Source organism: Nitrosopumilus sp., from assembly GCA_029862745.1.
GTDB lineage: Archaea > Thermoproteota > Nitrososphaeria > Nitrososphaerales > Nitrosopumilaceae > Nitrosopumilus.
Map to the genome: position 1 here is coordinate 227,090 of JAOTWS010000001.1, position 56,317 is coordinate 283,406.

Below are 56,317 nucleotides of genomic sequence, written 5' to 3' on the forward strand. Positions count from 1 at the left end.
AAGAATTACCTAAAACATGGCCAGGTAGAATATTCAATTCAGAAATATCATTCCAAGAAAAATCTGTGACATTTCCATCCAAGCCAAGCTGAGTCCAGATTTTTTGAGATGATTCAGGCAAGAATGGAAATATAGCAATAGCCATGCTCTTTGCAGCATTAACTGAAAGAAATACACAGTTTTTGGTCCCAGGACCCAATTTCCAAGGTTCTTTGTGCTGAAAATATTGATTAAAAAATGATGAAAAATCCATAATTTTTTTCAAAGCTCGGTCAAGATGATTACTTTCTAAAAGAGAGCCGACTTCACTTGAGAAATTTTTAATTTTTTCCTCTGCCTCTGAATCTTTCTCATCAAAGGATTCGATTTCTGGAACTTTCCCATCAAAGGATTTGTTAGTAAACCCAAGAGCTCTATTAACAAAGTTTCCAAGATTTCCAATCAATTCAGAATTAATTCTTGTAGTAAAATCATCCCAATCAAAATTCAAATCATCTTGAGAATACGGATTGATTGATACAAGATAAAATCTAAGATAGTCTGCAGGATAGTATTCTAAGAATTGTTTTAACCCAATGTACCAATTTCGACTTTTTGAGATTTTCTTTCCTTGTAGTGTTAGATGACCTCGCGTTGGAATATAGTCAGGTAACTTGTATTCACTGTTAATACCTAATCGCATCGCAGGCAAGAAAAGATAATGGTGATATACAATGTCTTTTCCAATAAAGTGATAAATGTCAGCAGAGTTCCAAAACTCTTTACCATCAACTCCCTTATCGCCAAGAAATTTTAAAGCAGTTGAAATGTATGCCAGATGGTTATCAAACCAACCATAGAATACTTTGTCATTTGCATCAGCAAGGGGAACAGGAACACCCCAAGAAATATCACGTGTTATGTCCCAATCAATCAAACCAGATTTAATCCAATTCTGAACATATTTCTTTACATCTTTTTGAAGATGTTCATTTTCATCTAACCATTTTGATAACGAATCTCTAAAATTTGTTAGTCTAAAAAAGTAATGTGTAGTTTTTTCTTTAGTTGGAGGCTGGTCACAAAGGGCACATTTAGGATCAGTTATCTCGTCAGGAACACGTCCGCAACTTTCACATAAATCAGAGTATTGATCTTCTGCCTTACAGTAAGGACAGACACCTTTAACATATCGATCAGGTAAAAATTTCTTATCCACATTACAATAAAATTGAATAATTTCTTTCTCATAGATATGTCCTGAATCATTTAGTTTTTTGAATACATCTTGGACAAAGGCAATATTTTCAGAAGAGCTAGTTTTGTAAAAATAATCAAAATGGATATTGAATGCAGAAAAATCTTCATAGTCACGTTTATTCCAATAAGCCACATATTCAGCAGGAGTTTTTCCTTCTTTTTCAGATTGAATCAGAATCGGCGTACCAAAGTCATCAGATGCACAAACGTAGTAAGCCTCAACACCATTTAGTTTTAAAAACCTGGTAGTTACATCGGCAGGAAGATAAGTTGATGCAACATGTCCTAAATGAATTTCGCCATTTGCATAAGGTAATGCACTTGTGATAATAGCTTTTTTGTTCATTAGATATTACCAATTACACGATGTTAAGGTTAAGAAGTTTACCAGCTATTGGCATATTTTACTTGTTCAGAATTGAGTTTGTCTATTTTGACATTCATTGCCTTTAGTGCATCAACTGCCACTTGTTTATCTATTTCTTCAGGTACATTGATAATTTTGTTTTCCATGTTCTTGTGATTTTTAAGGATATACAAAACAGAAAGAATTTGATTTGAAAAAGATTGTGCCATTACTTCCGGTGGATGTCCTTCAGCTGCAACCAAGTTTGCAAGTCTACCCTGTCCAATCAGATAGACTACTTTCCCATTCTTCAAGACACATTCATCAAGATTTGGCCTTACTTCTTTAACAGATTTTGATGACTTGAGCAAAAACTTACTATCAATCTCTACATCAAAATGACCTACATTACCCATGATTGCACCATTTTTCATTTGTAAGATGTGTTCTTTTCTAATAACACTAGTCATTCCAGTACATGTTACAAACATGTCACCAATCTTGGCAGCTTGGGACATTTGCATTACTTCAAATCCATCCATATGAGCTTCAAGTGCTTTTATTGGATCAATCTCAGTAACAATAACTTTAGACCCCATCCCATGGAATCTAGATGCAACACCACGTCCAACCCAACCATATCCAACCACCACAACACGTTTTGATGCCATAAGAAGGTTCATTCCACGAAGATAACCATCAATGGTACTTTGTCCAGTCCCATATCTATTATCAAACATGTGTTTTGTGTATGCTTCATTAACTAAGATTACAGGATAGCGAAGTTTACCTTGATTTTCTACAGCTCTAATTCTAGTTACACCTGCAGTTGTTTCCTCAGTTGCACCTAAAATATTCATAGTGTTAAATCTCTTATCAAAGTGAGCCTTGATATTCATATCAGCCCCATCATCAGTTAAGATAGTTGGCTTATGTTGTAGTACCTGATCAATACACCAATCATATTCTTTGACGGATTGACCATGCCAAGCATATACATGGATTCCCTGTGATGCCAAAAATGCAGCAATATTATCCTGAGTAGTCAATGGGTTTCCACCACAGCATGCAACAGTTGCCCCTAATTCTTTAGCACCCATTAATAAAACAGATGTCTCTTTTGTAATATGTAAACAGAAACCAAGAGTGACACCTTTGAGTGGTTTTGATTTTTTAAAGCGATTAATTGTGTTATCAAGAATTTGCATATGAGATCTAGCCCAGTGATAAGATATCTTTCCTTCTTGAACTAATTTTGAACTAGTTTTTACTTTACTCAATAATGTTCACCTCAAATTATACTATAAAATTCTATCATGCGAATGTAAATAAATAACAAACATATCAGAAAAATATTGACTTGGAAGAAAATTGCAGATAAAGGAGCAGTTGCTGCCGGAAAGGGCAAAGCCTTCAAAATAGATGGAAAACAAATTGCAATTTTCAATCAAGACGGATATCATGCGATAGATGATCTTTGTGTTCATCAAGATGGATCAATTGCACCAGGAAAACTAGAAGGAGACATTGTAGAATGTCCTTTACATTTTTGGCATTATAATATCAAGACTGGGAAATTAACAGACTATCTCAAGGATGTGAAACTTGAAACATACCCAGTAGAGTCAAGAGATGACGGTCTTTACGTAGATATCTAATACTAGAAAAAATAAGTTTTACAAGTAATACTGTATTTTTTGTAGTTATTGAAAATTAAATACACGTAGCGTTACAATTAATTCTCTCTTGTGCTAAATATGAGTTATGATATATATTGATAATCTGCAGTAATATCAAAAAATAGTATCTTCAATAGCAGATGTTCAAAATAAACTAATTCATAATTAACAAGCATAAGTTTTATTCATACATATTTCAAAAAGTTATTGTTGAATCAAGATATTATCAATGAGATCATTAATCAAGATTATTCAAAAATCATTGAAAATATTGAGAAATTTGTTTCTGAGCAGATTGATAAAAATAATGCAGAGGGAGTAATATTAGGATTAAGTGGCGGAGTAGATTCTGCAGTTTTAGCATATATCTGTAAAAGAAAACTAAAAGAAAAAACATTGGCAATAATCATGCCAGACACATCAATAACACCTAACGCAGAAACAGAAGATGCGCTAAAAATGATTGCACTGACTGGAATAGAGTATAAGTTGATCGACATCAAGCCAATCATAAAAGAATACACAATGTATCTAGAACCAAATAAAAAAGCTAGAGGAAATCTCCGTGCAAGAGTTAGAACAAACATTCTGTATTATTATGCCAACATCAAAAATTATCTTGTTTTAGGATCAAGTGATAAAAGTGAGTATTTGATTGGGTATTTTACAAAATTTGGAGATGGTGCATCAGACATCACACCAATTATATCATTATACAAACTGCAAGTAAGGGAAATTGCAAAACATCTAGGAGTGCCAGAGAATGTAATTTCAAAGAAGAGCAGCCCACATTTATGGGAAGACCACAAAGCAGAAAAAGAGATAGGTATTTCATACGAGGAAATAGATTCCATTTTGCATTGTATGTTTGAAAAAAAATTATCAATTTCAGAAATAGAAAAAATTACAGGAATTGACAAAAACATGATTAAAAAAGTTGAAAGGTTAAACATGAACAGCAAACATAAAAGAACAACAATACCAAAACCTGAGATTTGAAATGAAACTTCAAGACACACTGTCAAATTTAGAGCAGACATTAGATATTTCAAAAAAAGTGAAAATTTACCTTTGCGGAGTTACAGTATATGATGAATCACACATAGGACATGCAAGAACAATTATAGTTTTTGATGTTTTAAGAAAATATCTTGAGAGTAAGGGAATAGAGATAGAATTTATTCAAAATTTTACGGACGTTGATGATAAAATAATTAATCGTGCAAATGCAGAGAAAACAACTGCAGATAACATTAGTGCAAGATACATTGAAAATTATTTTACAGATTTTGATGGATTAAATGTAAAAAGAGCAACAAACTATCCCAAAGCAACAGAACACATAAAAGACATTATCAAATTTATTGAAAAATTAATTAAAAAAGAAATTGCATACACATCAAAAAATGGAGTGTATTTTGAAGTGTCCAAATTTCCGGAATATGGGAAACTATCTAAAAAGAAAATAGATGAACTTCAATCAGGGTCAAGAATAGAAATTGATGAAGCAAAAAGGAGTCCATTAGATTTTGCAGTATGGAAGTTTTCAGATATAGAGCCAGTATGGGATAGTCCATGGGGAAAAGGGAGACCAGGATGGCACATTGAATGCTCTGCAATGAGCATAAAATATCTTGGCCATAATTTTGACATACATGGCGGAGGGAGAGACCTAATCTTTCCGCATCACGAGAATGAAATTGCACAATCAGAATCATGTACAGGAAGTCAGTTTGCCAAAGTTTGGATGCATATAGGAATGGTTACAATAAATGGTGAAAAAATGTCAAAATCCACAGGAAATGTGAAATCAGTTAAACAGATGTTAGAAAATTGGGGATCAAATGTAATTAGATTATTTTGCTTATCAGGACATTATTCTAAACCAATTGATTACTCTGAAGAATTGCTAAAAGAGAATCTTATAAAATGGAGACAAGTTGAAACATGTTATTACGAATTAATCCATGCAGATACCAAGAGTTATGAAAATATTAATGAGATTGTCAACAAAATAGGCAAGGAATTTGACAATGCATTAGAAGATGATTTTAATTCACATCTTGCATTATCTGCATTCTTTCAATTAATCAAAGAAGGAAATAGATTGGCAGCTGAGGAAAAAATAAGCAGAAAAGATGCTGAAAACATCAAAGCAGAAATGCAGAGGATGATGATGATTTTAGGGTTAGCCATTCCGAAAATAACTGAAAATGAAAAACAGGAAATTGACGAGATGGTTAGAAATAGAGAAAGGTTAAGAAAAGAAAAAAAGTTTGAGGAGGCAGATAAAATAAGAGACAAGTTAAATGAAATCGGTGTAGAGATAATTGATCATAAAACAAGTACAGTGTGGATGAAAAAAGAAAATATCAAAAAACAATAAATTAAAAATCTTTTACAGTGATTGTTTTAAAATGGATAAAAAAATTCAAATTAAAAAATTAATAAACAGATATTCCTATACAGGTGTTCACATAAATAGAATATACTTGCTAAAGATTCTAGATCAAACAAGACAAGAAAAATATCCAGAAACATATTCATATAAAATAATTCAGCATAATACGCATGAGTCTAAAGTCATTAACATTTTTTAATTAGTCCAGTCTAATTAGTTACATCTAATTTTCATCGCCTTTAATAGATACAAGTAATAAAATTAATCATGAATGCTTGGACTAGGTTTTGGAATTGGTATGAAAATAAGATATTAGGCAGTGTGATTCTCATTGCAATAATACAATTCATTCAAGTCCCACATATGGTATGGAACGCAGACATTATGCTAGAAGCAGGGATTGTATCAAGAGTTCATCCAGTGATAGATTGGTTCTTGTATGGAGTAGACCTAATTGAAATTATTTCCATTATTAATGTTGGAATGATAATGTTTGCATTAATTAAGAAAAGAAGGATGAATAAAAAACAATCAAATATTATTGAAAAATAATTCTATTCCTTTGCTTGCCATATAACACGCTGTGGGAATGGGATTTCAATTCCAGCATCATCAAGAGCATTTTTAGCAACTTTAAGCAATTTTGGGCCTACTTGATCCCAATCATCTCTAGGATGCCACACCAGAATTTCTATATTTATACTAGAATCTGCAAGTTCCTTAATGCGAAACTCAGGTTTTGGTAGAGTCAAAACAAACTCCATTGATTTACGAATTTGTTTTTCAATTACAGATGTGGCCCCATCAATATCTTCTTTATAGGCTATTCCAACAATGGCCTCAGATCTCCTAACAGGAGTAGAAGATAGTGAACGAATGTTTGATGTAAAAAATGATTCATTAGGAACACGGATGATGGTACCGTCAAATCTCCTAACACGCACAGAAAATGTGCTAATATCCAGCAATGTGCCAGTAACATCAGATCCTGGAATTTCAATTTTATCACCTTGTTTTACAGGTTTTTCTATCATCAAGAAAATGCCTGAAATTAAATTTGAGACAACAGATTGCGTTGCAAAACCAATTACAATTCCAAAGATTCCACCAGCTACAAGTAATCCTGAAAAATCAACACCGGTAGTTGATGTGAAAACTAAAAACGATAAAATAATTATTCCAAAATAAATTAGCTTACTAAAGTTTTTGGCAGTATCTTGAGGAAGTTTAGGAGCATAATATTTTGAAAATAAAAGGCGTACTGTTCTTGCAAGAATAATACCCACACCGACTATAATTCCACCAGTAAGCAGAGAAAGAGCAGTCAAACCTCCTGTGATTTCAATCTCCGATAAACTTTGTAGAAATTCAAATACCATCAGTCAACACCCATATCCATGTGTCTTATACTTTCAGATACCTCATACGCTGGAGATTTAGCCCAATCAGTTTTAATTGGATTTGCATCTATATCAATAACTTCAAGAGTTAGTTTTTTCCTAAGTGTTGCAACCAATGAATCAATTATTGATTTAGAATTTTTATAATACAAGGAATTACCAGTGATCGGAAAAACAATTTTAGAAATGGTAAAACCCTTATTCAATTGATTTTTGATGTCAATTTTTAAAACGGCATTGTAAAAAGGGATGGAATCTTCATACGATTCAACTATTTCAGAATTTGTGTATTTGCAAAGAGTTCCAGATTCCGGAGGACCATATAAACAAAATCTAGAGTTTATAGGATCACAAATAAACCAATCAAGAGAATCTTTATACCCTCCATGAACTAAAAACACCCCAATCTCTATTGGGCATCTAACATATACTGTGGCAGCCGAACCTTCAGATAGAAAAACAGGTGTTTCAAAATCCAGATAGACATGACTAGTTCTAGGAGCAGGATGGTTTAATGGGCGAATTGGGCATAATTCAAGTGTCAAGTCTGAAGATATGCTTGGAATTATTTTTTTGATTATTTTATTCTCAGCATCTTTTCGAATGTAAGAAAAAACATGCTTTCCTATTCTTTCAATCTTAATTTCAATATTAGGAAAAGTAAATTCAAAATTTTCACTAATTGTGTAAATCCCGTAATTAGATAATACAGATTCAGAATTTTTATCGCTCAACTAGGATTAACATCAAATCCCAAGATTTAATTCCTCTCATTAAGAGTTGAACATGACCTGTGTTTTAATAAAAAAAGAATCTGCTATTCCAGTTCTAAAAGAATATTTGCACTTCCAAAATCTTCGTTAATTCTAAAATAATATGTTTTTGAAGAATCATATTCAAATTTTGTTCCACCGTAACCAATATTTGGACCAAAAAGAATGTTGAATTCTCTTGTGTCACCTGGATTCAGAACAATTTCTCCACTAGTAAAGTCCATTCCAGAATATTTGAATGCCTTTGAGCCATCCCATATATCATAACTGCATATAGAAGGACTTGTACAATGCATTGCAGTGATCTCAGAACTTGTGTTCTCAGCTAACATTCGAATGGATAATATAGCTTGTCCAGTTGGACTGATTACAAATTCATTTCCTTCAGAGCCAATTCCAAACCAATAATAGGTAATTGGTCCAATTTCAAATCTTTCAGCATTTGCTTTATGCTTGTATAATGTAATTGCTTTTTTGATGGGTTTTTCACAATCAATTCTTTTGTAGCTTACTTTGATTTCAGAGCATTTTTCTAGTTCTGCTTCAAGTGCTGCCAATTCAGTATCAGTACTTTTTGGTGCTTCAGATGTCATTTGAGGGGTTTGAGAAGTTGCAGAAACTGAGATTAATCCAATTTTAATCATATGTTGGATACCATTTACAAATTCACCATCAGTGATAGTTCCATCTGCCCACCAACCAGCATTAGTTTTTACCCAAGCTGGAACACCATCATCTGATGATTCAGAAGATACAGCTGTAGAAGGAACTACAATGATGTCGTTTGTAATCAAAAATTCAATACCAGACAAGAATTCAGATTCAGAGATTGTTCCATCTGCCCACCAACCAGCATTAGTTTTTACCCAAGCTGGAACTTCATTTTGAGCAGAGGTCATATGGCGCATCATGGGATCAATACTGTTTAGAACATCATCCATGTTTTTTCCAGAAATTTTTACAACTGCCCCAGAAACAATTTCAGTGGTACCACCATGTGGTAAAGTAGAATCAACATATTTTGCATACAAAATATCACCAGGGGCGGATATTAGTCTATTTTTTGTTGGATCTCCAGAATCTGCAACATAAACACTACCTTTGAAAATCCCACTATACACACCTGTCTCCACAACTAGAATTTCCAAACCAGCAGGGGATGTATCAGACCAAACAGTTATTGTAAATTTATCTGCAAAGTTTGGATATTCTTTTTTATTCATATCATTGTCTTTGACATAAATATCAGCAAAGGAGTTAATTGAAACAATCTCTTTATCCCAATAAATTATTCCAGTATTAGATGATTCTGCAAATACCATGGGTGTACCCATAAGAATTAATGAAAAAGCAATCACCATCCATTTATTCATCATGATGCTTTATCATTGCAAATATTTAAGGTCATAATTATTTTAGACTAGTGGCAAAAAACAATTATTTGAGATTAAGATGGATGTAAGTGTTTTTGTTAAAAATAAAAAAAGGGTTTATCCCAAATTTAATGGGATAGAAATGCTACCAAAAGATTCACTTCCTCTAAAGTAGTAATCTTTTTCAGGATCATATTCAAATGTAGTTCCCCCGCCACCAATATTTGGTCCAAAGAACATATTGAACATTTCAGTTTCTCCAGGTTTTATTATAATCTGACCATTGGTGAAATCCATTCCTGAATATTTGAAATCCTCAACACCATTTGTGACATCATAGTTACATATAGCAGGTCCCGTACAAAACAGCGCCTCAGTTTGAGAACCAGTATTTTCAACTAAGATTCTGAGTCGGAGCATTGCTTGACCAGAGGATGTAATTTCAAAGCTGTTTCCTTCAGTTCCAAAACCAGGCCAATAGAAAGTAACAGGTCCAGCTTGATGAGGTTCTGAAAGCAGTTTGAAATTATATGCAGTGATTTCATGTTTTGCAGATCTTTCACAGTTGAGTCTATCATATGCTTTTTTGATTTCAGAGCATTTTTCTAGTTCTGCTTCAAGTGCTGCCAATTCAGTATCAGTACTTTTTGGTGCTTCAGATGTCATTTGAGGGGTTTGAGAAGTTGCAGAAACTGAGATTAATCCAATTTTAATCATATGTTGGATACCATTTACAAATTCACCATCAGTGATAGTTCCATCTGCCCACCAACCAGCATTAGTTTTTACCCAAGCTGGAACACCATCATCTGATGATTCAGAAGATACAGCTGTAGAAGGAACTACAATGATGTCGTTTGTAATCAAAAATTCAATACCAGACAAGAATTCAGATTCAGAGATTGTTCCATCTGCCCACCAACCAGCATTAGTTTTTACCCAAGCTGGAACTTCTGCATAAACAGATGCAGTAGAGGCCAATAGAAGTATTGCGGCAATTGCAGTTATTATGATTTTCATTGTTATATTTATTCAGAAAGGATATTTAAGATAGTGCTAAAATGAGTTCTAGTGCTAAAATGATAAAATCAAAATTAAAATGACAAAATCTAGTGGTAATGTGAAATAGCGTTGTTTCTCTTTATATGGAAATGAAGAACAACTTGAAAGGTGAATGAGATTCAAAAATCCACAAGTGAAAAAATAAAAAAAATATCAGAAAGAGAGGTTAAAGAATTTGTGTTACAAAGATTTGAGGATGTAAAAAAAAGTAATAAAATAAAAGATTTGATTTCGTTTCAAGCAATGAACAAGTACATGGTGATGGCACATAATCAAAATGAGTTAAAGGTTTTAGGCAATATCGTAGCAAGCAACAAAAAAAATCCATTTTCAGAAATACTTGCCGAATATGAAAAACATCTAAAAGCGGCACTAAATAGCGAGCCTACAATAAAAAAACATAGTAATGTGATAATGCATATCTTTGGATTTTTTTCTAAAAACTTTAGTCAGTTAGAAAAAGAACAGTTTTTTAATTTGTTAAATCAATTTCAGGAAGAGCAGATCACTATAGGGAGTATTTTATCAGAGATAAATCCAATAATTTACAGATTCAACAACACATATCTTGCTAGCCAAACATATTTTCTTTTATATTCGGATCCAGATACGGGAAACATATTCCAATTTTTAAGAAAAGGTAATTCAGAATAAGAGAATATTTGAGAGAAAATTTAGAATAAAGCAATAAAAATATTCAAATCAAAAATTAAATAGATTTTCGGATATATCATATACTTTAAAAAAAATCAGAAAGTATTTTCTGCTGTATTAATTTTGAAATATTTCCATGTATGAGCCACTCAGTTTTACTTATACTAGTTCTATTTGATGCCAAAAGAATTGCATCATCAAAATTATCAGCAATGGCGGGATTTTGATTCATGACCTCACGAATGCCTTCACGGACTTGCCATACACCTACAGGAATCGCATATTCAGGTCTGATTTCACGTAAAATAACGACTCCAGCCTGAATTTTCATTTTGGATAAATATTCTAATACACCCAATTTGGCTGCAAAATAGGCTCCAGCTATTGCCGGAGAATGATCAATTCCACGTGCATCCTCAAAATCAGAGCCAAATCCCAAAACACTATCAGAATACCAAGCCTCAATCATTTCATACATCCATCTGTGCGGAAATAAAACAACAATGAAAATATTACCTAAATGCTCATAAAAAAAAACCCTGCAAGAATCAATTAAACCATAATCTAAAATCTCACTTACAAGAGATTTTGAAATAATATCATCAGTGGCAGTTATACTCCATTTAGTTGGAACAAGTTTTCTTTTTTTTCCCAACATACCAATACTAAAACATTTTTGAATTTTTGAAATTTCAATTCCAGAATCATACAAACTCAGAATTGCATCTTCTGCTTTCAAGTCTTTATCATAGAATATTTTTTCAATTGATTTATTAGAATTAGAACTAAAGAACTTTGCAGATCTTATTTCTCCAATAGGACCAAAAGGGGCACTTTCACCATCAAGTAAAACATTAGATGATGTTGATTTTGAAAATATTATATCAGTATCAGTAGGCTTAGAAGACATTGTTACCTCTTGAAGATCTTCTATATACCTACCATCTGTTTGATCAATTGAGATTTTTTGTATTCCACGAACTAAATTTAATCTAAAATTAACAATTTCTTCCAAAGATTTTCCTTTCCACTTTTCAGGACTATCAAACAGACTTGTGTCACCATGAATTGGAGGAAGCATTGGACCAACAAAGACTTTTGGGTAGTTATGTGAACCCACGAAGACAGATGGCGGACTGGTTCCACTAATAGAATCAGAAGAAAATAAATTTCCATATTTTGAGAGAGTTTCATGCCACTTGGATAAAATTGCACGTCGAATATCTTGAGACTCAGAAGACAACGTAAATTGTGCCTAAAATTACCCTATTAAGTTGCCTAATTAACAAAATTGACAGATTGTAAACGTATGATGTTTAAAGGATATTTGCAAATATAATATATGGTAGTTAAAAGAATTGTTTCTTTTCTGCCAAGTGCAACTGAGCTATTGTATGAATTTGGAGTACAAGATCTGTTATACGGGGTTACACATGAATGCAAATATCCACCAGATGCAAATTTAAAATTAAAAGTTATCAGTTCAGTGATTAAATCAGACAAACTATCAAGTCAAGAGATCGATATGATGACTTGCCAGTTACTAAAAGAAGGAACAGATATTTTCATTTTAGATGAAAAAAATCTAAAAGATGCAAATCCAGATTTGATCATAACACAAGAAACTTGTGAAGTTTGCGCTGCATATACAAACCAAGTAAGTAAAGCGATAAAAATTCTTGAAAAAAAACCAACTCTGGTTTCAATGGATCCACATAACCTGTATGAAATTATTAACTCAGTTAAAGAATTAGGAAAAATATTAGAAAAAGAATCAAGAGCAAAAGAAATCATAGATTCGCTTGAGAAAAGAATTCAAAACATACAGAAAAAATCTACAGGTAAAAAGCCAAAAGTTCTTGCAATTGAATGGATTGATCCATTTTTTACTGCAGGTCATTGGATTCCAGAGATGATAGATATTGCAGGAGGAACTAACATGATCAGTAAAATTGGAGAGCGTTCCAGAAGATTAAGTTTTAAAGAGATTAACCAAGCTGATCCAGATATAATTATCATGATGCCATGTGGATTTGATATCAGACGTACAGTTTTTGAATACAATAAAATATTAAAAGAAAATGATAATTGGAAATCGTTAAAAGCTGTTAAAAATAAACAGGTTTTTGGAGTTGATGCAAATTCATTTTTCAGCAAGCCAAGCATTAGAACGATAGACGGATTAGAGATATTAGCAAAAATAATTCAACCAGATACATTCCAGAATCTAAAAATAAAAGAAAATGCATATTTTGCAATATAATTAACATGAACTAAAATAGATCATAACACATACTAATATATGAAAAAATTAAATTTAATTCCTAGTGAGTTTATAAAAAATCTAGATATTGAAGAGTTATTAGAAATAAAAAAATATTGTTATGTTTGAATTAAAGATAAAAAAATATTGTTATGTTTGAATTAAAGATAAAAAAATATCAAATAGGTTTCCCCTTGTATTGATAATCAACTACTTTGTGGAATAAATTGTGAGAAGTAATCACAGTTATGGATGCAGTTACAATACCAATGAAATTTCGAAGAGTCATTAATTCACTAGGTAGATTAGCTATCAATGATGTTTGAAAAATTACATGAAAATTATCAAATAACCAAAATGCCAATGTAACCCAAGATAACACACCAGCTAAAAGATAACCTAAACGCGCCTTACTACGAATAAAAATTATTGCCATAATGATTACAACGTACCAAATAAATGATCCTAGCAACCACAGTGGTTGGTATACTTCAGGTCTATCATCTAACCAATAATAAGAAGTGCCAATTATAGCCAATGCAAAAAGAGATATCTGAATAGCCTTTTGGTTAATTTTAAAACCAGTTTTTTCTTCTTTCATCTCAGACGGAGTAGGAGATGACATCATTTCTTTAGTAGCAATGTCAATGGATTCACGGACAGACTTTAATCTCAATGGAATGATTTTTGTAATTTCATTATTTGTTACAACGGTATCATGTACAAGACTATCAATCAGAGGTCTTGCAAGAGATGCCTTTACAGGAGTAATCAAATCAACCCAATAAGAAGAAAGACGAGTGGTCAGAAATGGGATTTGCAAGACAAACAAATTTTTATTTAAATATGCAGAATAAACACGCATTAGTTCTTCATAGGTCATTCTATCAGGACCACCAATTTCAAATATTTTTCCTAGGGTTTCAGGTTTTTTAAGACATTCAGATAAATAATAAATTACATCATCAACTGCGATAGGTTGTGCAATAGATTTTACCCATGATGGACACACCATAATACGCAATCGTTCAACAAGATAACGAAGCATGGCATAAGATCCTCCCTGAGCACCTATAATCAAGGATGCACGTAATTCAGTAACAGGGATGTTTTTAGAGGCAAGTATTTCTCCGACTTCCTTACGACTTTTCATATGAGGAGATAATTCTAAACTATCATTAACCAAACCCCCAAGATAGATGATTCTCTTCACACCAGATTTTGTTGCAGCTTTGAGAAAATTTTGAGCTTGAATCTTTTCTCTAGATGCAAATTCTTTCCATTCTGATTTACTGCCCTCCATAGAATGAAGTAAATAATATGCAACCTCAATACCATTCATTGCATTAGTGAGTTGATCAATATCAAAAACATCAGCTTGAACATATTTCACATTTTTAGTGTCAGGTATTTTTTTTCTACTCAACCCCGTAACAGTGTAACCAGATTCAGATAGTAATGAAATCAATCGAGAACCAATGAAACCAGTAGCGCCAGTTACCAGAATAGAAAAAGGTGACGATTGAATAAAGGAATCACTAGTATTTTTTTCCATTTTTACCTTAATTCTCCCAACTGCTTAACTCTCTCACGCTTCACGTAGAGTACAAACCAAATTGTAAAACAACCTGAATCCAACCAAAGATATGCACCAACATCTAATGCACCACTACTAGAACTGTCAATTCGCTGTATAATCAAAGAATCTCCTCAATTACCAACAGAGTAAAAACTACAGATAAAAGTTGGTCATCCAATAATTCTACACCACTTCACATCTAGTCTTGAAAACAACTCATCTGTGAATACGCTATTGCTTTTCATAATTGAAGTTTTTGATCAAGTTATTTAAAACTAGTGTTAATTTTTTATTCTAGTGGTAAAATGTTCTTTCATGGTTAAATGTAGGACAAAAGTGAATAAAATAAATAAAATTAAGTATTGGCACTATAAACATTTTTTAACACTAGTTATATAAGAAATACAATAATAACGAATAATGGTCTACATTAGAGCTAAGAAAGTTAAGTCTGATCAGTACCTCTATTTGGTTAAAAGTATATGGGATTCCAAAAAAAGTACATCAAAACAAGAAATTATCAAATATCTTGGAAAAGCATCCGAAGTAATCAAGGATGACATACCGATAGATTATAGAAATGATCCTAAAGTATTATCAGTATTAGCATCATATAATCCAAAAGACATCAAAAAAAGAGAAGATGTAACTAAGAAATCAAAACAAGAATTATACAAGAAACTGACAGATGGTAGTATTGAACATTGTATTAAAATTTATGAAGAATATATCAAAATTTTTAATGAATCAGACTTTTTTGATAAAATTTTAAGACCTGTAATGTATAAGATTGGAGATGATTGGGCAAGTAGTAAAATAAGTATTGCAACAGAACACGTAGCAAGCAACATAGCCCAAACACTAGTCAAAATAATAATGGATCGAGTTTCAGGTTTAAAAAATAAAAAAAGAATTCTAATTTGTGTTCCTTTAGGAGAAGAACACAATTTAGGCTGTGATGTATTAGAGACATATCTATCAATTAAAGGGTTTAAAGTATACAATATTGGCACATCAATTCCAACTGAATCGATCTTGAGTTTTATTCAGAATGAAAAGCCAGAAATTATTCTAATTTCAATTACACTAGAAGATAATATTAGTGCAGGACAAAGACTAGTAAAAAAAATTAAAGAGCAACATAAGATCCCAGTACTGATTGGAGGGCATGCTATACAAACACAGAAAACCCCTAAATTTGAAGGAGATGTCATTTATGATGTGCGACTAGAAGAAATACCAAAAATACTAAGAAAATACAATTCAAAATCATAAAGATTCCAAAAATGATTCAATTTTTGGTAAACACAAAATGGAGCTATGAGCAGCAGAGTCAGTACCTATCCCATAGCTAATTGTAGAATCACCTACAAAAAAAAGTCCCTTTATACCTGGAATTTCATGAGGCATCTTAGATTTCCACACTAATCCAGGCTCCTTTGCAACAGATTCAACAAGTTTCCAGGCCATTGGTCTTTCCCATATTAATGAGGAATCAAACTGTGGATAAATTGACGAGATTTCCATTTTCATGGTTTCAACGATTTCTTTTATTTTTTTTTGATCATCTGTAACAGATGGGGAGACTGGAGTACCTGCAATCATTAAATGTTCTCCAGGGGGAGAAACAGCAGGAGTGATATTTGAGATAAAAAAGATTCCCTTAGTAACATAATTATCACCAACAGGAAATACAACTTGTCGTGTATCAATTTTCGAGTTTAACGCAAAATGAACTTCAACCACAGATGTTTTCTTATTTAACCGATTTATTTTTGCAAGAAATTTGTTGTTCACAATACCATCATCAAATAACTGATTTAATGCAATGTATGCAGGGTAAGACACCACTACACAACTTGAAGCAATAAATTCATCTTTTCCAATGCTGTTACGTATAATGATTCCAACAACCTTGGAATTTTCTATTATAATTTTTTTTACAGAAACATTAAGGTCTATTTGACATTGGTTTTGCATCACATAATTAGCCAATACTTGTGTGATTGAATCATAACCACCATCAGTAGGATATGCAAATTCGCTAGTACCGCCTCTAAAGGGATTTGCGCGAATTATAGTTCTAGTAAATTCACCTAAAGAGATATGATCAGCAGTATCTGCAAATGCGAGCATGCAAACAGCTTCAAAGAATGCATTAGTTTCTGGATCTAATTTTTGAGTAACTCCAGTTAATGATTTGTCATCCCAAGATTCAGTTTTTTTTATGGATGTGAATGCCATTGGAAGTAGAATTTTAAGAAGTTGGATTCTACTTTTAAAAGGAATCAAAGAGAGACGTAGTAAATCACCCATACCTTTAGGATATTTATGAAATCCAGATTTTGAATGAAATGCAATGTCATCCACCTTTGATAAATTCAATCTAGATTCAATCCCAATGGATTTAAAAATACTAAAAATTGCTGATTTTTTATAAAAAGGCATTATGTGAAAACCATTATCCAAAATATGATTCCTAAATTTCATAGATGTTGTTCTGCCCCCTATCTGAGCACACTTTTCAAGTATTTTTGGATGATATCCATGATTGGCAAGAAGTGCGCCAGCTGTTAATCCGCCTACACCAGCACCAATAATTATAATTTGAGACACAAAGAGTTTTAGAAATTTTTATATTTATAATAGTGCCAAAATAATTTCATAGTGCTAATTATTTTGATAGATTAGATTGAAGATAATTTTCGGCGCAAATAACAAACTTCTCCATAACAGAATTCATTTTTTTAATAATCAGAAATTTCAAAAATGGAATAAATTTTAAAATTCCATTTAGTTTTAAATATATTGAGATGTCAATATCAGTACCAAAAGATGAAGGGGTATATTTTTCAGAAAAAACTGTTCCCTTTAATAGACCGTTCAAAATAAACACCTGATGAGTATTTGGATGAGCAATAACATGTTTTGTTTTAATATCATGATGGAAACCAAGAAAGTTAATAGATTCTAGAACAAGTTTTTCAGAAGTAGTGTCATCAAGAATTTCTAGAGATTTAAAATATTCAGGCATCACATTATGAAAGTTTGATACATCAGTACTAATTTGAAAGAGAGTATCTCTTGGCAGCATACTTTGATTATGAAGATAAAAATGACTCATGCTAATTCACACATTTTAACATAATCAAACAAATTTGATTTGGTTATTACTATATCAGGATAATGATTCTTCATTTGAGCATAAACTTTTGCTAGAGATAATTTAACCGCATCTGTTTTTTCTGGATCAGTTTGAGGGAGCAATCTAATGGTAGTTTTTTTGTCATTAGTCATAATCTGAATAAAATATTCCTGATGTTTATCATCAATTACAATAGTTGGTAATATTGCAATACTACCACTCTTTTCGACATAAATTGTTGGGATTTTTATCAAAGGAGATTTTTGAAATATTGGAGTAAAAAGTTCAGAGAAATTAAAAAGATCAATTCGCCTATCCAAGACAATATGAGGCATTATGTCATATCATATGATAATTGGTTATTTATCTAATCATCTAGAATTAAACTAGTGCCAATATTAGCAATTAGATGTGAATTTTAGGCTATGTTTAGCACTAGATTAGAGAATTTCTAGACCTTAAATAATTTGTTGTTCAAAATAGAATATGACAACTGAATTAGTCCATCAAAAAATTTGTTATAGTTATACGATTATTACAGATGTCTACACGGAAAAAATTACATTTAGTTTCAGTTCAGTTTTTTCTAAGAGATCTGTTGATTCAGGTGTAGAGACATTAGTTACCATCAGAGATAGGATTAAGTGGATAAAACAAAAAGTTGGAGGTGAAATCAGTGGGTAGAACATGTAGAGGGATTTGTCAGATGCACAAAGCAGAGCCTGTTTCAAATAAAATAAGGTATGAAATTGGTCAAAAAAGATGTACATTTTGCGGCATATTTTTGTCATCAAATGATACAAGATGTATTTGTTGTAAGGCAGTATTAAGAACAAAACCTCGAAGTAAAAAAAAGGACTGATTATTTTTTGACAGCACTTACCAGAGATATCACATCTCTATCTCTTAGCTGATAATCAATAGGTAATCTTAGCCCATATCTCAGATCTTTTGCATAAAGTAGACCTTTAGTTAAATCGGTATGAATTTCTTTTGCTAGATCATTTATTGTTGCACCATTTTTTAATAAAATTAAATCAGGTAAGATTCTTCCTTTCTTATCAGAGAGAGATTTTTCATCTGCTACAGGATAAATGGAGTTCATTTTTAGTAATTTGAAAACAGCTACATTAATTGCAAATTGAACGCCCGTTCTCATATATTCACCCATTATACTTTTTTTGATAAAATTAAGCGCATTAGTTTGTTTTTCATTTAATTCATGAGCTTTGATAATTTCAAATTCTTCTGAACCAGGGGAATATTTTATCAATCCTTTTTGCTCTGCACGTCTAAGAACAAATTCACTATCACCACTTACAGGGATTACTATTGAATCATTATATCTTTCTCGCAGTCTATCAAAATTTTTATCAGCACCTTCAACATCAACTTTGTTTGCAACAATTAAAGTGGGTTTTGAAATCTTTCTAAGATAGGATGCAAATTTTTTAGTATCCGCCATATCAAATTTATCGAATGTTTTTTCCTCAAGGCCTGTTGCTAATAGAGTTTCTTTAACATGAGCCTTGTTCACCCCAATCCCGTGATAGAGATCAGTTATAGCATCTAAAATATTAGAGCCAGATCTTATTAGTTTTGAAATTTTATCTCTGTTGCCTTCCAAAATTTTATGATACCACATAATGAGTTCTTCTTCAATATCTGCAAAATCAGAGACAGGATCTCCAGCATCAACTTCTGTGATTTGTCCAGTTGAGTCAATTCCTCCAGATGCATCAACTACATGAAGTAGTGCATCAGATTGTGCGGCAATTGATAAAAACTGGTTTCCAAGCCCTTTACCCTTCCATGCATCTTTGATAAGGCCAGGTAAGTCAATTAACTCAATTGGAATATAGCGCCAGCCATCAAGACATTTAGAGTTATTTGGATTGTCTTGAATTTTAAATTCAGGATGAACACAAAGAGTAATTGCATGTGCCACACCAGATACTGGTTTCTTAGTAGTAAAAGGATATGATGAGATCTCCTCAGAAGAAAGAGTAGCAGAATTAAAAAAAGTAGTCTTGCCAGTATTGGTTTTGCCGATTAAACCAATCTTGATAGGCATACAGAAATTAGTATCTGAGAATATTTATCTCTGTCTAGAAATTTGAAGAATTTTTTGTTTTTATTTTTTCAAGAGTTTGATTAATTTCTTTTAACGACCAATCAATATCAACCAAATCATCCTCAGTTAGTTGTCCTGTCCATTTTTCTAATACGCTATTTGTAATTTCAGCACAATTGTAAATCAGATTCCAATATGGATGGTGTTCGGCAGTGGTGTATGCAAGTTCAGTTACATCATTTAGACCATTTTGTGCCTTGGCCAAAGAGGTTAGATTTTCACCAAATATTTTCACAATGTTGTTTTCTAGATCCTTTTCTACTCTTAGAGGAGTGTTCAAAGACTTGTATTTTTCTAGTAATTCAAGTAAATCATGATAAAAATTTTCAAAGAGAGTCATTTTGACAGCCTCTGATGTTCAGCAAACATACATCTGTTGAAAACTACCTCAATTCCCTCTTTTCTTGCTAAATCTTCAGCTTCTAAATTATGGATTCCTTCTTGTAACCAAATTACTTTAGGCTTTTTCTTTATTGCATCCAAGATAAAGGGTAAGATTTGTTCAGAAGGTCTAAACACATTAACAATGTCAACGTCACTATCTATTTCTGAAACAAAGGCATAACATTTTTTGTCCAAAATTCGTTCACTGTTAGGATTTACGGGGATTACATTATAGCCATGATCTAAAAGATATTTTGGTACATAGTGTGCGGCTTTTGAAGGATTTTTTGACATTCCCACTACAGCCACATTATTTAATGAAAGGATACTACGAATTTGTTCATCAGTGTGGGAATCTTGTTCCATAAAAAATATTCAATCAAGAAGAATATAATTTTTGAATTGATCTAGATAAACAAAGAATTTTTTAGTCTCTATACAAACAAAAGTCATGAATGCAGAACCAAAATATCTCATAGTATTAGGTACAATAAAGAATGGAATTAAGAAATTTGATAAAATTCAAAAAATCACACAGATTGAATCTGAGGAGTTAGATTCAATTTTAGAAAAATTAGAAGAAAAAGAGTTCATCCAAGTGAGAGAAAGAAAAGGATGGCTTGGAACCAAAATCGAAATAACCCCTACAGATAAGGGGTTAAAAGAAGTAGATGAAAGAGTTCATGAATTACAAGACAGATGGAATCAAATGTCATTGATATACAAAACAGGAGACAAGGAAAAGCTAAAACAAGAGATGGATGATAATAAGTCATTATTACCAACCATGATGTTTTTTGGAATAATGGATATGATGATGTTCTCAATGATGTTCAGCATGATGGGAATGGCAATGTCTGAATACGTTCCGGCAGATAACATACCAGATACAGGTGAAGGGAGTTTTGATGATTCAAGTATGGACGATGGTGGATTTGATATAGATATTGGATTCTAGTGTGTGTTTTATACTTGAAGTTCAGACCACACATAGTTGAAGTACAATTCTTTTGATAAACCAGGATTGCTAAAAGTCCTCACATTTTTGCAAACCCACAATACAGAATATCTATCAGGTCAAGATTTGAGTGATGTGTTAAAGATCAGCAGAGTTGCAGTATGGAAACATATCAAAAAAATTCGAGAATTTGGATATATAGTGGAATCAAGACAAAAATTAGGTTACAAACTTTTAGCAAATTCAGAATTACTTTTGCCATGGGAAATTACATCAAATCTAAAAACCAAAATAATTGGGAGACGGGTATATTATTTTGACTCTATAGATTCTACTCAAAACCAGGCACTGAAAATAGCATCAGATCCTATAAACAATGGGGCAGTAATAATAGCATCAAAACAGACAGGAGGAAAAGGTAGATCAGGAAGAAGATGGATTTCGCCAAAAGGCGGTATTTGGACTTCCATCATATTACAACCAAAATTTGACATATCAATTATAACATTATTTCCAATTGCATCATCATTAGCATTATCAATTGCAATAGAAAAAATATTTTCAGTAACACCTGAATTGAAATGGCCAAATGATTTAACAATTAACGGGAAGAAAATAGCTGGAATACTAGTAGATGCATCATTAGAATCAAATAAAATTGAGAGTTTAGTGTTAGGAGTTGGAATAAATTTTAATGTTAATGTAAAAGAAATCGAAAAAACACTTAAACAAACACCGAATTTTTATGGAGTTGCATCACTAAGTGAACAAAAAATAGATGTCAAGCCAATTCAATTAGTTAAAATATTTTTGGAAGAATTAGAAATATTATATAATGAACTTAATGCAAAACAAATTAAGAAAATTATTTCGGAGTGGTCAAAAAGATCATCAACTATTGGAAAGAATGTGGAGTTAAATACAGAAGATATAAAAATTAAAGGAAAAGCTATTAGAATAGACGAAGATGGTGCATTAGTAGTTTTAGATAACGATAAAATGCACAGAATAATCGCGGGCGATATAATTCATTTACCAAAATAAGGTTATTTTTTAATATTTTTTTGTTTTTTTGTTTTTAATAATTTTTTTGATTGAGAGTTAATCATTGATGATTGTTCTTTCAGAATATCTTTTAGTTCGTTTTGTATATCAAATACCGTCTCTAATAATTCCTCCAAAGCCACTGAATATTGCTCATAGGCATATAGGAGTTCAGTTTTCTTGTCATTTGTTTTGGATAGATATTCGTTTAAATGCAAAAAATTTGCAGATTCAATTAATTCTGGAATTTTAGAGGGAGGGTTATCTAATTGATCTAATTCAAATTTAATTCTCTGGATTTTTTTACGTAGGCCATAAATTATTTCCCCAGTACCAATTTTTGTCAACATATAACCACATAATCATAACAAATTAAAGATTTTCATAATAAAGATAGGCAAGATGAAACAAAATCAAACACAGATTTGGCATAAGCTAGAAACAGACTAAACAAAAAAATACAATTACGATATTTTATTTGTTTCAAAAATATTTTGGTTATACACCAAATAACACATCCAAAGAGAATCTATATTTCAATATCCATCCAGGTAATTTATCAACAAATAATTCTAACAGATTTTGTAAGATGGAATTTTCAATAAGAGTGTAAAAAATATTAGAGAATTTTAAAATTCAACATTTTAGATAACCAATTGAATTTACATCAGAGTATTCATCAATGATGAACCAACAAGAGCATTAGATGATACAAGTCATTAAAAGAATTCTTTTTTGTGGATAGTAGGAGTGAAATGTTCAAATGATTATGAACCACAAGTACATAATAGTTGATTGGAAACATGTATTGGCAGTATATCATATATCTAGGATCAAACCCAAACGTTAAGTTTGAAGATCAAGATCTCATTCCAAAAATGTAGAATAATGGTTAGCTTAACCTACACACAATTAACCTGTTGAAATTAGGTAAAACGGTAATAAGGCGATTATACCAAATCACAATATTATGCTTAAAAATTCAATGATTTCAGGTCCAAAATGCCCATCATGTGGAAATAAAAAAATTGTTTCAGATCAAACCACAGGGGAGTTATTCTGCGGTAAATGTGGTTTAGTAATTACAGATAAAATTGCAGATACGGGTGCAGAATGGCGTTCTTTTTCAAATGATGAAGGGAATCGAACCAGGGTCGGTGCAGGAACATCACTGATGATGCATGATATGGGTTTATCAACAGTGATTGGTGCTGCAAATAAGGATTCAACAGGGAAGCCATTATCTGCAAGCGTAAGAAGTTCCATTGAGCGACTAAGAACATGGGACAGTAGGACACAAGCACATTCATCTGCAGACAGAAATCTCAGACAGGCACTTAATGAAATGGACAAACTAAAGGACAAACTTGCATTAACAGATGTAGTAATTGAGAAGGCAGCATATATCTACAGAAAAGCAATGGAGAAAAAATTAGTTAGAGGTAGATCAATCCAAGGGTTAGTTGCAGCGTGTCTTTACGCATCATGTAGAAATACAGAAACGCCAAGAACATTAGATGATATTGCAAAGGGAATTAACATTAGAAGAAAGGATGTTGCAAGATGCTATAGATTAATCTTCAGAGAGTTAGAACTAAAAATGCCAGTAGTTGATCCTGTCAAAGGAGTATCAAGAATAGCAAGCATTGCAAGTTTGAGTGAAAAAAGTAAACGAAAAGCAATTGAGATATTAAATCAAGCAAAAAAAATTGGAATAGTTGCAGGTAAAGATCCAATGGGTATAGCAGCTGCTGCATTATATCTTGCATGTATTAGTACTGGTGAGATAAAATCACAAAAAGACATCTCGGTTGCATCAGGAGTTACAGAAGTAACAATTAGAAACAGATGTGCAGGATTGAGAAAGATGTTAAATGAGTAAAATCCAACAAGTAGATTGGTCAGAGTGGTTAGATTTTAATCAAAATATGATATCAAAAACTCCAGAAACATCAGGCGTATTTATGATGCACGCAGGTATGAAGATATTGTATATTGGAGGTTCAGAGAACATGAGAAAAACAATTGAAAATATTTCTGAAAAATGTGTTTCAGATGCAACGAGATTTAGATACAGTGTAGAAAAAGATTTTGAAAAAAGAAAAAGGAAGTTAATTGCAGATTATAAGAAACGCCATGAGGGTAAATCCCCTGAATGTATGAGTTAAAAACAATATTTTTTAGATCTTTGAAATTCTAATATATCCCAAGGAAAAACAACATAACCACCCGTACTTTTATTTTTTTCATATACAAGTTGCTTAGGAAATATTTTTCCGTGCCTTGCAAATAACGCAACAAAAGTTAATTTTGATGGATTATCAACTCTGGACAGAATTTTTGTAAATGTGTCACCTGTATCAAAAATATCATCTACAAACAATGAATTATAAGAAATGTGTGATTTATCAACAAGTATTTTTTTTAATATCCAAATGATCTGCCAATAAACAAGATAGGATTAAAACACCCCTACTCAAAGTAACAATATTTGAACATATTCTCGAAAAGTTGGATATCTTCTTGGCAAGTATTTCTATAATAGATTCTATTTCAGACCAACTCACACTCTGTTCTAAATCCACATAGTTACACTAATGACAAGTAAGATAAGTCGTTATGATTAGAAAGTTTTCATGGGAGATTTTTTCAGAGATTCAATAATTTTAAGAACTCTAAAAGGTAATTTACCAAAATTAATGCCTTTTTCACAAGAAAGTAGCAAGACATCATTATTTGCTAGCGGATAACTCATCACAATCACTTTATCCCTATAAGACATTGAAAAATGAACTTCACCAAATTCGTTATCAAATTCATGTCTCATTCTAACACGTAATGCAAGTTCCATAAACATCATTTCATCTTGTTTTTGATTTTCAAGTGAGAATAATCCTTCTTTCATACCACCAGCTATCAAATGACCCCTATTATTGATGAGTCTAGCAGAACGTATTTTTGGATCTAATTTCAAGAGTTTTTTACAGATTTTTTCGAGTAGTTCTGTATCACCCATAAATCTAAATTTACAAGCGAACTATTTATTGAGATCTGTTCTTATAGATAACTGTGCAATCAGAATCGACAAAAAATACCACGGATTATTACAAGCATTTATCACTTTTCTGGACAGATATTATTCATTTAATGGCAAGCAAACCTCAGGCTCTAAGTTCAATTGGTCCAATGCGAGCATTTGCGTCAAATTCAAAGAAAATATCCACAGAGCTAATAGAGATAAATGATAGCCTCATGGAGTTTAACCAATATCTTACTGAGTACTATAAACAACTTGCAGATACATGGAGTGTAGCTCAAAAGAAAACCAATCTAAAAGTTCCAGAAGTCCCTCAAGATGTTGAACAAATAGAGGCATTCAAAAGAATATGGATTGATATTTTTGATAATGATTATACCGAATTATTTGATTCAGAAAAATTTGGAGAGAATTATGGGAAACTAGTATCAAAAGAACTTGAATTAACTAAACATTGGAACAACATCACAAATGTTATTTTACAATCAGTCAATCTTCCTAGTAAGGAAGAAATTGATGAAGTTTACAAAGAGATGCATTCTCTTAAAAAAAGAGTGTCAAAACTAGAATTAGAACTAAAGAAACAAGAGGTAAAGAAAAATGCAAAGTGAATCGCGTATAGATCCAAAAATTGTTGAAGAGATTTTAAAATTTAGTAAAAATGTCATCAATGCACCAAAATTAGTTTCTGCTCCAGATGAAATTAGTTTAGAGGTTACACCATATGATATTGTACAGCAAATAGATAAAACAAAACTAATGCATTATAGACCACTTACAGAAAAACAGCATAAAACACCACTGTTAATTTCATATGCATTGATTAACAGATATCACATATTAGATATTCAACCAGAAAAAAGTTGGGTAAGAAATTTACTGTTACAAGGATTTGATGTGTATATGCTAGATTGGGGCACACCTACTAGTATGGACAAATATCTTGATTTTGATGATTACGTAAACGGTTACTTAGATTCATCTGTAGAACATATCAAAAATGAATCATCCACTGAAAAAATTTCATTACAAGGGTACTGCACTGGAGGAACAATTGCAACCACTTATGCAGCATTGCATCCAGAGAGTGTAAAAAACTACATAGCGACAGCACCAGTTATCGATGGATGGCGTGATACTACAGTGATTAGTAATCTTGCAAAGCATATGGATGTAGATAAAATGGTAGACACAATAGGAAACATGCCTCCAGAATTCATGTATTATTGTTTTTCAGTGCTTAAACCATTTGAACAAGGAATCGAAAAATATGTTAAGTTTTTTAAAAACATAGACAACAAAAAATTTGTAGATAATTTTCTGAGAGTAGAAAAATGGTTAGGAGACACACCGCCCATTCCAGGAGAATTATTCAAACAATGGATTAAAGACATCTATCAAAAGAATCTGCTAATTCAAAACAAGATGTATGTAGGTGGAGAGCACATAAACTTGAAAAAAATAAAGATGCCTATTTTTACACAGATTGCTGTAGGAGATCATCTAGTTTCTCCAGAGTGCAGTATGCCATTACATTACGCCGTTGGAAGTGAAGATAAGACATTGAGAATGTATCCTACAGGTCATGTAGGAATGATTGCCAGTTCATTATCACAAAAGAAGGTATTACCAGAGTTAGGACAATGGTTGGCTGAAAGATCATAAAAAAGGAAAAAAAGGAAAAATACCACTAGTTGTTCTTTGTGGCGAATGCTGAAATCCAGGATTGTAGAATGTTCTTATTTAGGTCAGCAAATGACTTTGCATTATCGTTGAATGTTTTGATGTTTTGTTGTGTTGCATCAATAGTTGCAAGTGCCACTTGATTTTGTATAGAAGTTGCCTTTAGAAATTCTTCAGTAGTATCATGAATCACTTTTAGTGTTGCTTCAGGAATGTTTGATGCAATACCTGCTTTCTTCACATATTCTTTTTGTAGTGTGATACCGGAATCTACTACATTTTCATATGCTTGCAAGTATTCCTGTTGTACGTTAGTAATTGATTGATGATACTGTGGTACTGATTGTTTAATACCATTGAAGATTTTGTTCACATTTTCTTGATATACAGAAAATAGATCTTTTGGATTTCCTTGTGTTGTTTCGTTTTTACTCATTGTTTCACCTCCTTATTTTTTGATTTTTTTGCTATTGGCAAAATAATGACTTGAACCAAATCACCATCACCTAAACCAAGTGCATTACGTTCAGCCTCAGGAATCGAGATTCTTCCATTGCTACTAATAGTAGTTTTGTAAGCACCCCAATTCATGAAAGAAGGGAGCATTTGGCCAATGTTGAACATGGTATCCATACTTTTACTTTGAATCGAAGACATGTTTTCCATCACTTTAGATTGAGTTTGTCTAGCACTCTCAGAAACTCCTTTTAGTGTTTCTAATGGATTGAAAGTTTGGTCAGATTGATTTGTCATCAACGCACCAAAGTTTTTCATGAATTCTGTTTGAGCACGTCCACTTTTTTGGATCCAAGACTTAAACATCTCAGAAGGGTCATAGAGGTTTTGATTACCACTCATTGGTAATGATAGGGAATATCTGACATATAAATCAATCTAAGTTCCATTTAAAAAATCCAAAACTTTGGATGTAAAAACAATAGGATCCTGAACATACGGAGTATGACCACACCCATCCATTCTAAAAAATACGCAATCTTGAATTGACGAGGTGAAATCATCTGCGTAATTGATAGGAATCACTGGATCATTTGAACCCCAAATTAACAAGGTAGGAACTGAGATTGAAGGAAGCTTTGATGTGATCAATTCAGAATTTTTTAAACCCAACACAGTAGACATGAAAGCAAGCTTTGCATTAGGCAAACGCATACGCTCTACAAATTCATTAACAATTGAATCATCAATATCTTCACCAGACGCCTCCATAAGTTCAAATGCATTTCTGGCACTTTGATCATTGGGGTATAATGCAGCCATGATGTATGCATCAAGCGCAGGGGTTGATTGTTTCATTGCTCCAGCAGGAGACACTAAGACGAGTTTTTCAACATTTTGAGAATGGGATGAGGTATATTCTATAGACAATTGTCCACCTAATGACGAACCAATGATGGTGGTACGATCAATATTAGACGCCACAAAAAACTTTTCCAAGAAGTCTAAAAAGAATTCAGGTGTGTAATCTACAAGAGGTTTATCACTGTATCCAAACCCTATAAGATCAGGGACTATAACACGAAATTGCTTGGCAAATATAGGGATAACACGACTCCATCTTTCAGATGAAGCTCCTAACCCATGAATAAGTACCAATGTTTTTTTAGAATTTCCAGATTCCAGATAGCGAATTTTATTGCCATCAATTTGAATAAATTTCTCTTCCACCATTTTAGCTTCAATTATCTCACTAGATAAGTTTTAGTCAACTTATAGATCAATTAATTGATTGTTTTTTATATTTTTAAACTAATTATCTTAAACATGTTTTTAACACGAAAATCATTTTGACATTGTAATAAAAAAGAAAATTTCAAAAATTTTTGGCTCCTCTTGATAACTCAATGAGGGGTTTTGAGATAGTTGTCGTATTAGATAGATATTGCACTACAGGTATTAGTGCAATGTAACAATTTATGCACCTTCACATTCAGAATTCAGAGTAGGATCAGTGAAAAATGCATCAAATAAGAAAGTAAGAAAATTCATGGAGTATGTTAAATTTCTAGTAACACATAATGGAGTTGCGCTTAGAAAAAATGGTAAGAGAAAAGAGAGGGTATAATATAATCATGATTGCGATAATCTCACGTATAAGGAGGTCTCAGCTAATTAGATGTTCTTTGGAAGTGTATCAAATTATTTTATACGTACACCAAAGATTCCAATAATGATTGTGAAGTAGATTTATGAAAGTCTGTGTTTTTTAAAATATTTTTGATGATATTCCTCTGCTTTGTAGAATAATGGTGCTGGAACAATTTCAGTAACAATTGGATGTTCATATCTTGCAGACTGTTCTTGTTTTGACTTTTCAGCAATTTCTTTTTGTTCATCATCATGATAAAAAATTGCTGAACGGTATTGAATTCCAATATCAGGACCTTGACGATTCAAGGTTGTAGGATTGTGATTGTTCCAAAATACATCAAGAAGTTCCTTGTAGGATATTTCATCAGGATCATATTCTACCTCTACAGCTTCTGCATGACCAGTTTTATCAGTACATACTTCTTCATAAGTTGGATTTGATAATTGGCCTCCAATGTATCCTACTTTGGTTGATTTTACACCTTTAGTTTTATCAAGTAAATCTTCAACGTGCCAAAAACATCCCGCACCAAATGTTGCTTTCATGTAAAATATTAAAATGTATTAAATTAAAAGCATTCTAAATCATCAAATTGAAATAATATTTTCTTGAATGAGATATTTTATTGAATTAATAAATTCTTGTTGGGAAATTAAATCAATTGACCACCAATGTGCATTATTTCTAAACCAAGAAGGTACATTGTCAATAGAAGAATGCTCATAGTTAAAATTTGAAATCACAATGATGTTATTTTGAAGCATAAAGTCTAATCCCATTATAAACTCCTGATCAGAAATTTCACCTGTAGCCCAATTTTGAGCATATGTCTTTATCCAATCAGGGATGTACGTTGAATATCCCAATACACTGTAAATGGTTTGTTCTGGAAATTGAGAATCAAACCATGATTTGTAATCTAGTTCGTTGTTATATCTATCAATGTAATATTGGGGTGATTTGTCAAATGAAGGAAATCCTAAAATTCGCATTTTAGGGTTTTCTATGAAGGAGATATCAAGTTCAAAAGAATTAGTTAAGAGATTAGATTCCTCAACAGAGTTGGAATCAGAGTTGGAATTTTTTGGTGAATAATTGGTTGTTTTTACATATTCTATTGATTTTTCAAGGTTTCCATCATATGAAATTTTTATTATGTATTTACCATCTTCAGACCAAGTTGGTCCCCCACATTGATAGTTTTTGAAAAATCACCATTATTTTTTGGGACAATACTATCAACATGAGCAAGCCCAGTTCCACTAGGAGTTATAATTTGTAAAATTATTGAAAGACGGGCTGGATCATAATCCACGTTACCAGAAATTACAAGAGGGTCATCAGTACGATACAGTGTTTTATCAGTAGTGAAGTCATTAACACTTGCAAAAGCAAATAGAGAACCTGACGGGATAGACAGCAGTAAAAACAACAGAAGATATGAACGCATAATCAAAAACATGATTTGATCATATGTAATTAAACAATTCGCTTTATTTTTTTAATCAAGTCTATTTCACATCAGTGAAGATTTCTACAACTTTTTTTGCAAGATTTTCAATATTTGCAGTGGGTTCTGCTGAGATCAACAATAAAATTTTAGTAATTGGAAATGGAAAGCTTACCAAAACAGCCTTGTCTCGTCTTGCAGCAAGATAGTTAATAGGACCCAAACTTTCATCAAATTCCTTTCTTATAGAAGCTTTAGATACAAAGTCCAAAAAAGATTGTAATCTAGTCTCATCTCCCTCATGAGGAGTTAAACCTTCCTTAAAACCTCCAACTATAAGTTGGCCATCTTTATCAACAATTCCGGCAAAACGGATCTCAGATTCTGCAAGCAACTTGTTACACTTTTCATCATATAATTTTGTCATATCAGACATGATACCATTTAAGATATGAAAAATAAAAACCTAGCTTAAAAAGTAGTAAAAGCTATCTACAAACGACATTTTAACAACGCATAGTCAATTATTTTTTCTTCGGAGGCTTTTTTCATTTTTTGAATTGATCTAAACAGAATTTTTTCCACGTATGAAGGATATTTTTCCAATATAGAATTTTTTAAGACATTCCTATTGTCAAGATAATAATTGGCCAAAGGAGTATAGACAGATGGACCAATTAATTTTTCTTGAGAAATAGTAAACCCGTTTGATTTAATCAAAGAACGAATATGATCTAAAGTATAGTGTTCAGAAGACCATGTAAATTTAAGAATTCCTAATTTTTTAAGAGATACTGGATTTACAGTGACAGGAATTGCCAAAACTAGCAATCCAGAATCAATTAAAACTCTTTTTGATTCTAAAATAAATTCAGAGAGAGGTTTAAAATGTTGAGCAGACTCTAATGCCAAAACACGATCAACAGAATTTTTTGAAAATGGTAGTTTTGTAGAAGACGAGTTAAAAAATTCAATATTTTGCTGAGTTCCAGAATGAGATAGTTGAGAAAAATTGATATTTACACAGGATATGGAAAGGTTTTGAAAATTATTTTTCCAAAATATTGCTGGTGCCGACAATCCACTTCCAACATCTAGAATAGTTTTAGCAGATTCAAGTTCGGCCATAGTTGCAAATTTAATGCATAGGTTTTCTTGAGCAGATAATGGATCTAAATTATTATCATCCCAATAGCCAAAATTTAACATATTTCCACCAGTTGCAAGTTGCATTATAGGAGACAAAGTACTATAGAGATTAATGACATCTTTTTCGTTACGTCGTAGTGTCCACATTATTACATCAATTGGATTTATCGTTATCAAAAATAGTTTCAAATAGATTTACAAAAAAAGACTATTAATTCCTAAGGTAATCTTCTGAATCACGTAATACAGTCATGAATTCATTTTTCAATCATTATTTTTTGATATTTCCCTGGTTAAATTTTATCATGATATTATGAGATAGAGAAATTTTGTTTTCATGATATACCAATTCAAGGTATAGTGATAAATCAACGTATTAGATAGGGATCAATACATTTTATTAATTTGAATGAAAGAAATGTTTATGGATGAATCAAACAGTGTGTCAAACATCATAATTGCAAAATGGATAGATAGATTCCTTGCATGGTTAATCGACTTTATTATTATTTCAATAATTTCAACATTAATAATTTTTACAGTATTTGGAACAATTGATTTTAAAACAACAGAAGATATGTTTTGGGTTGAAACTATGCAATACATTCCATCTAGCATGATGTTTTTTATATATTGGATAATTCTCGAATATAAAACAAATCAGACAATTGGCAAAAAAATCTTTAATTTGAAAGTAACTGACATGTCAGGGAACAAACCTAAGTTAAAAGGAATTGTTCTAAGTAGTTTTGGAAAATCATTTTTGCTTCCAATTGATGTAGTATTAGGCATGATTCTAACAAATGAAAAACGACAAAGAATTTTCAACAAGCTAGGTGATACGCTTGTTGTCAAAATCAAGACAGGTGAATTATCATCAAATGTAGAATATACAAAAGATTAGAATTTTGTCATATTTTGTTAAACAATTGCTTTGAAGAGTTAACCAACAGATCTATTAATGATAAATGATCCTTTTCTTTGATGCCTGAGAACAACAAAGAATGGTGGATAGGATTACCAAAAGAATTGCAAAAAGATATTGAGATAGATAACAATTCAAGTTAAACCCAATATCGTAAAAAATCATATCTAATACTTATAAAAAATAGCAAAAATAAACAGAAAATCACATCAAATATTGAACAAAACAGATTATTGGATCTAAAAATTATTCAATATCGATCAGATTTGTAGAATGATTCATAGGTTAAATTACAAATAGGCCCAAATCAAATTAAACATACAAAAAGAGTCAGGTAGATTCAATTCATTAAGGGCTAATAATGGAGAATATCACTTAGGAAATGAAAAAGCAGTAATGAATAAAGAAAAATGTAATAGATGTGGGGCACCTTTAGGTACAGAAACTAAGAAAACTAAACAAAGGTTTTGTCCTAATTGTAAAAGAAAATTTCAATTACAAAAATATTGATTCTGTTCTAGCCCGATTTTCATTAATTAACGATATCATAACATACCCAAATCAACGTTGATTCTACAGTTTAGTGGCATCATTTGTTTTAGATTCATTTGAAGAATTCAAATCCCCCACACCATACTTTTTGAAGGTCTGCTTTCTGATATCTGATGTATCTTCAATATCTTTGAGTTCTTTATCAAGATCTCCATGATACTCTGTTTGAATTGGCCATGGGATGGTAATATTATGTTTTTTAAATTCTTTAATTATCATTATTCGAATATCACTTTTTACTTTGAACTGATCATCGTATTCTTTTACGAATACTCTCACAACAAAATCAATAGATGAGTTATTGAAATTTATCACACGTACGATTGGTTGTTCAATATCTGCAAGTATGTTGGCATCACACCCACAACTTGGTTTCTGCTCTTCTCGGTAAGGACACATTTCATGAACAATAAGATGATTACCCCTTTTGTCTTTGAGTTCAGTCATCGCTCTTAATCCAACTTTGATTAGTACTGCTGCAACTTCCTCAGGATCATCAAGGTAGGATACACCTACTTCAACTTTAACAGGAATGAATTTAATATCCTTGGAGAAATTAATTATTGTTGCAGCTATTAATTGTCTGGTGGGAATAATTGCAATGGATTCATTTAGAGCATCTCTAACGTATGTAACCCTTGGCGTTATTTGTCCGACAATACCCACATAGCCATTCTCCAATTGTATTCTGTCTCCTGGCACAAAAATCTTATCTTTTTTAATGGAAATATATGCAAAATAGTTCTGCATAGTCCTCTTGCATTGCAAATCCAATTCCTATTGCAAGACCACCGCTAGCAGTAGCTAAAACAAATAAGTCAACTTCCCACCAAGCAGCAATACCAACTAACAATCCTATGAAACCAACCAGAGGAATAATTTGCTTAAAAGATCTTGATGTTTCACTACTTTGTCTATCTGCCCAACCAGGTGGACGTGAACCAGGGATTACGGGTTCATAATTTGAAATACGTTTTTGCTCTCGCCACTGTGAAATAGTGTAAATCTCCTTTGGTTGTACACCAAGAAGTAAGATTCGACCTGATTCATTGTTTCCACTTATACAATCTTCAAAGTATTTTTCATATTTTTCGTTCTCAGATTTTTGCCATATTTCAAATGCATTTGATTTAACTTGTTTAAAATTCCCTATTGGTATTCCCTTGGAGGTGTGAAAATTTTCCAGAGATCTAATTCCTTCAGGGCTTTTCATTTTTTCTGAATATTCATCTTGGGGTATTTCAGCAGGTTTGTGCTTTGGAGGATTCCACTTGAATAATTGATGAAAAAGGTCATCTTTATCATCAACAAATCCTTTTTTACGAATCCATTCTTTGTAATCTATTTTTGTAATCTTTTTTGCTTCATTCTTTAAGATAAAAATTGGAATCAAATTAACAATCGTGTAACCTATCACCAAAATTACAATGGTGTCTAATATTTTAGCAAAAGTTTCTCTAGGTGTTAATGTCTCATAAGCATTTGCTGCATCGATTGCCACCTGAGTATCAAATAATTCAAAAACTTGAATATACACATCTGCTGAAATAAAAAGAATAATTGCAAATATTGATAGTAATACCTTCTTTACAAATTCTGCTGCAAACGGTCTGGTGTAACTAAATTTTTTTATTTCAACCCATTGAGATATTCGTCTATTAATTAAAAAAATTGTAATAAATCCTGCAACAAGAAATACCAAAGACATCTGCAATGTTAGATCAGTCATCAATAGATGGTTTAGTGGAATTAGTGTTGAATTTGAAACTGGAATTATTTTATCTACCATGAATAGCTAATCCTTTTTTTACATTTATGCGTTGTATCCAATGTTGCCTTAGTCATATTTGTTAAAAAAATACTTTATTATTCAATGAACCTATTTCAATCAGACTTATCTAGAATTGTCATTTGTTTCAACTAACAGAATTGATCAATCTACTTTCTCCTGAACTTTTTTTGTAACACTTACTATCTTAAACATAGATTTGTAATTTGGGATCTTTTTCTTTTTACCCATCACTAAGATCTATTTCATTTTCATGGACATATTTTATGATGGCTTCTGATGGTTTCCCAACTCGGAAAACCCCTTCACATTCTATACCTGACTTATTGCATTGCGCTGTACGTTCAGCGAGTAATTTTTTTGTACTCTCCACCAAATTTGTAAAGATTACTTCTATCTGCTCTTTGTTGGATAATTCGGGCATTATGCCAAAGCTTGGATCAGGCCAAGGCTCCAATGCATGAAATAACACTATTTTAGATGATTCAGATTTTGCAATATTCATTGCATGTTTTAGCGCCTCATCTCCAGCTAGAGTTCCGCCATGTGGAACAAGAATAGTTTTGTACAACATTTAGTAGATTGTTAAGATAGATAAATAAACATAGATTCGGAATGTAAGTCAACATCAGAGCAGCATGTTATCAATAAACATCTAAATCAAATGATTCACAGTTAAGTAAATTTTAAAAAAGTGGTTAATTTTAGCCCTAAATACTATTGACCATATTACTTCAAATGTCCTAACAGGATTGTCTGAATTCTTTGAATAATCTCGTTTGGAGCACCTGTATTGTCCAAGGTAACCACAAGAAGCATTTGATTCCCAAATGGGCAGAGTACTCTTATCAAGTTGTCATATACCTGTAGTGTATAATTGACATTTCCAATTTTTTCTGAAACAGAATTTCTAAAATTCCAAGAATCAATTGTATGTTTTAGCGCAATCTTATTTTCTTCTTCAGTCAAAAAATCAATCACTCCGTCCATTTTTTGTTTGTATACTTCGTTTCCATGTACATCATAAACCATCACATATCGTATATGTTGAGACAGGTTCATGATGCTGTTTAGGAATTTTTCTTGATTTACTATTGTTAGTTGGTTCATAAAACACTGTTTTGATTGTGATATTTGTATTTGGTTAGAAATCTGTGGTATGCCATTAATTGTAATCTAATTTTAAAGTTATTTTATTAATCAGATTAAGGCATGCCGCATATGTAAAAAAATTTCAAATATTATAATCTGGTACAAAATGTAACGAGAAACCGTTGTTCTGCGTCGTAGAATAATTGGTTTGGAAAATAATTCATGTTATGGTCTGTCCTAGATCAAGTTTTCCAAGTATTTCTCGTTAATTTTATTTCAAAATATACACCATATCTTAGATTGATAATTAGTACTGCAAAAAAGAAGCAGATAGAGAAATTATCTTAGAGACAAGAAAACAGTACATGTTATGGAACTAGTTTAAGAAAAAATATATCTACTTATGAACTATTCAAAGATAGATTAATGAAGTAACATTAGATATAAGATTTCCATCATAGAGTAAATCTTAATTTATTATTTTGAGACCCATGTAAAAAAATGAAATTATAAAAAATAAAAGTTATGAGGATGTCTTGAGTGTCATCTTTTCAAGTTTTGACTCACTGACAAGCTCATCTATTCCAGCTAAAACTCCACGAATGATTTCATCGCTAAAGTTAAAAACAGGCTTGTGGATTCTATTATCTTCATCTCTAAATGTTATCTGAATCATCCTGTCAGCATTTTCAAATTTTGTCTTTTTGGAGATAATATCTGCCTGTTCAACTTGGTGTGCAGGAATTTTTAGATTCTGACCATCCATATCAAATACAAGACAGTTTTTTCCCTTTTGGTGCTCCAGTTTCATCTTTCCATTAGAGATTGATTTTTTCCATCCAGCATGCCCTTCTATATAGTCACAAGGATATTCTCTAGTATGGCTTGATTGATCTTTGGTGTATGTGTCTTGCAGGTATTCTACTTGATCATGTAGATATGACCACAGGTTGTCTTCAAACTTTTTTGCAGTGTATAGTTTTGTTATTGTAGCTGCAATTCCAACTATAGGAATCACAAACAGTGGTGCAGACGTTGCCAAATTTTTACCCCACTCCCCAGTTCCAATTATGACATCAAATGAGACTGAAGTTCCTGACAATGTAATGTCTGTACTTCTTCGCGCGCCTGATGCAGTGCGTAATATGCCTGACTTTCTGGCCTGAATTAGATATGTGTGTGATTCTCCTGAAACATTTCTTGAAAATCCAACTTCAAATTTATTTTCCGTTAGATAGTTTTCTACTCTTGTTGCTAATCTTTCTAGGTCAATATTTTTGCCTACAAATTTTTTAGTTTTGGACATTGTTGAAATGTTATTGGGTGTGATATTTTGGAATTGATTTTATGTTGTGGTATGCCTTTCAGCGACAGTACAGCAAAAATACAGTTCATCATCATACATATTATCAAAAAAAGAAAGTGAGAGTTAAAAAAAACGGTCTGAAATTATTTAATTGGATTTATCAAATGATATTTTTGGCCACTTGCCATATCTTGTCTTTAACAAACTATTCTTCATTTTCAAATACACCTCCTGGCTTGATGATTGTATCTTTTCATAGAATCATCAATGATCCTAGAAAACCCATACACATCATCCCAACTTTTCTGATCTCCAGTGAGAAGAGAATTAGGATCTCTTCCCACTAGAGTCGACGCATGGTATGAGGTGTACTTGTACCGGGAAGCAGTTTGCACGAGATGCTATAGCGGATTATATTATTTGATAATATACGATAATTTGTGGCATGCCAATAATTCAGTTCAAGTTAGATTTGAAGACTGATTTTGTTCTTGTTGATATAATTTATCAATTCGCTTGTAGGTTAATGGATGTGTTCTAAAAATATCACCAAACTTTACTGAAACTATTTTTTCTTTCCCAATCCAAGGCAGTGTATCGCATAGCAGAGTCCAGAGAAGTAAGACTGTATCTGTAAAAACTCTGCAACTATGGAATCTTGAATAGGATTGTCAAAAATGGAGTCGGTTCTTGTTATTTTTGGTGGAAATCAAGATGATTTTCTTTTTGGAAATGATGGTAGCGATACAATAGATAGAGGAAATGGCAAGGACGAACTTATTGTGGTAATTCTTCTATACCACATTTTTCATACCATGATGTGATCAAAAGCCCACATTTTGAAGAAGATAAAAAATGATTCATTGGGTATTTAGAACAGGTATTCTCTTAATTTTCTTATTAGATAGCATCATCATCTTGATTATGCCTCTTAAGTTCCCATTTACGTATACCTCATGCCTAATTTTGAACCGTTTTAGATATCTCTGAGGTAAGACATGCTCTGATCAGAGAATATTCTAGATGACACATTCCAGATTATTCTACTGAACAAATGTTAACTTTCCAGACAGCCAATGTTTTATTTGATTTTCACATAACTGAGATGTAATGGCCGTGACAGTCTGGATATGTCGTGAATGTAATTTTGAATTGGTTGTGGATACACATCTTTCAGTTACAGTTTGTCCTAATTGCAACAAAGTAATGGAATAACATCTAGATTTTACCAAACAATGTTCATAAAAATAATTTCACAATAACCAATCTCTCTTAAGCCAATCCAACTAACCAATCATACAAGTCATCATGATCATTGTCTGCACCTTATCCAAGAAATATCCTTCAATTGGATGAATGCACACATAGTTTGAAGTACTTCCAAGAAAAACATCTCTTAGATTTCCCATACCTCTTGAACCAATTACTATCAAATCAATATTATTCTTATAAGCAAATAATACGATCGTTCTTCCTTCTTCGCCATATTTTATAACATCTCGAAATTCCACTACATTTTTTGTACACATTGATTTTGCTGCTTTGATAAATTGTTTGTAATGCTTACTGTTTTTCTCTCCTCTTATGGTTTTCATCAAACCCATTTCTGTTGAAAATGCTTGAACTACAAATATTCCAATTATTGATGAATTAGTTTGCTTTGCTAATTATATCGCATTACTTAATGCCCCAATAGAATTTTTAGAACAACCTATCGGTACTAGGATTTTTTTAATCATGTTTAATTATTTAATAATTAATACCGGACATTTTGCTTTTTGCATAACCCCATTACTCACACTGCCAAGCAATATTTTGTCAAAACTTCCTCTACCTGAAGAACCCAAGATCACAAGATCAATTTTTTTAGATTTTGTAAATGATATTATTGATTTTACAGTGTTTTTAGATTCTATGATTTTAAAGTCCACTAATACTGAATTCTTTTTTGCAATATCGTCTAATTTTGAGAAAAGTTCTTCTGTTATTTTTTTTGCTTTTTTCATAATGTCTTTGTTGATTCGTTTGTCAATATACCACCCACCCAAGTTTCCAAGGTCTAGACAACTGAGAACTTTGATGTAAGAATTATGCTGCTTTGCTAATTCTACAGCTTTATTGAAGGCTCGAAGTGAAGCAACAGATCCATCGTATGGAACTAAGATATTGTTAAAAGCCATTTATTTTACCACCATTACTGAACATTTTGCTTGATGTGCAACACCGTATGCAACACTTCCTAAGATTAATTTATTCAAACCTGTTCTGCCATGTGAGCCAATTACTATAAGATCTGATTTTTTTGAAATTGCAAGACTGATTATCTCTTTAATAATGGAGGTTCCTTGTTTGATTTTTACAGATATTGGAACATCGAGATTTTTTGCAGTTTGCTCAAGTTTGTAAATATATTTTTTAGCAGTATTTTGTTGTTTTTTGATTATTTGTGGATTGATTTTAGAAAAACCCCTTATCGCAGAATATTCGCCCTCTATGACCGTAAATACAGTAATTTTGGAATCATCTTTTTTTGCAATATCTAATGCTTTTCTAAATGCCCTATTGGAGAAATTTGTTCCATCATATGGTACTAGAATATTTTTAAAAACCAACTAGTCTACTTTGTTACTTTGAATTTAAAAAGGGTTATCTAATTTCCAAAAATGAATGTCATAAATTGAGATAAATTGTAATGCTGAATAATTTACCTTATGTGTTTTTTTATGAAAAACAACTAGACAAGATATTTGAAAATCAATAAAACAATTAATGACACATGTGAGAAGAATTACAGTAATTTATCTAGAGTATCTCTGGTTGTAATATTCAATCAATTAACTCTCTAGTTTAATTCCAAATGTAACAATCATTTTCAAATTTACTTGCAAAATTTGACGTAATGAGACACTTTTGAGTGTCAAGAATAATAGTCCACCATTCAAGTTTGTCAGATAGTTGCTAGTTTTAGAAAATAATGAATTTCTCATTATTTGATAAGATACCAATCCCTGGATTCCAGCCAATCAATCTCTGCAATCATCTCATCGATTTTTTTTACTATTGCAAATACTGACTTGTATTCTGCATACATGTCTTCCTCCTCTTCTTTTGTCAATACATCGCCTCTGCATCATCAAAAAACTTGTTCTCTTTGTGCAGATGATCTTTTAGAAATACCCCATATGCGTTGAGATATCGTGAAACAGTCTCTCGTTCATCAGATCCGTCTTTCCATAGTTTCAGATGTTGAGATATTTGTCGTGCAACATTTCTGCCAAACTCGTGCTCTATGAGAGACTTGTGAATCTCTTCTTTTAGTGATTCATGGCTTGCAACGCATTGAAAATAGGAATCCTCTTCTCTGGAATGATGGATGGTGTCTACAAATTCAGATATTATTATTGTAATTTTTGTCAGATCAGAAAACGATATTTCTGTACCTTTTTTCAGTTCCTCTGAACACTTGAATGTTATTTTTTTCTAGTCTCTTTACATGATCATGATCAACACGTAGTTGGTTTGGTGCACTCATTTTCATATTCTCCAGTTATTTTGATGTAAAAGATAGGATCATACCTGCTAGTAATCATCTACAGAATTGATCCTAGCTTACGCTAGGTCTGATTTTAAAATAAAATCATCGTACAAGTCGTGTATATATTCCACTAGATGAATTAAAAATGATTCATCGTGCATAGTCTCTATGTAAGTGGCTGAACTGATGTGTTGGTCTATTAGTAAAGGCTGGCTCACCACTCGCCGAAGCTTGTGATCTACACCACCTTCCTATCAACGCAGTATTCTGCTGCCGACCTTCATCTTACGAAAGAATAACTTGTCTCGGGATAGGATTCGTGCTTAGATGCTTTCAGCACTTAGCCTAAACGGCTTAGCTGCCCGGCCTGCCTTATCAGACAACCGGTAAACCAGTGGCCACGCTGCTCTGTTCCTCTCGTACTCGGAGCAACTTCCCCTCAGTTATTCGCGCTTCCATCAGGCAGAGACCGACCTGTCTCACGACGGTCTAAACCCAGCTCATGTTCCCTTTTAATAGGCGAGCAGCCTCACCCTTGGCCCCTGCTGCAGGACCAGGATAGGAAAAGCCGACATCGAGGTACCAAACCGCGGGGTCGATAGGAGCTCTCGCCCGCGACGAGCCTGTTATCCCTGGGGTAATTTTTCTGTCACCTCCGGGCCCCAATAGTGGGCACACGAAGGATCGCTAAGCCAGACTTTCGTCTATGAATTCCGTGCGTTTGGAAATCCATTCAGTCGAGTTTTTGGCTTTGCCCTCTTCAACGGATTTCTGCCCCGTTTGAACTCAACTTTGGGCCCCTTTGATATCTTTTCAAAGGGGTGCCGCCCCAGCCGAACTGCCCACCTGCACGTGTCTCCGGTCTTCACTGGATAAGTGGTACTGCAAAAAGAGTCTGGTGTTACATCGTTGCTTCTTAACATCCCAGGGAATGTTAAGCATGGCTCCCAGATACCCTGTGCAATTCTTACTATACCACAAGCACAAGCTGCAGTAAAACTCCACGGGGTCTTCTCTCCCCGATGGAAGTTGATGGACTGTTCGTCCACCTTATGTGGCTTCACCGGGTTGTAGGCGGGGACAGTGGGGCTCTCGTTGTTCCATTCATGCGCGTCGGAACTTACCCGACAAGGCATTTGGCTACCTTAAGAGAGTCAGAGTTACTCCCGGCGTTAACCGGCCCTTAGCTCGGTTGAACCCAAGTTTTAGGTACCGGCACCGGCCAGGATTCAGCGACTATACAAATCCTTTCGGACTAGCAGTCGCCTGTGTTTTTATTAAACAGTCGAAACCCCCTTGTCATTGCAACCTGCGATCCCCATTCCTCATGAAGATTGCAGGCATCCCTTATACCTAAGCTACAGGACTAATTTGCCGAATTCCCTCGCCATACGGTATACCCGTAGCACCTTAGCTTACTAAGCCAGCGCACCTGTGTCGGTTCTGGGTACGAGCTTGCATCTTACTAACTACACGGTCTTTCATGGTCTCCTGGATTCAAGAAAACTTCGCTAACGCGAAGCCATTCCTACCTTGGGATAGTTCTCGTCATTACGACACTCCCCATCCCTCGAATAGTTAGATACAACGATAGTTGTACAACCCCTATCCGGAAGCGAACCATATAGATCAAACGCTTGATGCAAGGTACTAGAATATTAACTAGTTTCCCATTCGGTGTACTCTGTTGAGGCACATCTTAGGATCGACTACCTCCAGGCTGATAACGCATTGCCTGGAAACCCTTGCGCTTTCGGTGGTATAGATTCTCACTATACTATGCTGTTACTGCCGCCAAGATCTGCAATAGAAATCGGTCCACAGGATGTTACCACCCTGCTTCGACCCAATCACTACGCCAACCTACCACGAATCATCCATTGATGATTATCTAAAGTATCGGTACTTTGCTTTAGCCCCGTCCGTTTTTGAGGCATCCTCCCTCGGCAGGTAAGTTGTTACACACTTTTTAAAGGATAGCTGCTTCTGAGCTTACCTCCCTGCTGTCTTGGCGAGAACACGCTCTTTAGCTTGACACTTAGCAAAAATTTGGGGACCTTAACTTCAGTCTGGGTTAAACCCCTTTCGGTCATGAGCCTTACGCCACATGAACCCGTGTCCTTGCTTCTACGATGTATATCCGTTCGGAGTTTGAATGAAAGGTGAGGGATTTCTCCCCCGCGCCTCTCTATCAGTGCTCTACCGGAAACACTATCTCCACAAAGCACGCCCTGCGAGACGCTTCGGTTGGAACTAGCGAGCGCCAGTCTAGATTGGTTTTTGACCCCTATTCCCAAGTCACAACAACGATTTGCACGTCAGAACGTCTTAAGACCTCCAGCGGGCTTTCGCCCGCCTTCATCTAGCTCAGGAATAGATCGACTGGCTTCTAGCCTAGCCGCCATGACTCTACGCACTTTCACACGCTTCTCCTCACAATGCTGCGAGAACTCGGTTTCCCTTCGCCTCCACCTTTACAGGTTTAAGCTTGCCATGACGGTTAGCTCCTTGGCCCGTGTTTCGAGACGGAACGCGTGACACTGATGACTTGAACATCAAATCTTCAACTCTATTGCTAGAATCTCCAATCTGAAAAAATCACCTTCCATGCCACGCACGTCTGTAAGCAATAGGTTTCATGCACTTTTCGCCCCCCTTCCGGGGTACTTTTCAGCTTTCCCTCACGGTACTAGTCCACTATCGGTCTTGAGAGATATTTAGCCTCGGATGCTACTTTCACCCATATTCATTGCCCACTACCAAGGACAACTACTCGGGTATGAATAGGACTCTTCCCACTTCGCCTAAGGGGGTATCACCCTCTACGCCAGAACTTTTCAGATCATTTCAGCTGTGTTCCAAGATTCCATATTATCATACCAAAACACCACATCTCCCGAAGGATTCAGTTTGGGCTCTTTCCTTTTCGATCGCCTCTACTTGGGAAATCTCAATTGATTTCTTTTCCACGTGGTACTAAGATGCTTCAATTCCCACGGTTCGACTTCCAATACTAGTGTACTGGAATACACAAATGTGTAAGATTCTCATTCGGACATCTCGGGATCATAGGATGCGTGCGCCTACCCCGAGCTTATCGCAGCTTGCCACGTCCTTCATCTCTCCTCAAGCCTAGCAATCCACCTATTGGCGTCTTTACACCAGTAAATTCAGCCACATATTACACGACTATGCACGACGATCATTGCAAACCCCCGGTAAGAGGTCCACTACATCCTTCATACATCACTTTTGTGATGCATTGCATCGATGATTTAATGTGAAGATTATGTACACCCGTACACTTTCCATGTCTAAGGAGGTGATCCGACCGCAGGTTCCCCTACGGTCACCTTGTTACGACTTTTCCCTTGTCACGAACCTCAAGTTCGATAACGCCAATTAGACGTCACCTCGCTAAAAGCTCACTTCAATGAAACGACGGGCGGTGTGTGCAAGGAGCAGGGACGTATTCACCGCGCGATAATGACACGCAGTTACTAGGGATTCCATATTCGTGAGGGCGAGTTGCAGCCCTCAGTCATAACTGTGGTAACGTTTGAGGATTACCTCATCCTTTCGGATTCGAAACCAATTGTCGTTACCATTGCAGCCCGCGTGTGGCCCCAGAGTTTCGGGGCATACTGACCTGCCGTGGCCCCTTCCTTCCTCCGCATTAACTGCGGCGGTCCCGCTAATTCGCCCCACTACTCCTGAGAGTAATGGTGGCAACTAGAGGCAGGGATCTCGCTCGTTACCTGACTTAACAGGACATCTCACGGCACGAGCTGGCGACGGCCATGCACCACCTCTCAGCTTGTCTGGTAAAGTCTTCAGCTTGACCTTCATTCTGCTGTCTCTCCGGGTAAGATTTCTGGCGTTGACTCCAATTGAACCGCAGGCTTCACCCCTTGTGGTGCTCCCCCGCCAATTCCTTTAAGTTTCATACTTGCGTACGTACTTCCCAGGCGGCAAACTTAACGGCTTCCCTGCAGCACTGCATTGGCCACAAGCCAATGCATCACTGAGTTTGCATAGTTTACAGCTGGGACTACCCGGGTATCTAATCCGGTTTGCTCCCCCAGCTTTCATCCCTCACCGTCGGACGTGTTCTGGTAGACCGCCTTCGCCACAGGTGGTCATCAATAGATCAAAGGATTTTACCCCTTCCTACCGAGTACCGTCTACCTCTCCCACTCCCTAGCTCTGCAGTATTCCCGGCAGCCTGTATGTTGAGCATACAGATTTAACCGAAAACTTACAGAGCCGGCTACGGATGCTTTAGGCCCAATAATCATCCTGACCACTTGAGGTGCTGGTTTTACCGCGGCGGCTGACACCAGAACTTGCCCACCCCTTATTCGTTAGTGTTTCTAGGACTGACAAAAGGTTCGTTTAGCACAAACCACTCGGATTAACCTTGTCGTGCTTTCGCACATTGCAAAGTTTTCTCGCCTGCTGCGCCCCATAGGGCCTGGGTCCGTGTCTCAGTACCCATCTCCGGGCTACTCCTCTCAGAGCCCGTACCTGTAATAGTCTTGGTGGGCCATTACCTCACCAACAAACTGATAGGCCGCAGTCCCATCCTACGGCGATAAATCATTTGGAACATAAACCATTCCAGATATAATGTTCTATCGGGCATTATTCTCAGTTTCCCGAGGTTATTCCCGTCCATAGGGCAGGTTGACTACGCGTTACTGAGCCGTATGCCTTGTATTGCTACAATGACTCGCATGGCTTAGTATCAATCCGATAGCAGTCAGGTCCGGCAGGATCAACCGGATTCTGTTTTATAATTTTGATTATTGAAGTACATTTGTACTTTATTGGAATTGACGGATGCACATAATCTTCACATTTCAGATATTGATCTTTCAATCAAATCCTCATTCTTGTATGCGTAACTGGAGGCCCATGAATCACAAAGTGGCATATTACCATACATCATCAAGGGCGCCGCCTATTGCGTTACGTATGCAGAAGGTGAAGTATGCGGAATCCATATAAACCATGCGTGAAATTATGCCTGATCGGATGAAAAATTGAAAAAAATTCATATTTTATTTTTGTTCGATTCCATCATAGGGAGGTTTATTCATAAAAAAAGGACAATTGAGGTCATTTTTTGAGGGTTAAAATGACAGGAATTATGATGATAGTTTGATCTTGGATTACGTAAAAGAGTACAAGAAAAAAACTCAGAAATCAGCCAGTATGTTTTCAAAGTCTTCAAAATTCCATGTAAACGGTGTTTCTCATAACATAAGATATTATACACCATATCCATTTGTCGTAAAATCATCTGCTAAAAAAAATCTTGTTGACGTAGATGGTAACAAGTATACAGATTACTGGATGGGTCACTGGAGCCTGATTCTAGGACATGCCCCAACAAAGATCAAAGAGTCGTTGAGAAAGCAGATAGAGAAAGGGTGGATGTATGGAACAGTAAACGAGCAAACCATATTACTTTCTGAGTTAATTTCAAAGGCAGTTCCAGTAGCTGAAAAGATTCGCTATGTAACATCAGGAACTGAAGCTACAATGTATTCAGTCAGATTAGCGCGTTCTGTAACAGGTAAAAAGATTATTGCCAAAATAGATGGGGGATGGCATGGATATACTTCAGACTTGCTAAAATCAGTAAACTGGCCGTTTACAGAATCAGAAAGTAGTGGAGTTGTAAATGAAGAAAAAATTGTTTCAATTCCATATAATGATTTAGAAAAATCACTTGAAATTTTAAAAAAACATTCTAATTACTTGGCAGGGGTCATAATTGAACCAGTGTTAGGTGGTGGTGGGTGCATTCCAGCTGAACCGGATTATTTGAAAGGTATTGAAGAGTTTTGCAAGAAAAACAATTCATTATTTATCCTAGATGAGATTGTTACTGGATTTAGATTTAGATATGGCTGCCTATATCCAACCATGAAATTGGATCCTGATATTGTTACATTGGGTAAAATTGTAGGGGGCGGAATGGCAATCGGCGTAATGTGCGGTAAAAAAGAGATAATGGAATTTGCAGATACAACGGGAAAGAAAAAGTCAGAGCGAAGTTATGTTGGCGGGGGAACATTTTCAGCAAATCCAATCTCAATGACATCAGGGTTTGCAACACTGAATGTTTTAAAAAATGGAAAATCAATCTATTCAAAAATTAATGGCTTGGGAGATTATGCAAGAAAGGAGTTATCCAAAGTATTTGATGGAGATGTGATTGTTACAGGCAGAGGATCCTTGTTTATGACCCATTTTGTTAAAAATGGAATTAGTCAGATTAGAAATTCAACAGATGTCGCACAATGCGATACTGAAAAATTGCAAAAATATCATTTTAACATGATCAGTAAAAATGGGATATTCTTTTTACCTGGAAAACTAGGAGCAATATCAAATGCTCATTTAAAAGAAGACATCAAAAAAATGATCACAGTATCAGATAAATTGAAATTATAACTTACAAGTCTAATAAATGAATCATGTTCTTCAATATGCTTAAGTTGATAAGGGATTTCAAAAAATTATGAAAAAATTTGCAATTATTGGAATAGTTTTTCTTGTAATAGTTATGACTATTTTAGCATTATTTGTATTTTCATACACACAACTTGGAGTCAGCCTTAACAACGTCGAATTTCAAAGTATAGATTGGGAACCAATTAGTTGGGAAACACTGCTCAGGATTGGGCTCAACACGCCATCAGGCAATTGGTTCGATGCAGCATTTGGTTTGATCCAAGGAATTAATCTGAATTTAGTAATTGGACTAAGCAATAAAGGATTACTTCCAGTATACATACCAGATTTGAATTACGATGTCTTGATCAACAATGTTCAGATAGGAAACGGAGTCAGCAAAATCAATATCATGGTCAATCCAGGTGAAACAAAAGAGATCATATCATTTCAAAATATTCAGAAAAACAGTATGATGCCGGCTGCAATATCAATAATCAATGCAGAAGGAGTAATGAATATCAAAATAAAAGGGACGGCGTATTTTCAATTATTTGGATGGAAAATACCAGTGCCATTTGATTCACAAAAACAGATCTCAATTTATGACGAGGTTCAAAACAAAATAAACGCAGAAATTCAGAAAAATATTTCACAGCAAGCTCTTGGTACTATCACGTGCGGGGATGGGACACATGTTGAAAATAACAAATGCGTTCCAGATAGCATAGTAGAAGGAGTTGCAAGCATTTTTGATGAAATAAAAAAGAAAATAGATGACTTGTTAAAATAGAGATTAGATATTACTTTGAAAGGTTTGTTGTCTCCATAGAATTAATCGATTAAAGACATCAAGGTAATTTCCAGATTTGGTTGTTATATGAGCATGGCCAGATAGATTACCAAAATAACCTTCAAAAATCATTGTGCATTCATTTTTAAAAAAAGGAATAGAGATTCCAATTTTTTTAAGAGAGGTAAATTCAATGTTTTGAATAGTTATTTTCTTTTCTTTAACTATAATATGTTTTTTTTCTGGGTTTTTGTTAATAGTATCATCAAGAGTTTCTTTTGTAAAAGAGTCCCATAGAGGAGTATCATGAGGCCATCTGTGAACAAATACTTTATCTGCAAGATATTTTATTTCAGCCATAATCAAAATCAGTACTAAATCAAATTAAACATATCCTTAAAGATCCAAGCAGTTGATCAAGGAATTCTAGATCACAGTTTCAAGTTGCCAGAGACCAGGCTATTTTTTACAATTACAAACAGTTTCTCGACTGTGCATTTCCTTAATGAGAGAGGCAAGGAATCAATTTCAAAGGTCTCTAGTTTGGTAATCTTTTTTCTGACTATCATTTTTACAAGACCAGGCACTTCATCGCTAAATTTCTCACTGATATAATTGAGGATTTCATCAACATCATTTTGTTTCATGATTAGCAGTCAAGGAAATAAGATAATAATCTTAAGAAGAAATCATATAAAACCAACCATCAAAGGATTGGAAAAAGTAAAAAGGTAAAACGATCATAGACAATCATGTAAAAGAAAAAAGAAAAAAAAGAAGTATATGCAACTGATGATCCCACAAAGACATCAGCAAAAGAACAAGAGGACCTGGCAAAAGAAGCCATCAAAAAATTCAAATCACTTGGATAAGCCAAACTTTCATTAACAATATTATATTTTAGGATTTATGGGCTTGTTTGGTTCAAAGGATAACTTAGATGATTTAATGTATAATGCAATGTCACTAATGGAGAAGAATCAGCCAAAAGGTGCAATCGCATTATTTAATAAAATTCTAAAACAAGAGCCTGAAGATACTTCAGCGTTATTTAACAAAGGATTGGCACTAAATCAAATCAAAAAATACAGTGATGCAATAACATGCTTTGACAAGCTATTAGAGATGAATCCAAAAGACGCTCAAGCATTTAACAATAAAGGAATCGCATCTGCAGAGATGGGAAACATTCAAGGTGCTGCAGAATGTTATGATAAAGCAATCCAAGCAGACCCAAAACATGCCGCATCGTATTTCAACAAAGGTGTTTTACTTGACAAGCTACAAGAGCATGATGAAGCAATACAAATTTTAGACAAGGCAATAGCGTTAGAGCCAAGAAAGCCAAACGCATTATTCTACAAAGGCATTATTTTAGGCAAAATAAAAAGACACGAAGAGGCATTGAATTGCTTTGAGAATGTTCATAAAAACAATCCAAGTCATATGGATGCATTTTTTCACAAAGGAATTGAATTAGCAGAGATGTGCAAGCATGAGAAGGCAATTGAGGTTTTTGACAAGATTTTATCAAAACACAAAGATAATGTAAACATAATTTATGCAAAATCAAGAAGTCATGCAGCGCTTGGAAATTATTTGGAATCACTTGAATTGCTAAAGCAAGCAATCTCTAAGAACTCAAAGGTCATTAGAACATGGGCAAAAGAAGAGCCAATTTTCAAAAAATTAAGCAATAACGAGCAATTCAGAAAACTTTTGAAAATGTAAACAATTAGAGGATTTTTTTTCTCACAGCATCTATCCGTAGTATTTTGACTTTCTTTTTAACATCAGATAATCGTGCCTCAAAAATAGGAAGGTACACCTCAATAATATCATGTAGCATGAATTCATCTTTAAGATCCCTGACATTTTCTTCCAAGGGCTTTTTTAGATGTATTTTCAGATTCTCAATTGCAGATTCATATGAGAATTCAGGTTTTTTAACATTATCTTGATTTTCTTCTAAAATTTTATCAGGATAGTTTTCAATATTCTTTGAGTCAATTTTGAAAGGAAGTTCTATTTCTAAGCCATGATGATCAAATGTCAGTTCATCTTCTCCTTCTACAAAGACATGTTCTTCCAAACTTAGATCAATTTTGTTTTTTCCACGTTTCCCAACAAATGTTTTTTCAAGACCAGACTTTGATCGAACTGGAAAAAATCCATCCCCTAAAACAATTTCATGTACATTTGAATCAACATCGATCGTATGAACTGCTTTTCTAAAGTAATTAGCGTTGTATTTGCCAGATATTATCAACGAGCCTTCGTAGAACAATTTTAGAGAATCGATGTGGATGTCCTCTTTTTTGGGTCTTGAAAGAAGAGATTTGAAAGGATCAGTTTTCTTTTGTTCAACCATTTCCATCGCCTCAGATTCTTCAATAAATTTTTTTATCACAATTGTTTTTACATCATAGGTATTAGTTACCAAACCCATTTTGACTACGTAATTCTGGGTATTAAATCAATTCCAGTAGGAAAGAAATAATAGAATTAAAAAAATAGTAAGTATCATGGCAAAAACAAAGAAAGGTGGATACATTGACAGATTTCTCAAAAAAGCTGACAAAGCTATAGATGAAGGAATTAAAAGAGCAGACGAGGTATTATACGATGCAGTGGAATTTGGAGAGATGGCTGCAAGTCAAGCAAAAAAAACAAGTGAAGAGTTAAGAAAAAAAGCAATTAAAGAGAAAGAGATAATTAAAGAGAAAGGAGTGAAAAAAATTAATGAAGGAATGACCACTGCAAGGATGATATCAGGAAAAGCTGATGAAGATTTGGCAACATTGGAAAAACTAGGAAAATTAAGAAAGATGGGGGTTTTAACAGAAAAAGAGTTCCAAGAAAAGAAAAAGAAGATTTTATCGAGGATTTAAAATGAATAAATCAAATATTCACGGTACCAATGATAGAAGAAAAATAAATCCAGATTGGTTTACAAATAAAACATGGATGAAAGTTATCTCAGAGAAAATAAAGTCAAAAGATCAAGATATCTATCATGTTCATTTTGAAAAAGGCTCCAGAACAAAACTTCATTTCCATGATGGGAATCAAGTATTAATTGCAACAAAAGGCCAAGGAAGTCTTGAAATTTTTAAAAGATACGGGACAAGTAAAACTAATTTCAAAATTAAAAAGACAGGGGCAATCAAACTTGGCGAAGGGGATGTCGTGTACATTCCAGCAAGAACACTTCACACACATGGATCAACAGACAAAAAGAAGGAATTTGCACACATTGCAATAAACATCCTTTCCAAGAAAAACATACCATACAAGACAACATGGTATGAGTCAGATTTTAAAACAAATGTTTCTAAAATTATTTAAACAAAATGTTTGTACAAAAAGAATCTGAAATAAAATCAATCCAAGGTAATGAAGGAACGCAAATAAAACAATATTTTCATCCACATAACACGTCAAATGGGATCAATTACAGTTTAGCACAATTTACACTAGAACCTGGAAAAAGGTCTAAACTTCATGAGATTAGTTCATCTGAGATTTACTACATATTAGAAGGAAAGGGAGATTTAAAGATCGATGGCCAGACACATCATATTGAAAAAAATGATTCTGTTTATGTCCCTCCAAACTCTAAACAAGTTATTGAAAACTCGGGTTCGATAGATTTGAAATTTCTATGCATTGTAGAGCCTGAATGGAAACCAGAAGATGAGATCATATTAGAATAGTTAAGGTTTAGTGCAAAAAAAAGGCAATTATTTTTAAGAAATGACAGATGGATACTTGTATTGAATACATATCAAGCATTGAGAGTTTTGAATGTAAGGGCGGATTCATCCCAAGAAGAAATCAAGGCAGCATATAGAAAGATGGTGCTAGAATTACATCCAGATAAAAATAAAGATAAAAAAGAAGATACCGAATTTAAGAAAATCACAGAAGCATATAATTATCTAAAACAAAATAATACCGAGAAAAAAGATACAGCTTATCAAAATTATAGAAAAAACAGTCCTACAAAAACAAACTTTAAACCAAAACCACAGTGGGGGGCTCCAAAAGATGAGAGAATCCCAGAACAAGACTGGAGTAAATATACTAAAGAATTTGAAGAAGGAGATCCTGACTTTTGGAAAGAATATGAAAGAAAGTTTTGGGAAGAATATAATGCACGTGTACGTCCTGATGGTAAAAATGGGGAGTATGAAAAAGCAGAAGAACCTAAAAAACAACCAAACCTGTTTGTAAATGTAGATGAAAGTCGCTGTATTGGATGTTGTAGTTGTGAGATTATTGCACCAGATGTATTTGAGATAAACAAAGAGAGCACATCAAACCCAAAATCTTCAGTAATTAATCAAAAAGGCGCAGGAGTAAATAAAATTATGAATGCCGCAGAAACATGTCCTACAAAAGCAATCATTGTGGAAAATATAGACACTAATGAAAGAATGTATCCATATTAAATTTTTAATTTATCATAAAGATCATTAATTTCAGATTCAGACAATTTTATTGTAGATTTAAACATATTATGAATTGCACCAGCAGAATCATTTTTACTTCGTGGAACTAGATGTACATGAACATGTGGAACTTCTTGACCTGCATCTATCCCATTATGTATAGCAACCAAGGTAGAACCAGTAATTGAATCCACTTTAGAAATCATCAAATGAACAAGGGAGAACAGATCTATATTTTCCTTAACAGACATGTCTTGAATTTTTTGATGATGATTTTTTGGAATTACAAGCACGTGTCCCTTTGCAAGTGGAAATGCATCTAAAAAGCAAATAGAGTTAGGAGTTTCTTTGAGGAAAATAGTTGGGATTTCTCCTGAAACAATTTTGCAAAAAATACAATTCATAACAACTCATCAGATTTTTAAAATATTAAATCATCGCTTATGGAGAGACAACAGTGGCCCATGCAAGTCCTTTTCCATACTTAACGGTCACAACATCGCCTGGATTATGCATACAGTTTTCTATAATTTTTGGGATGCTATCTTTAGTTTCGACATAGCATGTACTGTCATCATTGGAGAGAATTATCACTTCTTCAAACAGGTCCTCTCGAATCAGATTCCAAAATGGAAAAACAATAGTAGAAAGCACAATACCGGCAGTCAGAAAAGCGCCCAGAAAAACAATGCTGGTTTTTTGACTTGAGCTAAGCTGCATTTTACCAAGTGCCACCGTCACCTGCATTAGGATCCAATTTCTTTGCAGGAACGTTTCCATGCGCCTTTTTCATATGTTTTTTCAAACGATCAGGATCATGTAATTCAGTACCACATACATCACATTTTGTTTGTATGTCATTTTCTTTTTTACGTTTAAACAAGCCCATAAAATAATAAAAATTTGAAATACATTATAAAGGATACCCGGTTTCAAAAAAATAGATGACAGTGAAAAACATCACAGTTTTGGGTTCTGGTGTCATGGGGCATGGAATTGCTCAAGTTTCAGCAACCGCCGGATATAATGTGGTATTACGAGATATCGAACAGGAATTTTTGGATAAAGCGATGGAGAAAATCAAATGGAGTTTAGACAAACTAGTTTCTAAAGAAAAAATATCAAAAGAGGAAGGTGAGACAATTTTTTCAAGAATCACACCTATTGTGGATTTGAAAGAAGCGGTGAAAAATACCGAGCTTGTAATCGAAGTGGTTCCAGAGATAATGGAGTTAAAGAAAAAAGTTTACGCGGAACTAGACAAAGTTGCAGCCCCAGAAGTAATCTTTGCATCAAACACAAGTACGCTTCCAATTACTGAAATAGCAAATACAACATCACGTCCAGAAAAATTTATAGGAATACATTTCTTCAATCCGCCGCAACTAATGAAATTAGTTGAAGTCATTCCAGGTGAAAAGACATCAAAGAAAGTTACGGAAATGACATTAGAGTACGTAAAATCAGTAAACAAGCAGGCAGTGGTTTGTAGAAAAGACGTTCCGGGATTCATAATTAACAGACTATTCATACCGATGGTTCATGAAGCTTGTTTTGTAAAAGATAGAACAGGTGCAACTTTGGAAGAGATTGATTCTGCTGTGAAGTTTAAACTAGGATTCCCGATGGGAATTTTTGAGTTAGCAGATTTCACAGGAATGGATGTAATTCACAAGGCAACTGTAGAGATGCATTTACGAGATAAGAAAGTGATCAACCCACATCCACTTGTAGAGAAAATGTTTGAAGCAAAAAAACTAGGTCAAAAATCAGGGGAAGGGTATTACAAATATTCTGACGAAAAATATGAAAGGGTTGTACTCTCAAAAGAGTTAGCAGAGAAATGCAATCCAATACAACTTGTTGCAAATATCCTAAATAATGCAGCATGGCTTATTACAAACGGTGCTAGTGATATTGAAGAAATTGAAAAAGCTGCACAATTGGGTTTGGGTTTAAAGAAACCATTGTTTGAAACTGCAAAAGAGATTGGAATCAAAAACATAGTTGCGGAATTAAACAAACTTGCTGCAGAACATGGGGAGTTTTACCGTCCAGATCCATTACTTTTATCTATGCACTAATTAGTTCTAAAATTTTCCTTACAGCTTCTTGAGCAGTGTCAACTCCGATAATTTTAACATTTTTTCTATGATCTAAATACCCATCAATATACTGCATAACAGATCCATTTAGATTTCGAATTGCCACCATTGGTTTTTTATTCATATATGCAGCACATGTTTCAGACAAAGTTCCAGATCCACCACCCACAATAATTACGCCATCTGCACTTAGTGCATTCAAAAAATCACGAGTCAATCCCATTCCAGTAGGAATAACAACATCACAAAATTCATTGGCTTCAGAAGCATCAGACTGCGGAATAATACCCACTGTCAAACCACCTGCATCTTTTGCACCATGAGAAGAAGCAGTCATCACCCCACCCAATCCACCGGTAATTAAGACAGAATCAGATTTTGCAATTTCAACTCCAACATCATATGCAATTTTTTCATGCTCTGAGGTACAACCATTTGTATTATGACCTATAACTAAGATTTGTCGTCTTTTTACCACAATCAAGATAAAATAAAGGGTTTGAAATATTTTGTCAAGAGAAAAAGATATTAGGTAAAAATATGAACCATATTCATGGGAAACCGCTCAATGCCAGTATGTTTTACTGAAAAACAATACAAAATGATCGAAGAATTTGCCAAGAGAAATGGTATGCTTAACGCAAGTCAAGCTCTTGAAAAAATTTTAGAACAATAAATATTTTTTGTTATTTTTATTTTGTTTACATTTATAGAATAAGATGTATAAGATAAGATCAAATGGGATTATTTAGTAAAAAGCCATCATATTGTGCTGTTTGCAATAAAGAATTAATCCATAAACATAAACCAAAAAGAGAATGGAATCTAAAGGGAAGGCTTTGTGGAGACTGTCATTTTGAAAAATCTAAAGAATACTATGAAGGTAAAATAAGACAGCCATGCGTCATATGTGGAGTAACTCAAAAAATTACGGATTTATGGGAACCTAGATGGCAATGGGACATGGAAGGTTTGCTATGTAAGAAATGTTTTGACAAAAAAGAAGAAGATCATGGGAAAAAGAAAAATTTTTGTGCATTATGCGAAACTCAGATGGGTTTGATCAGATACAATCCAAAAAGCAATTGGAAAATTGAAGGTCAATTGTGTCGAAAATGTTGGGACAGCAAGAAAACAGAGTTTGGATAAAAATGAAATTTTTTCAAAAAATTAAATGTGAGATTTGTTCAAAAGAATTTTCAAAGCAAGAAGAAGTTATGAACCATAAAGAAATTGTTCACGGTAAGGATTTGAAGTATGATTGTAAAGAATGTAAAAAATATTTTCTAAACATGGAAGATATGAGGACCCATTTACAGAGAGAACACAGTTACAAAAAAGACAGGTAGTTTAGATTGCTTTTACGGTTTTAACTACTGGTGGTCTTACTTTGGTAAATACTCTGAAACCACAAATACACTTAATCTCAGGTAAACGA

Annotated in this window: 68 protein-coding genes, 2 rRNA genes and 1 pseudogene (2 of these 71 cut by a window edge); 27 read left to right on the forward strand and 44 right to left on the reverse strand. The window is 33.7% G+C overall.

Annotated elements, in window-relative coordinates; genetic code table 11:
• Positions 1 to 1,585: the 5' portion of a methionine--tRNA ligase gene (gene metG / locus OEM44_01420; GenBank protein MDH3515461.1), read on the reverse strand. The gene continues 71 nt to the left of window position 1, outside the view; only the first 1,585 of its 1,656 coding nucleotides appear in the window; its start codon is at positions 1,583 to 1,585; its stop codon lies off the left edge, out of view.
• Positions 1,586 to 1,623: 38 nt separating this feature from the next.
• Complete coding sequence (locus tag OEM44_01425) at positions 1,624 to 2,865, reverse strand: adenosylhomocysteinase (GenBank protein MDH3515462.1); 1,242 nt, start codon at positions 2,863 to 2,865, stop codon at positions 1,624 to 1,626.
• Positions 2,866 to 2,940: 75 nt separating this feature from the next.
• On the opposite strand from OEM44_01425, the gene OEM44_01430 reads away from it, so the two are divergent.
• From OEM44_01430 to OEM44_01445, 4 genes are all read left to right on the forward strand, one after another.
• Complete coding sequence (locus OEM44_01430) at positions 2,941 to 3,243, forward strand: Rieske 2Fe-2S domain-containing protein (GenBank protein ID MDH3515463.1); 303 nt, start codon at positions 2,941 to 2,943, stop codon at positions 3,241 to 3,243.
• A 231-nt stretch (positions 3,244 to 3,474) separates the two neighbouring features.
• Entirely contained in the window at positions 3,475 to 4,263 is a 789-nt protein-coding gene (locus tag OEM44_01435; GenBank protein MDH3515464.1) for an NAD+ synthase, read from the forward strand.
• 1 nt (position 4,264) lies between these two features.
• A complete protein-coding gene (cysS, locus tag OEM44_01440) occupies positions 4,265 to 5,650 on the forward strand; it encodes a cysteine--tRNA ligase (GenBank protein ID MDH3515465.1) in 1,386 nt (461 codons plus the stop codon).
• Between the two features lie 282 nt (positions 5,651 to 5,932).
• Positions 5,933 to 6,217 (forward strand): hypothetical protein, encoded by a 285-nt coding sequence (locus tag OEM44_01445; protein MDH3515466.1) that lies wholly within the window; start codon positions 5,933 to 5,935, stop codon positions 6,215 to 6,217.
• A gap of 2 nt (positions 6,218 to 6,219) precedes the next feature.
• On the opposite strand, the gene OEM44_01450 is transcribed toward OEM44_01445, so the two are convergent.
• The 4 genes from OEM44_01450 to OEM44_01465 all read right to left on the reverse strand — a co-directional run bounded on the left by OEM44_01450 (position 6,220) and on the right by OEM44_01465 (position 10,231).
• On the reverse strand, positions 6,220 to 7,044 hold the full coding sequence (locus tag OEM44_01450) for a mechanosensitive ion channel family protein (GenBank protein MDH3515467.1): 825 nt from the start codon (positions 7,042 to 7,044) through the stop codon (positions 6,220 to 6,222).
• Positions 7,044 to 7,799, reverse strand: coding sequence for a DUF432 domain-containing protein (locus tag OEM44_01455; GenBank protein MDH3515468.1), 756 nt, complete (start codon positions 7,797 to 7,799; stop codon positions 7,044 to 7,046). Before OEM44_01455 ends, OEM44_01450 begins: the two co-directional genes overlap by 1 nt.
• A gap of 83 nt (positions 7,800 to 7,882) precedes the next feature.
• On the reverse strand, positions 7,883 to 9,211 hold the full coding sequence (locus OEM44_01460) for a hypothetical protein (protein ID MDH3515469.1): 1,329 nt from the start codon (positions 9,209 to 9,211) through the stop codon (positions 7,883 to 7,885).
• 117 nt (positions 9,212 to 9,328) lie between these two features.
• Positions 9,329 to 10,231: a peptidase gene (locus OEM44_01465; protein MDH3515470.1), complete on the reverse strand. Its 903-nt coding sequence runs from the start codon at positions 10,229 to 10,231 to the stop codon at positions 9,329 to 9,331.
• A 150-nt stretch (positions 10,232 to 10,381) separates the two neighbouring features.
• Here OEM44_01465 and OEM44_01470 point away from each other — a divergent pair, with 150 nt between their 5' ends.
• Positions 10,382 to 10,927, forward strand: coding sequence for a YbgA family protein (locus OEM44_01470; GenBank protein MDH3515471.1), 546 nt, complete (start codon positions 10,382 to 10,384; stop codon positions 10,925 to 10,927).
• Between the two features lie 85 nt (positions 10,928 to 11,012).
• Here the strand turns inward: OEM44_01470 and OEM44_01475 are convergent, their stop codons facing one another.
• Positions 11,013 to 12,170: a hypothetical protein gene (locus OEM44_01475; GenBank protein ID MDH3515472.1), complete on the reverse strand. Its 1,158-nt coding sequence runs from the start codon at positions 12,168 to 12,170 to the stop codon at positions 11,013 to 11,015.
• A gap of 99 nt (positions 12,171 to 12,269) precedes the next feature.
• Here OEM44_01475 and OEM44_01480 point away from each other — a divergent pair, with 99 nt between their 5' ends.
• Positions 12,270 to 13,190 carry a cobalamin-binding protein gene (locus OEM44_01480; GenBank protein ID MDH3515473.1) on the forward strand — a complete coding sequence of 307 codons (921 nt, stop codon included), beginning with the start codon at positions 12,270 to 12,272 and terminating at the stop codon, positions 13,188 to 13,190.
• Positions 13,191 to 13,368: 178 nt separating this feature from the next.
• On the opposite strand, the gene OEM44_01485 is transcribed toward OEM44_01480, so the two are convergent.
• Positions 13,369 to 14,745 carry an NAD(P)H-binding protein gene (locus OEM44_01485; GenBank protein MDH3515474.1) on the reverse strand — a complete coding sequence of 459 codons (1,377 nt, stop codon included), beginning with the start codon at positions 14,743 to 14,745 and terminating at the stop codon, positions 13,369 to 13,371.
• Between the two features lie 444 nt (positions 14,746 to 15,189).
• Between OEM44_01485 and OEM44_01490 the strand changes: the two genes are divergently transcribed.
• Positions 15,190 to 16,044: a cobalamin B12-binding domain-containing protein gene (locus tag OEM44_01490; GenBank protein MDH3515475.1), complete on the forward strand. Its 855-nt coding sequence runs from the start codon at positions 15,190 to 15,192 to the stop codon at positions 16,042 to 16,044.
• On the opposite strand, the gene OEM44_01495 is transcribed toward OEM44_01490, so the two are convergent.
• Genes OEM44_01495 through OEM44_01505 form a run of 3 tightly spaced genes read right to left on the reverse strand, consistent with a single transcriptional unit; the run spans position 16,039 to position 18,234 of the window.
• Positions 16,039 to 17,385: an FAD-dependent oxidoreductase gene (locus tag OEM44_01495; protein ID MDH3515476.1), complete on the reverse strand. Its 1,347-nt coding sequence runs from the start codon at positions 17,383 to 17,385 to the stop codon at positions 16,039 to 16,041. The genes OEM44_01490 and OEM44_01495 overlap by 6 nt on opposite strands.
• Positions 17,386 to 17,443: 58 nt before the next feature.
• Positions 17,444 to 17,893: a hypothetical protein gene (locus OEM44_01500; protein MDH3515477.1), complete on the reverse strand. Its 450-nt coding sequence runs from the start codon at positions 17,891 to 17,893 to the stop codon at positions 17,444 to 17,446.
• Positions 17,890 to 18,234 carry a hypothetical protein gene (locus OEM44_01505; GenBank protein MDH3515478.1) on the reverse strand — a complete coding sequence of 115 codons (345 nt, stop codon included), beginning with the start codon at positions 18,232 to 18,234 and terminating at the stop codon, positions 17,890 to 17,892. Before OEM44_01505 ends, OEM44_01500 begins: the two co-directional genes overlap by 4 nt.
• A 166-nt stretch (positions 18,235 to 18,400) precedes the next feature.
• Between OEM44_01505 and OEM44_01510 the strand changes: the two genes are divergently transcribed.
• Positions 18,401 to 18,598, forward strand: a complete 198-nt coding sequence (locus OEM44_01510) for a hypothetical protein (GenBank protein ID MDH3515479.1) — start codon at positions 18,401 to 18,403, stop codon at positions 18,596 to 18,598.
• A gap of 178 nt (positions 18,599 to 18,776) precedes the next feature.
• Here OEM44_01510 and OEM44_01515 read toward each other — a convergent pair whose 3' ends face one another.
• Genes OEM44_01515 through OEM44_01525 form a run of 3 tightly spaced genes read right to left on the reverse strand, consistent with a single transcriptional unit; the run spans position 18,777 to position 20,798 of the window.
• The gene (locus OEM44_01515; protein ID MDH3515480.1) at positions 18,777 to 19,988 is read right to left on the reverse strand and encodes a redox-regulated ATPase YchF; all 1,212 of its coding nucleotides are present in this window, start codon (positions 19,986 to 19,988) and stop codon (positions 18,777 to 18,779) included.
• Positions 19,989 to 20,022: 34 nt separating this feature from the next.
• A complete protein-coding gene (locus OEM44_01520; protein MDH3515481.1) occupies positions 20,023 to 20,388 on the reverse strand; it encodes a hypothetical protein in 366 nt (121 codons plus the stop codon).
• Positions 20,385 to 20,798: a CoA-binding protein gene (locus OEM44_01525; protein MDH3515482.1), complete on the reverse strand. Its 414-nt coding sequence runs from the start codon at positions 20,796 to 20,798 to the stop codon at positions 20,385 to 20,387. The genes OEM44_01520 and OEM44_01525 overlap by 4 nt, the downstream gene beginning before the upstream one ends.
• An 85-nt stretch (positions 20,799 to 20,883) precedes the next feature.
• Here OEM44_01525 and OEM44_01530 point away from each other — a divergent pair, with 85 nt between their 5' ends.
• Positions 20,884 to 21,390: a hypothetical protein gene (locus tag OEM44_01530; protein MDH3515483.1), complete on the forward strand. Its 507-nt coding sequence runs from the start codon at positions 20,884 to 20,886 to the stop codon at positions 21,388 to 21,390.
• 36 nt (positions 21,391 to 21,426) lie between these two features.
• The gene (locus tag OEM44_01535) at positions 21,427 to 22,434 is read left to right on the forward strand and encodes a biotin--[acetyl-CoA-carboxylase] ligase (protein MDH3515484.1); all 1,008 of its coding nucleotides are present in this window, start codon (positions 21,427 to 21,429) and stop codon (positions 22,432 to 22,434) included.
• A 2-nt stretch (positions 22,435 to 22,436) separates the two neighbouring features.
• On the opposite strand, the gene OEM44_01540 is transcribed toward OEM44_01535, so the two are convergent.
• The gene (locus OEM44_01540; protein ID MDH3515485.1) at positions 22,437 to 22,784 is read right to left on the reverse strand and encodes a hypothetical protein; all 348 of its coding nucleotides are present in this window, start codon (positions 22,782 to 22,784) and stop codon (positions 22,437 to 22,439) included.
• A 620-nt stretch (positions 22,785 to 23,404) separates the two neighbouring features.
• On the opposite strand from OEM44_01540, the gene tfb reads away from it, so the two are divergent.
• Positions 23,405 to 24,316 (forward strand): transcription initiation factor IIB, encoded by a 912-nt coding sequence (gene tfb / locus OEM44_01545; protein ID MDH3515486.1) that lies wholly within the window; start codon positions 23,405 to 23,407, stop codon positions 24,314 to 24,316.
• Positions 24,309 to 24,602, forward strand: coding sequence for a hypothetical protein (locus tag OEM44_01550; protein ID MDH3515487.1), 294 nt, complete (start codon positions 24,309 to 24,311; stop codon positions 24,600 to 24,602). Before tfb ends, OEM44_01550 begins: the two co-directional genes overlap by 8 nt.
• Here OEM44_01550 and OEM44_01555 read toward each other — a convergent pair.
• Positions 24,599 to 24,817, reverse strand: a complete 219-nt coding sequence (locus tag OEM44_01555) for a phosphoribosyltransferase domain-containing protein (GenBank protein MDH3515488.1) — start codon at positions 24,815 to 24,817, stop codon at positions 24,599 to 24,601. The genes OEM44_01550 and OEM44_01555 overlap by 4 nt on opposite strands.
• Before the next feature lie 240 nt (positions 24,818 to 25,057).
• A complete protein-coding gene (locus OEM44_01560) occupies positions 25,058 to 25,450 on the reverse strand; it encodes a hypothetical protein (protein MDH3515489.1) in 393 nt (130 codons plus the stop codon).
• Positions 25,451 to 25,503: 53 nt separating this feature from the next.
• On the opposite strand from OEM44_01560, the gene OEM44_01565 reads away from it, so the two are divergent.
• Complete coding sequence (locus OEM44_01565; protein MDH3515490.1) at positions 25,504 to 26,082, forward strand: hypothetical protein; 579 nt, start codon at positions 25,504 to 25,506, stop codon at positions 26,080 to 26,082.
• Positions 26,072 to 27,136 (forward strand): class III poly(R)-hydroxyalkanoic acid synthase subunit PhaC, encoded by a 1,065-nt coding sequence (phaC, locus tag OEM44_01570; GenBank protein ID MDH3515491.1) that lies wholly within the window; start codon positions 26,072 to 26,074, stop codon positions 27,134 to 27,136. The genes OEM44_01565 and phaC overlap by 11 nt, the downstream gene beginning before the upstream one ends.
• 25 nt (positions 27,137 to 27,161) lie before the next feature.
• On the opposite strand, the gene OEM44_01575 is transcribed toward phaC, so the two are convergent.
• The 8 genes from OEM44_01575 to OEM44_01610 form a co-directional block, all read right to left on the reverse strand.
• Positions 27,162 to 27,590: a hypothetical protein gene (locus tag OEM44_01575; GenBank protein MDH3515492.1), complete on the reverse strand. Its 429-nt coding sequence runs from the start codon at positions 27,588 to 27,590 to the stop codon at positions 27,162 to 27,164.
• Positions 27,587 to 28,012, reverse strand: coding sequence for an AbrB/MazE/SpoVT family DNA-binding domain-containing protein (locus OEM44_01580; protein ID MDH3515493.1), 426 nt, complete (start codon positions 28,010 to 28,012; stop codon positions 27,587 to 27,589). Before OEM44_01580 ends, OEM44_01575 begins: the two co-directional genes overlap by 4 nt.
• Before the next feature lie 36 nt (positions 28,013 to 28,048).
• Positions 28,049 to 28,843, reverse strand: a complete 795-nt coding sequence (locus OEM44_01585; protein MDH3515494.1) for an alpha/beta hydrolase — start codon at positions 28,841 to 28,843, stop codon at positions 28,049 to 28,051.
• A 516-nt stretch (positions 28,844 to 29,359) separates the two neighbouring features.
• Entirely contained in the window at positions 29,360 to 29,809 is a 450-nt protein-coding gene (gene msrA / locus OEM44_01590; protein ID MDH3515495.1) for a peptide-methionine (S)-S-oxide reductase MsrA, read from the reverse strand.
• 42 nt (positions 29,810 to 29,851) lie between these two features.
• Positions 29,852 to 30,256, reverse strand: coding sequence for a hypothetical protein (locus OEM44_01595; protein MDH3515496.1), 405 nt, complete (start codon positions 30,254 to 30,256; stop codon positions 29,852 to 29,854).
• 161 nt (positions 30,257 to 30,417) lie between these two features.
• A complete protein-coding gene (locus OEM44_01600) occupies positions 30,418 to 30,714 on the reverse strand; it encodes a hypothetical protein (GenBank protein MDH3515497.1) in 297 nt (98 codons plus the stop codon).
• Between the two features lie 61 nt (positions 30,715 to 30,775).
• Positions 30,776 to 31,150, reverse strand: coding sequence for a hypothetical protein (locus tag OEM44_01605; GenBank protein MDH3515498.1), 375 nt, complete (start codon positions 31,148 to 31,150; stop codon positions 30,776 to 30,778).
• A gap of 56 nt (positions 31,151 to 31,206) precedes the next feature.
• On the reverse strand, positions 31,207 to 32,040 hold the full coding sequence (locus tag OEM44_01610) for a methyltransferase domain-containing protein (protein MDH3515499.1): 834 nt from the start codon (positions 32,038 to 32,040) through the stop codon (positions 31,207 to 31,209).
• 247 nt (positions 32,041 to 32,287) lie between these two features.
• On the opposite strand from OEM44_01610, the gene OEM44_01615 reads away from it, so the two are divergent.
• A complete protein-coding gene (locus OEM44_01615; protein ID MDH3515500.1) occupies positions 32,288 to 32,767 on the forward strand; it encodes an RDD family protein in 480 nt (159 codons plus the stop codon).
• Positions 32,768 to 33,361: 594 nt separating this feature from the next.
• On the opposite strand, the gene OEM44_01620 is transcribed toward OEM44_01615, so the two are convergent.
• The 5 genes from OEM44_01620 to OEM44_01640 all read right to left on the reverse strand — a co-directional run bounded on the left by OEM44_01620 (position 33,362) and on the right by OEM44_01640 (position 37,527).
• Positions 33,362 to 34,090, reverse strand: coding sequence for a mechanosensitive ion channel (locus tag OEM44_01620; protein ID MDH3515501.1), 729 nt, complete (start codon positions 34,088 to 34,090; stop codon positions 33,362 to 33,364).
• The gene (locus tag OEM44_01625) at positions 34,059 to 35,129 is read right to left on the reverse strand and encodes a hypothetical protein (GenBank protein ID MDH3515502.1); all 1,071 of its coding nucleotides are present in this window, start codon (positions 35,127 to 35,129) and stop codon (positions 34,059 to 34,061) included. The genes OEM44_01620 and OEM44_01625 overlap by 32 nt, the downstream gene beginning before the upstream one ends.
• A gap of 223 nt (positions 35,130 to 35,352) precedes the next feature.
• Positions 35,353 to 35,703 (reverse strand): universal stress protein, encoded by a 351-nt coding sequence (locus tag OEM44_01630; protein ID MDH3515503.1) that lies wholly within the window; start codon positions 35,701 to 35,703, stop codon positions 35,353 to 35,355.
• Positions 35,704 to 35,858: 155 nt separating this feature from the next.
• On the reverse strand, positions 35,859 to 36,239 hold the full coding sequence (locus tag OEM44_01635) for a hypothetical protein (GenBank protein ID MDH3515504.1): 381 nt from the start codon (positions 36,237 to 36,239) through the stop codon (positions 35,859 to 35,861).
• A 505-nt stretch (positions 36,240 to 36,744) separates the two neighbouring features.
• Positions 36,745 to 37,527 (reverse strand): hypothetical protein, encoded by a 783-nt coding sequence (locus OEM44_01640; GenBank protein ID MDH3515505.1) that lies wholly within the window; start codon positions 37,525 to 37,527, stop codon positions 36,745 to 36,747.
• A gap of 677 nt (positions 37,528 to 38,204) precedes the next feature.
• Here OEM44_01640 and OEM44_01645 point away from each other — a divergent pair.
• The gene (locus OEM44_01645) at positions 38,205 to 38,351 is read left to right on the forward strand and encodes a hypothetical protein (protein ID MDH3515506.1); all 147 of its coding nucleotides are present in this window, start codon (positions 38,205 to 38,207) and stop codon (positions 38,349 to 38,351) included.
• A 462-nt stretch (positions 38,352 to 38,813) separates the two neighbouring features.
• Here OEM44_01645 and OEM44_01650 read toward each other — a convergent pair whose 3' ends face one another.
• The 6 genes and pseudogenes from OEM44_01650 to OEM44_01675 form a co-directional block, all read right to left on the reverse strand.
• Positions 38,814 to 39,170 (reverse strand): universal stress protein, encoded by a 357-nt coding sequence (locus OEM44_01650; protein ID MDH3515507.1) that lies wholly within the window; start codon positions 39,168 to 39,170, stop codon positions 38,814 to 38,816.
• 102 nt (positions 39,171 to 39,272) lie between these two features.
• On the reverse strand, positions 39,273 to 39,707 hold the full coding sequence (locus tag OEM44_01655; protein ID MDH3515508.1) for a universal stress protein: 435 nt from the start codon (positions 39,705 to 39,707) through the stop codon (positions 39,273 to 39,275).
• Positions 39,708 to 40,139, reverse strand: coding sequence for a universal stress protein (locus OEM44_01660; GenBank protein ID MDH3515509.1), 432 nt, complete (start codon positions 40,137 to 40,139; stop codon positions 39,708 to 39,710).
• A gap of 374 nt (positions 40,140 to 40,513) precedes the next feature.
• Positions 40,514 to 41,059 (reverse strand): annotated as a pseudogene (locus OEM44_01665) (hemerythrin domain-containing protein).
• A gap of 182 nt (positions 41,060 to 41,241) precedes the next feature.
• Positions 41,242 to 44,231 (reverse strand): 23S ribosomal RNA (locus tag OEM44_01670).
• Between the two features lie 148 nt (positions 44,232 to 44,379).
• Positions 44,380 to 45,850 (reverse strand): 16S ribosomal RNA (locus tag OEM44_01675).
• The 16S and 23S rRNA genes sit together here, the layout of an rRNA operon.
• Positions 45,851 to 46,225: 375 nt before the next feature.
• On the opposite strand from OEM44_01675, the gene OEM44_01680 reads away from it, so the two are divergent.
• Together OEM44_01680 and OEM44_01685 are read left to right on the forward strand one after the other, a co-directional pair.
• On the forward strand, positions 46,226 to 47,527 hold the full coding sequence (locus OEM44_01680; protein MDH3515510.1) for an aminotransferase class III-fold pyridoxal phosphate-dependent enzyme: 1,302 nt from the start codon (positions 46,226 to 46,228) through the stop codon (positions 47,525 to 47,527).
• Positions 47,528 to 47,594: 67 nt separating this feature from the next.
• Positions 47,595 to 48,320: a hypothetical protein gene (locus tag OEM44_01685; protein ID MDH3515511.1), complete on the forward strand. Its 726-nt coding sequence runs from the start codon at positions 47,595 to 47,597 to the stop codon at positions 48,318 to 48,320.
• A 3-nt stretch (positions 48,321 to 48,323) separates the two neighbouring features.
• Here the strand turns inward: OEM44_01685 and OEM44_01690 are convergent, their stop codons facing one another.
• Together OEM44_01690 and OEM44_01695 are read right to left on the reverse strand one after the other, a co-directional pair.
• Positions 48,324 to 48,680: a hypothetical protein gene (locus OEM44_01690; protein ID MDH3515512.1), complete on the reverse strand. Its 357-nt coding sequence runs from the start codon at positions 48,678 to 48,680 to the stop codon at positions 48,324 to 48,326.
• 71 nt (positions 48,681 to 48,751) lie between these two features.
• Positions 48,752 to 48,967 carry a hypothetical protein gene (locus OEM44_01695; GenBank protein ID MDH3515513.1) on the reverse strand — a complete coding sequence of 72 codons (216 nt, stop codon included), beginning with the start codon at positions 48,965 to 48,967 and terminating at the stop codon, positions 48,752 to 48,754.
• A gap of 262 nt (positions 48,968 to 49,229) precedes the next feature.
• Here OEM44_01695 and OEM44_01700 point away from each other — a divergent pair, with 262 nt between their 5' ends.
• The gene (locus OEM44_01700) at positions 49,230 to 50,051 is read left to right on the forward strand and encodes a tetratricopeptide repeat protein (protein MDH3515514.1); all 822 of its coding nucleotides are present in this window, start codon (positions 49,230 to 49,232) and stop codon (positions 50,049 to 50,051) included.
• Positions 50,052 to 50,055: 4 nt separating this feature from the next.
• On the opposite strand, the gene OEM44_01705 is transcribed toward OEM44_01700, so the two are convergent.
• Positions 50,056 to 50,769, reverse strand: coding sequence for a hypothetical protein (locus OEM44_01705; GenBank protein MDH3515515.1), 714 nt, complete (start codon positions 50,767 to 50,769; stop codon positions 50,056 to 50,058).
• 76 nt (positions 50,770 to 50,845) lie between these two features.
• Here OEM44_01705 and OEM44_01710 point away from each other — a divergent pair, with 76 nt between their 5' ends.
• The 4 genes from OEM44_01710 to OEM44_01725 are packed head-to-tail and all read left to right on the forward strand — an operon-like array spanning position 50,846 to position 52,774.
• On the forward strand, positions 50,846 to 51,211 hold the full coding sequence (locus tag OEM44_01710; GenBank protein ID MDH3515516.1) for an SHOCT domain-containing protein: 366 nt from the start codon (positions 50,846 to 50,848) through the stop codon (positions 51,209 to 51,211).
• Position 51,212: 1 nt separating this feature from the next.
• Positions 51,213 to 51,668 (forward strand): cupin domain-containing protein, encoded by a 456-nt coding sequence (locus tag OEM44_01715; protein MDH3515517.1) that lies wholly within the window; start codon positions 51,213 to 51,215, stop codon positions 51,666 to 51,668.
• Between the two features lie 5 nt (positions 51,669 to 51,673).
• On the forward strand, positions 51,674 to 52,036 hold the full coding sequence (locus OEM44_01720) for a cupin domain-containing protein (GenBank protein ID MDH3515518.1): 363 nt from the start codon (positions 51,674 to 51,676) through the stop codon (positions 52,034 to 52,036).
• A gap of 60 nt (positions 52,037 to 52,096) precedes the next feature.
• Positions 52,097 to 52,774, forward strand: a complete 678-nt coding sequence (locus OEM44_01725) for a DnaJ domain-containing protein (protein ID MDH3515519.1) — start codon at positions 52,097 to 52,099, stop codon at positions 52,772 to 52,774.
• On the opposite strand, the gene OEM44_01730 is transcribed toward OEM44_01725, so the two are convergent.
• Genes OEM44_01730 through OEM44_01740 form a run of 3 tightly spaced genes read right to left on the reverse strand, consistent with a single transcriptional unit; the run spans position 52,771 to position 53,663 of the window.
• On the reverse strand, positions 52,771 to 53,178 hold the full coding sequence (locus tag OEM44_01730) for an HIT family protein (protein ID MDH3515520.1): 408 nt from the start codon (positions 53,176 to 53,178) through the stop codon (positions 52,771 to 52,773). The two genes, OEM44_01725 and OEM44_01730, sit on opposite strands and share 4 nt — an antisense overlap.
• 37 nt (positions 53,179 to 53,215) lie before the next feature.
• Positions 53,216 to 53,494, reverse strand: a complete 279-nt coding sequence (locus OEM44_01735) for a hypothetical protein (GenBank protein MDH3515521.1) — start codon at positions 53,492 to 53,494, stop codon at positions 53,216 to 53,218.
• Position 53,495: 1 nt separating this feature from the next.
• Positions 53,496 to 53,663: a hypothetical protein gene (locus OEM44_01740; protein MDH3515522.1), complete on the reverse strand. Its 168-nt coding sequence runs from the start codon at positions 53,661 to 53,663 to the stop codon at positions 53,496 to 53,498.
• Between the two features lie 55 nt (positions 53,664 to 53,718).
• Here OEM44_01740 and OEM44_01745 point away from each other — a divergent pair, with 55 nt between their 5' ends.
• Complete coding sequence (locus OEM44_01745) at positions 53,719 to 54,858, forward strand: 3-hydroxyacyl-CoA dehydrogenase (GenBank protein ID MDH3515523.1); 1,140 nt, start codon at positions 53,719 to 53,721, stop codon at positions 54,856 to 54,858.
• Here the strand turns inward: OEM44_01745 and OEM44_01750 are convergent.
• Positions 54,848 to 55,357, reverse strand: coding sequence for a TIGR00725 family protein (locus OEM44_01750; protein ID MDH3515524.1), 510 nt, complete (start codon positions 55,355 to 55,357; stop codon positions 54,848 to 54,850). The genes OEM44_01745 and OEM44_01750 overlap by 11 nt on opposite strands.
• Before the next feature lie 75 nt (positions 55,358 to 55,432).
• On the opposite strand from OEM44_01750, the gene OEM44_01755 reads away from it, so the two are divergent.
• The 3 genes from OEM44_01755 to OEM44_01765 all read left to right on the forward strand — a co-directional run bounded on the left by OEM44_01755 (position 55,433) and on the right by OEM44_01765 (position 56,228).
• Positions 55,433 to 55,555 (forward strand): hypothetical protein, encoded by a 123-nt coding sequence (locus OEM44_01755; protein MDH3515525.1) that lies wholly within the window; start codon positions 55,433 to 55,435, stop codon positions 55,553 to 55,555.
• 62 nt (positions 55,556 to 55,617) lie between these two features.
• Positions 55,618 to 56,028 carry a hypothetical protein gene (locus OEM44_01760; protein MDH3515526.1) on the forward strand — a complete coding sequence of 137 codons (411 nt, stop codon included), beginning with the start codon at positions 55,618 to 55,620 and terminating at the stop codon, positions 56,026 to 56,028.
• Positions 56,029 to 56,030: 2 nt separating this feature from the next.
• A complete protein-coding gene (locus tag OEM44_01765; protein ID MDH3515527.1) occupies positions 56,031 to 56,228 on the forward strand; it encodes a C2H2-type zinc finger protein in 198 nt (65 codons plus the stop codon).
• 1 nt (position 56,229) lies between these two features.
• Here OEM44_01765 and OEM44_01770 read toward each other — a convergent pair whose 3' ends face one another.
• On the reverse strand, positions 56,230 to 56,317 hold the final stretch of the coding sequence (locus OEM44_01770; protein MDH3515528.1) for an RNA polymerase Rbp10. The gene runs 107 nt beyond the window's last position; only the last 88 of its 195 coding nucleotides appear in the window; its start codon lies off the right edge, out of view — the gene reads right to left on this strand; its stop codon occupies positions 56,230 to 56,232.

What these genes read in the sequence shown, in the direction of transcription:
- OEM44_01580 (MDH3515493.1), bottom strand. Translation starts at nt 28,012, where the DNA reads ATGAGTGGTAATCAAAACCTCTATGACCCTTCTGAGATGTTTAAGTCT.
- OEM44_01490 (MDH3515475.1), top strand. Translation starts at nt 15,190, where the DNA reads ATGGTCTACATTAGAGCTAAGAAAGTTAAGTCTGATCAGTACCTCTAT.
- OEM44_01585 (MDH3515494.1), bottom strand. Translation starts at nt 28,843, where the DNA reads ATGGTGGAAGAGAAATTTATTCAAATTGATGGCAATAAAATTCGCTAT.
- OEM44_01740 (MDH3515522.1), bottom strand. Translation starts at nt 53,663, where the DNA reads ATGGGCTTGTTTAAACGTAAAAAAGAAAATGACATACAAACAAAATGT.
- OEM44_01755 (MDH3515525.1), top strand. Translation starts at nt 55,433, where the DNA reads ATGGGAAACCGCTCAATGCCAGTATGTTTTACTGAAAAACAATACAAA.
- OEM44_01525 (MDH3515482.1), bottom strand. Translation starts at nt 20,798, where the DNA reads ATGGAACAAGATTCCCACACTGATGAACAAATTCGTAGTATCCTTTCA.
- OEM44_01500 (MDH3515477.1), bottom strand. Translation starts at nt 17,893, where the DNA reads ATGAGTCATTTTTATCTTCATAATCAAAGTATGCTGCCAAGAGATACT.
- OEM44_01720 (MDH3515518.1), top strand. Translation starts at nt 51,674, where the DNA reads ATGTTTGTACAAAAAGAATCTGAAATAAAATCAATCCAAGGTAATGAA.
- OEM44_01445 (MDH3515466.1), top strand. Translation starts at nt 5,933, where the DNA reads ATGAATGCTTGGACTAGGTTTTGGAATTGGTATGAAAATAAGATATTA.
- OEM44_01510 (MDH3515479.1), top strand. Translation starts at nt 18,401, where the DNA reads ATGACAACTGAATTAGTCCATCAAAAAATTTGTTATAGTTATACGATT.
- OEM44_01520 (MDH3515481.1), bottom strand. Translation starts at nt 20,388, where the DNA reads ATGACTCTCTTTGAAAATTTTTATCATGATTTACTTGAATTACTAGAA.
- OEM44_01625 (MDH3515502.1), bottom strand. Translation starts at nt 35,129, where the DNA reads ATGGTAGATAAAATAATTCCAGTTTCAAATTCAACACTAATTCCACTA.
- OEM44_01515 (MDH3515480.1), bottom strand. Translation starts at nt 19,988, where the DNA reads ATGCCTATCAAGATTGGTTTAATCGGCAAAACCAATACTGGCAAGACT.
- OEM44_01465 (MDH3515470.1), bottom strand. Translation starts at nt 10,231, where the DNA reads ATGAAAATCATAATAACTGCAATTGCCGCAATACTTCTATTGGCCTCT.
- OEM44_01605 (MDH3515498.1), bottom strand. Translation starts at nt 31,150, where the DNA reads ATGTCTGATATGACAAAATTATATGATGAAAAGTGTAACAAGTTGCTT.
- OEM44_01450 (MDH3515467.1), bottom strand. Translation starts at nt 7,044, where the DNA reads ATGGTATTTGAATTTCTACAAAGTTTATCGGAGATTGAAATCACAGGA.
- OEM44_01745 (MDH3515523.1), top strand. Translation starts at nt 53,719, where the DNA reads ATGACAGTGAAAAACATCACAGTTTTGGGTTCTGGTGTCATGGGGCAT.
- OEM44_01620 (MDH3515501.1), bottom strand. Translation starts at nt 34,090, where the DNA reads ATGCAGAACTATTTTGCATATATTTCCATTAAAAAAGATAAGATTTTT.
- OEM44_01655 (MDH3515508.1), bottom strand. Translation starts at nt 39,707, where the DNA reads ATGGCTTTTAACAATATCTTAGTTCCATACGATGGATCTGTTGCTTCA.
- cysS (MDH3515465.1), top strand. Translation starts at nt 4,265, where the DNA reads ATGAAACTTCAAGACACACTGTCAAATTTAGAGCAGACATTAGATATT.
- OEM44_01685 (MDH3515511.1), top strand. Translation starts at nt 47,595, where the DNA reads ATGAAAAAATTTGCAATTATTGGAATAGTTTTTCTTGTAATAGTTATG.
- OEM44_01540 (MDH3515485.1), bottom strand. Translation starts at nt 22,784, where the DNA reads ATGTTGACAAAAATTGGTACTGGGGAAATAATTTATGGCCTACGTAAA.
- OEM44_01615 (MDH3515500.1), top strand. Translation starts at nt 32,288, where the DNA reads ATGGATGAATCAAACAGTGTGTCAAACATCATAATTGCAAAATGGATA.
- OEM44_01735 (MDH3515521.1), bottom strand. Translation starts at nt 53,494, where the DNA reads ATGCAGCTTAGCTCAAGTCAAAAAACCAGCATTGTTTTTCTGGGCGCT.
- OEM44_01730 (MDH3515520.1), bottom strand. Translation starts at nt 53,178, where the DNA reads ATGAATTGTATTTTTTGCAAAATTGTTTCAGGAGAAATCCCAACTATT.
- OEM44_01630 (MDH3515503.1), bottom strand. Translation starts at nt 35,703, where the DNA reads ATGTTGTACAAAACTATTCTTGTTCCACATGGCGGAACTCTAGCTGGA.
- tfb (MDH3515486.1), top strand. Translation starts at nt 23,405, where the DNA reads ATGCTTAAAAATTCAATGATTTCAGGTCCAAAATGCCCATCATGTGGA.
- OEM44_01695 (MDH3515513.1), bottom strand. Translation starts at nt 48,967, where the DNA reads ATGAAACAAAATGATGTTGATGAAATCCTCAATTATATCAGTGAGAAA.
- OEM44_01765 (MDH3515527.1), top strand. Translation starts at nt 56,031, where the DNA reads ATGAAATTTTTTCAAAAAATTAAATGTGAGATTTGTTCAAAAGAATTT.
- OEM44_01700 (MDH3515514.1), top strand. Translation starts at nt 49,230, where the DNA reads ATGGGCTTGTTTGGTTCAAAGGATAACTTAGATGATTTAATGTATAAT.
- OEM44_01635 (MDH3515504.1), bottom strand. Translation starts at nt 36,239, where the DNA reads ATGAACCAACTAACAATAGTAAATCAAGAAAAATTCCTAAACAGCATC.
- OEM44_01760 (MDH3515526.1), top strand. Translation starts at nt 55,618, where the DNA reads ATGGGATTATTTAGTAAAAAGCCATCATATTGTGCTGTTTGCAATAAA.
- OEM44_01480 (MDH3515473.1), top strand. Translation starts at nt 12,270, where the DNA reads ATGGTAGTTAAAAGAATTGTTTCTTTTCTGCCAAGTGCAACTGAGCTA.
- OEM44_01595 (MDH3515496.1), bottom strand. Translation starts at nt 30,256, where the DNA reads ATGCGAATTTTAGGATTTCCTTCATTTGACAAATCACCCCAATATTAC.
- phaC (MDH3515491.1), top strand. Translation starts at nt 26,072, where the DNA reads ATGCAAAGTGAATCGCGTATAGATCCAAAAATTGTTGAAGAGATTTTA.
- OEM44_01600 (MDH3515497.1), bottom strand. Translation starts at nt 30,714, where the DNA reads ATGCGTTCATATCTTCTGTTGTTTTTACTGCTGTCTATCCCGTCAGGT.
- OEM44_01460 (MDH3515469.1), bottom strand. Translation starts at nt 9,211, where the DNA reads ATGAATAAATGGATGGTGATTGCTTTTTCATTAATTCTTATGGGTACA.
- OEM44_01690 (MDH3515512.1), bottom strand. Translation starts at nt 48,680, where the DNA reads ATGGCTGAAATAAAATATCTTGCAGATAAAGTATTTGTTCACAGATGG.
- OEM44_01715 (MDH3515517.1), top strand. Translation starts at nt 51,213, where the DNA reads ATGAATAAATCAAATATTCACGGTACCAATGATAGAAGAAAAATAAAT.
- OEM44_01575 (MDH3515492.1), bottom strand. Translation starts at nt 27,590, where the DNA reads ATGAGTAAAAACGAAACAACACAAGGAAATCCAAAAGATCTATTTTCT.
- OEM44_01710 (MDH3515516.1), top strand. Translation starts at nt 50,846, where the DNA reads ATGGCAAAAACAAAGAAAGGTGGATACATTGACAGATTTCTCAAAAAA.
- OEM44_01485 (MDH3515474.1), bottom strand. Translation starts at nt 14,745, where the DNA reads ATGGAAAAAAATACTAGTGATTCCTTTATTCAATCGTCACCTTTTTCT.
- OEM44_01640 (MDH3515505.1), bottom strand. Translation starts at nt 37,527, where the DNA reads ATGTCCAAAACTAAAAAATTTGTAGGCAAAAATATTGACCTAGAAAGA.
- OEM44_01530 (MDH3515483.1), top strand. Translation starts at nt 20,884, where the DNA reads ATGAATGCAGAACCAAAATATCTCATAGTATTAGGTACAATAAAGAAT.
- OEM44_01550 (MDH3515487.1), top strand. Translation starts at nt 24,309, where the DNA reads ATGAGTAAAATCCAACAAGTAGATTGGTCAGAGTGGTTAGATTTTAAT.
- OEM44_01560 (MDH3515489.1), bottom strand. Translation starts at nt 25,450, where the DNA reads ATGGGTGATACAGAACTACTCGAAAAAATCTGTAAAAAACTCTTGAAA.
- OEM44_01705 (MDH3515515.1), bottom strand. Translation starts at nt 50,769, where the DNA reads ATGGGTTTGGTAACTAATACCTATGATGTAAAAACAATTGTGATAAAA.
- OEM44_01645 (MDH3515506.1), top strand. Translation starts at nt 38,205, where the DNA reads ATGGAGTCGGTTCTTGTTATTTTTGGTGGAAATCAAGATGATTTTCTT.
- msrA (MDH3515495.1), bottom strand. Translation starts at nt 29,809, where the DNA reads ATGAAAGCAACATTTGGTGCGGGATGTTTTTGGCACGTTGAAGATTTA.